The following is a 57,671-nucleotide window of genomic DNA, read 5'->3' on the forward strand; positions in this document are numbered from 1 at the left end:
ATAGAAGTTCTGTTTTTCATCATATTCTCTAAAGCCGCTTGAACCAATCGCTCACTTTCCGTATCCAAAGCTGAGGTGGCTTCATCCAAAATCATGATAGGTGGATTTTTTAGAACTGCGCGAGCTATACTTAAACGTTGTTTTTGGCCTCCAGAAAGTTTGTTTCCAGAATCCCCAATATTGGTATTGATGGTTTCTGGTAAGTCTTTTACGAATTCCCAGGCATTGGCAATTTTAAGTGCTTCAATGACTTCTTCATCGCTCGCATTTTCATTGCCTAATTTGAGGTTGTTTTTAATGCTGTCGTTAAATAGGATAGCATCTTGGGTAACTATGCCCAATTGATTTCTAAGTGAGCTAGTTGTTAGCTCTCTAATATCCAGCCCATCTATTAAAATTTCCCCTTTGTTTACATCATAAAAACGGGTAATAAGGTTTGCAATGGTTGACTTTCCGCTACCGGATTGACCAACAAAAGCCACTTTTTTTCCTTTTAGGATAGTTAAAGAAAAGTCTTTTAAAACATACTCGTCTTCATACTTAAATGAAATGTTTTTGAATTCAATTTCTGAATCAAAGCTATTTTTAACAACAGCATTTTCTTTATCCTTTAATGGATTGGGTGTGTCAATAATTTCTTGGATGCGTTCTGCTGCAGCATTTCCTTGTTTAATATTATAAAGTCCTCTGGAAATGGCTTTGGCTGGAACCATGATATTATATGCAAGACCCATGTAGGCTATAAATGAACTACCATCTAAAGATTTATCTACTAGTACCAATTGCCCACCATACCACAACAGGATAGATATAACCAAAATCCCTAGAAATTCACTGGTAGGTGAAGCTAAGTTTTGACGATTTAATAGTTTATTGGAAAAGTTATAAAATCGTGTTGAAGAGTCTTGAAATTTTGTGTCGAATTTTTTTTCGGCATTAAAACCTTTTATGATTCTTAAGCCTGTTAAAGTTTCTTCTAAAGTTGATAAAATAACACCTTGTTCATTCTGTACTCGGTCAGATTTCCGTTTTAGACTTTTACCAATTCTTGAAATGATTAAACCGGAAAGAGGAATGAAAATGAAAACGAACAGTGTTAATTTTGCACTTATAATTAACATCATGATTATGGTAACTAAAATCATCAATGGTTCTCTCGCGATTAGTTCTAAAACGGGCAGCATAGAATATTGTAATGTAGAAACATCGTTAGTCACTCGAGCCATGATGTCTCCTTTCTTTTGTTCTGAAAAATAAGATAGCGGTAACTCTACGGTTTTTTTGTAAACAGCATTCCTTAAATCTCGAACAACACCATTTCTTAAAAAAACCATGAAGTAATTGGCCAAATAGCCAAAAATATTTTTAAGCAGGAACAAAGAAATGATAAGACAAACTACTAGCAAAAGAGCCTTTTGAGGATCATTTTCCGCATATAGATTTACCTGGTACGCTAAATAATCTTTATAGAAATCTTTCAAGTTTGAAATTCCTGAATAAACTGGCTTTATGATGGGAGTTACTTTATCTTTTTCAAATAAAATATCCAACATGGGTATTAAGGCTACAAAAGATAAAGCACCAAATAAAGCAAAAAACACATTAGAAATAATGTGTCCTATAGCATAACTTTTATAAGGTTTTGCATACCTTAAAATGTTTAAAAAATGGTTCATTAAATAAGCTTCATGTCTTTTAAAATATCTTCAGCTTTTTTGTCAAGTTTAGCTTCTGTTTCTTTAAAATCGGCGACATTATTTAATTTCGTATTTACACTTACATAAAATTTTATTTTAGGTTCTGTTCCGCTCGGTCTTAAAGCTACTTGACTACCGTCTTCTAAGTGATAAATTATCACATTGGATTTTGGGATATCTATAATGGTATCTTCGCCCGTCACTAAATTTTTTGAAATTGATAAGTCGTAATCCTCAATTTTCATCACTTTGGAACCGTTTACTATTTTATGAGGGTTCTCACGAGCATCTGTCATCATTTGTTTGATTTCTTGTGCGCCTTCTATACCCTTTTTGGTAAGTGACACCAATTTTTCTTTGTAGCAACCGTGTTCTACATAAAGTTTTAAAAGTTCTTCATAAAATGAACTTCCATTTGACTTTGAAATCGCAGCAATTTCGCATGCTAAGAGGGTAGAAGTCACCGCATCCTTATCACGAACAAAATCACCTACCATATAGCCAAAACTTTCCTCGCCACCACCAATAAAATCTAATTCTGGGAAATCATGGATTAATTTAGCTATCCATTTAAAACCAGTTAAAACAATTTTGCTCTCAACACCATATGCATCTGCCAGTTTGTTTAGCATCGGTGTTGAAACTATGGTTGATGCAATAAATTCTTTACCTTTTATTTTGCCTTCGGATTTCCATTTTTTTAATAGGAAATCGGTCATCATGAGCATCGTTTGATTTCCGTTTAAAAGCTGTAATTGATTTTCTGAGTTGCGCACTGCAACACCTAATCTGTCACAATCTGGGTCTGTACCAATAACGATGTCGGCATTAACTTTTTCAGCTAATTCTAAAGCCATTTTTAAAGCAGCCGGTTCTTCTGGGTTAGGAGATGCGACCGTTGGAAAAGCTCCATTGGGAACCTCTTGTTCTTTTACAATATGTACATTTTTGTAACCAGCACGTTTTAAAGTTTCTGGAACAGCGGTAATGGATGTTCCATGAAGCGATGTAAAAACGATGGTTAAATTATCTTTTGCTAATTGTGTCGCGCCTACACTGCCGTTTTTTACGGAAGCATCGATAAAGACATCATCAACATCTTTTGCTATATTATGAATTAGACTTGGGTTAGGTTTGAATTTAATATTTGAATAATTTACTTGATTGATGACTTTGATAACAGCATCGTCATGAGGTGGTACTAATTGCCCGCCATCTTGCCAATATACTTTGTAACCATTGTATTCTGGGGGATTATGAGAAGCCGTTAAAACAATACCGCAATGGCAATTTAAGTGTTTTACAGCAAATGATAACTCAGGTGTAGGGCGCAAATCTTCAAATAAATACACCTCAATACCATTTGCAGAAAACACATCGGCAACTACCTTTGCTAAGGTTTTACTATTATGTCTGCAATCATAAGCAATTACGGCTTTTGGAGTTTCATTAGGGAACTGTTTGTGTAAATAATCACTTAATCCTTGCGTACTTTTACCAAGTGTATATTTATTTATCCGGTTAGTGCCAACACCCATGATTCCGCGCATGCCACCAGTTCCAAATTCTAAGTCTTTATAAAAACTTTCCTGTATGTCTTTTGGATTGTTTGCAATACTATCCTTGATAATGCTTTGGGTATCAGTGTCAAAAGTTGGTGTTAACCAAGCGTTTATTCGCTCTAAAATTTTTGGTTCAATGTATATCATAATAATTCTCTAATTATAATTTCAAATTTAAACAATTGAGTGTAATAACTTTTAAAAAAATCATTGTTTTGAATTTCATTAAAGTATTTTAATGCCTTGTTAATTTAAATTTAATTCATCTTTAATTAAATAACGTTTTTTGTCTGGTCTGTTACGTAATATAATTTCTCCTAAAAAACCAGCAACAAAAAATTGGGAGCCAATAACCATTGTAGAAAGAGCTAGGTAGAATTGAGGGCGCTGGGTTATGAGTCTTCCGGAAGGATTTAAAAATAATTTATCAATACCTAAATATAATGAAAAACTAAAACCAATGGCAAACATAATAACGCCCAAAGCACCAAATAAATGCATTGGTCGCTTGCCAAAACGAGATAAAAACCAAATAGTGATTAAATCGAGAAACCCATGTACAAAACGGTTCATGCCAAATTTTGTTTCCCCATACTTTCTGGCTTGATGTTGCACCACTTTTTCACCAATTTTAGTAAATCCCGCATTTTTTGAAAGCAAAGGTATGTAGCGATGCATTTCGCCATTAACATCAATATTTTTAACTACATCAATATTGTAAGCTTTGAGGCCGCAATTAAAGTCATTAAGCTTGACACCTGAAGTTTTTCGCGCTGCCCAATTAAACAATTTGGAGGGTAAGTTTTTTGATATAACCGAGTCGAAACGTTTTTTTTTCCAACCAGAAACCAAATCGAATCCCTCATTTTTTATCATATTGTAAAGTTCGGGTATTTCATCTGGATTGTCCTGTAAATCGGCATCCATAGTTATTACTACATCGCCTTTGGCTTTTTCAAAACCAGCATGTAAAGCTTGAGATTTTCCATAGTTTTTTAAAAATCGTATGCCTTTTACCTGTTTATCCTTAAGGGAAAGTTCTGAGATAATTTTCCACGAATTGTCAGTGCTGCCATCATCAATGAAGATAATTTCGAATGAAAAACGATTGGATTGCATAACTTTTGCAATCCAATCGTATAATTCGGTTAAAGAATCTTGTTCGTTGAGTAGTGGTATGACTACTGATATATTCATTTAAATAATTTCAATTTTAATATTTCAAAAATACTGAATTTATGCTTGGTTTGGGTTATTTTTTTGTAAAGCAGCGGATAACAATAATCCAATAATACTTAAAGGAACTAAATAATTAAAATTCAAACCCTTAAAAACATTTGAAATAGAGTATAGGTTATTAGATTTGGCAGCATCAACAGTAGCTTCAATTTCTTCTGAGGGCTTTTTCATTTGTTCAAGCACTTCAACCATTTTTTCAATACTTTTTTCTTTTAATACTTCAGCTGAATCAGTATCAAAAAAATTAAATATGATATAACTTAGCATTGAACTTATAGTTAAACCTATTAAAACGGTCAGAAAATACAAAGAAAAACAATTTTTAAAAGATAAAAACCCATGGAGCCGAATTTTAGTTTTTAAAATGGCAATAGCACCAAAAATAATGGCAATTAGGTAAATTGATATGCCATACCAAAAATTTACAAATAAATTCAAATCAGATATATAAGCAAAAAAGAATAGCAGTGATAGGCAAATACCTAAATAAACCCCATAATTTATAGCTTGCGATTTTAGTGACTTTTCCATAATATCTTGCCAGTTTTAATAAGCTTAACGAGAGGTAAATATAGATACTAAAATGATAAATATTTTACTATAATAAAAAATAAAAAAAACTATTGCGAATTTATAAAAATTACCTAAATTTGCACTTCCAAAATTGAAATGAATAAAAGCAATCAGCGATGAGAAAAGGTATACATCCACAAAATTATAGAGTAGTAGCGTTTAAAGATATGTCTAATGATGATGTGTTTTTAACTAAATCTACTGCAGATACGAACGAAACAATTGAAGTTGATGGTGTAGAGTATCCATTAATTAAAATGGAGATTTCCAGAACTTCGCATCCTTATTACACAGGTAAATCTAAATTGGTTGATACTGCTGGACGTATCGATAAATTCAAAAATAAATACTCTAAATTTAAAAAATAATTTAAGAGACATATTATATTTAAAAAGCCTTTCAATACTGAAAGGCTTTTTTATTATATTCAATTCATCTATTTTTGTTCAAACTAAAGTGACAAGTTATAAGTGAAAACTTCTAACTTCAAGCTTCTAACTTCCAACTTTTTATGAACTACATTCTTTTTGATGGGCCCTCTCGAAATAACTTATTGCCATTTACATTTACACGTCCTGTTGCAGATATCCGAGTTGGTATATTAACCATTCGTGAAAAGTGGGAAACGTTTTTAGATTCTACCACTACAACAGTCACCGAGGATTATCTTTCTGAAAAATATCCGATGGTTGAAATGGACGAAAATGTCATTATAAATGCTGCCTACCTGCCAAATTTGGAATTGGTTGAAATGGTTAAGGAGTTAAAAGAGAATCAAGCTATCTTTAAGGGAGAGGATGTTATTGCATTTTTTACAAAGGAAGCACAAGAAGATATAGATTTTGGAACATTTGAAGCGATTGAGTTTAATGATGAAGCTATTAAAATAGAACATACTTGGGACATTTTTTCAAAAAATGGTGAAGCCATTCAAGAAGATTTTATCTTAATAACCACCAATCGAAAATCTAAACCCATACCATCTAGCAATAATGTTATTGCCGCAGAAAATATTTTTATTGAAGAAGGTGCTAAATTAGAATTTACAACACTAAATGCCACCAATGGCCCTATTTATATTGGTAAAGATGCTGAAATTATGGAAGGTTCTTTAATTAGAGGTCCATTGGCATTGTGTGACCATGCTTCTATAAAATTAGGTGCAAAAATTTATGGTCCTACTACAGTGGGGCCTCATAGTAAAGTTGGAGGCGAGGTGAATAACTCAGTCATTTTTGGGTATTCCAATAAAGGACATGACGGGTTTTTAGGTAATTCGGTTTTGGGTGAATGGTGTAACCTAGGAGCAGATACCAATACCTCAAATCTAAAGAATAATTATGCTGAGGTCCGTTTATGGGATTATCAAACCGAAGGTTTTGCTAGGACAGGACTTCAGTTTTGCGGACTCATGATGGGAGACCATAGTAAATGTGGCATTAATACTATGTTTAATACGGGTACTGTTGTTGGGGTAAGTGCAAATATTTTTGGTAGTGGTTTTCCTAGAAATTTTGTACCCAGCTTTAGTTGGGGTGGCAACGGAGGTTTCACAACTTATTTAACAAAAAAAGCTTTTGAAGTGGCCCAAGTCGTCATGAGCAGACGTGGAGTTGCCTTAACCCAAGAAGATAAAAATATTTTGGAGCATATTTTTGAAGAGACCAAAAAGTTTAGAAGAGATTAATCCTTTCTTACGTATCTTAAATCCAACATGTCTACCGGATTAATACCCAATCCTTTTATATTTTTTCTGGTAAAGCGAACGACTTCATCGTAATACAGAGGAATCATAATAGCATGATCCATGGCTAAAGAATCTATTTTAGAGTAAATATGTTTGCGTTTCTCGATATCTGTGATAGAGAAAGCTTTATTGTATAAACTATCAACGGTATCATTCTTAAAGTGGAAATAATTTGAGCCATTTGGTGCAAAATTTTTACTATAAAAAATGGATAAGTAGTTTTCAGCGTCTAAATAATCAGCAATCCAAGAACTTCTAAACATATCCACTTTTCCGTTTGAACGAGCAGACCTTAAAGTAGCTTCTGGCATCACATCAACATTTATTTTCAATCCAGTTTTTTCAAGTTCCCGTTGTATAAATTCGCAAAAATTCAAGTAGTTGCTTGTTGTAGTTAAAGTAATTTCTGGATTATGTATACCAGTTTCTTTTTTAAATTGTTCAATAAGATTTTTGGCCTTTTCTGGTTGATAGGTAAAACCAATACGTTCATTGTAGCCTTTTAAACCCATGGGTATAAAACCGCCATTAGCTGGATTGCCAATGCCATTTCGCAAATAAAGCATCATTTTTTTTCTATCGAAACCATAATTAATGGCTTTTCTAATGAGTTTGGATTGTATTTCGGGGGTTTTGGAATCTAAATAAAAGCCTAAATATTCTGTGTTCAGATAAGGACCACGAATCATGTTAATACTTGAATTGTAATGATCTCGAAGAAGGCCGTTACTGGTTAATAATTCATCTTTATAAGAGGCATCTAAACTGTTTAAAAAATCAAGATTACCTTGAATAAATTGTAAAAATTCACTTTGTTTATCAGGTAAAAAGGTAATTGCAATGGCTTCTAAATAGGGAAGTTGATTGCCGTTATGGTCTCGCTCAAAATAGTTGTGGTTTTTTCTAAATACCAACTTAATGTTTTCTTCCCAACGTTTAAACTTAAATGGGCCAGTGCCTATGGGATGGGATCTAAATTCGTTTCCATAATATTCTACAATTTCTTTTGGAACTACTGAGCAATATTTCATACTTAACAATCCAATAAAAGCAGGAAAAGGTTGCTTTAATGTAATTTGAAAACTACTATCGTTTAAGGCCCTGAAATTATCAACTTTATTTAAAACCCAGCTTCCGGGTGCTGCCAAAGTTTCATCTCTTAAACGATTTAAACTATACTCAAAATCTTTGGCCGTTACCAATCTAGTAGAATCTTTGCCAAACAATTCATGATTATGAAAATAAACATCGTTTCTTAAGGAAAAGGTGTAGTTAATGCCATCCTCAGAAATGGTCCAATTTTTTGCAATGCTCGGTATAATATTCAATGCGCTATCCATTTGAACAAGCCCATTGTACAATTGGTTAGCTATTTTAACATCTTGTAAAGTTCTAGCAAATGCAGGATCTAAAGTATTGATATTGGCATGTTCGTTATAGCGAAAAACCAGGTTTTCGTTAAAATTGTTTGAATTATTTCCACAGGAAAAAAATAAAAGGCTAATACAACTAATTGATAAATAGTTAATTATTTGTTTAAAAATAGGTTTTATCATATAACTTATAAGTCGTAAATTTGCAATCTTTATAAAAGTACAAGGTAAATATAAAGAGATTTCCTTCCGATAGCAATTGGTAACCATGGAAATGAAAAAAGTAATGAATAAAAAAGTCGCATTTTATACGCTAGGTTGTAAACTTAATTTTTCAGAAACCTCAACCATAGCCCGAAATTTTAAAAATGAAGGTTTTAGTCGTGTGGATTTTTCCGAGAATGCCGATATCTATGTGATTAACACTTGTTCGGTTACCGAAAATGCTGACAAACGGTTTAAAACTATTGTAAAGCAAGCACAAAAAACAAATCCTGATGCTTTTGTGGTGGCTGTAGGTTGTTATGCCCAATTAAAACCTCAGGAATTAGCCGATGTTAATGGTGTAGATTTAGTTTTAGGCGCCACCGAAAAATTTAAAATCACCGATTATATAAATGACCTTTCAAAAAATGATTTTGGTCAAGTTTACTCTTGCGATATTGAAGAAGCTGATTTTTATGTGGGTAGTTACTCTACAGGAGACAGAACTCGAGCCTTTTTAAAAGTTCAGGATGGTTGTGATTATAAATGTACCTATTGTACCATTCCTCTAGCGAGGGGTATTTCACGTAGTGATACCATGCAGAATGTAATTAAAAATGCCAAAGAAATTTCAGAGCAAAACATTAAAGAAATAGTTTTAACAGGCGTAAATATTGGAGATTACGGTAAAGGAGAATTTGGTAACAAAAAGCATGAACACTCGTTTTTGGATTTAGTGACCGAGCTTGATAAAGTTGAAGGGATAGAACGCTTGCGAATTTCATCCATTGAGCCAAATTTACTTAAAAACGAAACTATTAGTCTGGTATCAAAATCTAGAGCATTTGTGCCACATTTCCATGTCCCTTTACAAAGCGGAAGTAACGATATTCTTAAAAAAATGAAGCGTCGTTATATGCGTGAATTGTATGTTGATAGGGTTAAAAAAATAAAAGAGGTGATGCCTGATGCTTGTATTGGGGTTGATGTGATTGTTGGTTTTCCCGGTGAAACAGATGAACATTTTCTGGAAACCTATGAATTTTTAAATGAACTAGATATTTCATATTTGCATGTGTTTACTTATTCAGAGCGCGATAACACTGAAGCAGCAAAAATGAATGATATTGTACCTAAAAAGATAAGAAGTAAGCGTAGTAAAATGCTACGAGGATTATCGGTTAAAAAACGTCGTGCGTTTTACGAAAGCCAAATTGGAAATTCTAGAACTGTTTTGTTTGAAAGTGAAAATAAGGAAGGATATATTCATGGATTTACTGAAAACTACGTTAAAGTAAAAGCACCTTGGAATCCTGAATTAGTTAACACTGTGCATGAAGTTGAACTCACAGAAATTGATGTGGATGGTCTGGTTCGGTTTGAGTTCAAAAAAGAATTAGCATCATAAAAAATCCGAAAACGTTTTAAAGTTCTCGGATTTTATAAATTTATTTTAGGTTCTATACTATATTCTAACCCCTACAGGAAGCATACGTTTGTATTTTCTATTGCTTCTAACAAATTTTGCTATTTCAGGACTAGTGGGAACAATGCTTAAGTTTCTTTCATTAATCTGCTCAAAAACGGCGGCTAAAAATTCTTTTTTAAAATCCTCATCCTTTATTTCATCTGGAATAATTAGTTTGGTTAAAAAAATCTTTCGTTCCTGCAAAGAGTATTCAATTTTTGCTAAATGGTCATCAATTTTTAATTCAAATTGTCGTAAAAAATCGTTGTCAATAAGTTCAGCTGCATCAACCATGGTTTAATTTTTAGATTTATTTGGAATCTTAAAATAGTGAAGACTATTTTATATAAGTTTGTGATGCAAAAGTACAAAAAAAATTGTTACTAATTATTAATTTTCACCTTAATCTATTCTAAAATAAACTATTAGCAAAATAGTTTTATAAGTCCAGTCAATAAGTTTAAAATGATAAACAAAGAAAAGATACATGTTTATTTAATGCCAGGAATGGCTGCTAGCCCAAAAATATTTGAAAATATTAAATTGCCTGAGGACCAGTTTGAAATACATTTATTAGAGTGGGTGCTTCCCTTGGAAAATGAATTACTAAGTGATTATGCTTCAAGGATGTGTAAATATATTAATCACGACAAGGTGGTTTTACTTGGAGTGTCTTTTGGAGGGGTTTTAGTTCAAGAAATGTGTCAATTCATTAATGTTAAAAAACTCATTATTGTATCTAGTGTTAAAACGAAGCAAGAGCTACCAAAGCGAATGTTAATTGCAAAAGCCACTAAAGCTTACAAATTAATACCAACCCAATTGGCTGGTAATATAGATGTTTTTGCCAAATACGCTTTTGGAAGCAATGTCACTAAACGACTGGAGTTGTATAAAAAATATTTGTCCGTTAATAATCCAAAATACTTAGATTGGGCAATTGAAAATATGGTTTGTTGGAATCAAGAAACTTACAATCCAGATATTGTTCATATCCATGGCGATAATGACCCTGTTTTTCCCATAAAAAATATATCAAATTGTATTACAATTAAGGGCGGAACACACATCATGATTATTAATAAATACAAGTGGTTTAATGAAAACTTACCAAAAATTATTTTAGATCACTAAGCGATTTTTTTCATATATTTAGCAAAACTTTATAAAGATGAAGATGATACAAAAAGCATTAGCATTTGTAGGATTATTAAGTTTATGCGCCCTTTTTATTTACGCCCTACAAGATGCCCCAACTGATGAGAATTTTGAAAAAAAATTAATTAACGATTACAACGTTTATGCTATACAAGTTCCGGAAAATTTAGATTTTGCAGGAGAGCCCATGCCTTTAAAAAATCCAGATATTTTGGAGCGTATGGACAGAGAATTATTAGTGAATACCTATTGGCAATCTAATGGTTTATTAATGTTCAAACGTGCCAAAAAATATTTTCCAATTATTGAGCCTATACTTGCTAAGCACAAAATCCCTGATGATTTTAAATATCTGGCTGTTATTGAAAGTGGTTTAACAAATGCCGTTTCACCAGCTGGAGCTCGTGGTGTTTGGCAAATAATGCCTGCTACAGGTAGAGAAAATGGGCTGGAAGTAAACGACAATGTAGATGAACGGTATCATTTGGAAAAAGCTACGGAGGTTGCTTGCAAATATTTATTGAAATCAAAACAAGAGTTGGGCTCATGGACGCTTGCTGCCGCGGCATACAATGCGGGTAATGCAGGTATTTCTAACCGATTAAAAGAGCAAAATGTGACCGATTATTATGATTTGCTATTGGGCGAAGAAACAGGTCGTTATTTATTCAGAATTGTTGCACTAAAGGAAATTTTATCGCACCCAGCTAAATACGGTTTTAATTTTAGGGAAAAAGATTTGTACAATAATATCCCCACCTATAAGGTAGTAGTAGATACTGCAGTTACAGATTTTTCAAAATTTGCTCAAAATTTTAATATCAATTATAAAATTTTAAAACTTCATAATCCTTGGTTACGAGAGCCCCATTTAAATAACAGATCCAGAAAACCATACTACATAGAAATTCCTAAAGAAGGCATTTATCAATAATTATTATCGATAAATGCTCGAATTTATAAAAGAATATTTCTGGACAATACTTGTCATAGTAAATTATTTAATTGCCATTTCTGTGGTAATTACAGTCATATTAAAAAATATAAATCCTACAAAAACACTATCCTATATTATAGTTTTAGTGTTTTTTCCTTTTTTGGGGATAGTTGTTTACTATTTGTTTGGACAGGAATATCGAAAAACTAAAATCTTCAATAGAAAATTCATTCTCAATAAAAAGGTTGTTAAATCCATACACAAAGAATTAGAGTTTAATGAAAGAGAATTAAAAAAAGTAGACCAATATTTGGACGAGAAAGTAAGACTAGTCAAATTACTTCATAATAATGAAAACGCGCCATTAACTTTGAATAATCATTTAAGATTACTTAAAAATGGCGATATAAAATTCAAATATTTCCTTGAAGATATCTCATCAGCAATACACCATATCCATTTAGAATATTACATCATTAAAGATGATGATATAAGCACCAAAATTCTAAATCTATTATGTGATAAAGCGATAGAGGGTGTTGAAGTTAGACTTATTTATGATGATGTAGGTAGCAATATTTCTAAAAAAATGAAGACTAAGTTGACCAAATCAGGTGTCAAACATTTTCCATTTATGCCCGTTTTGTTCTCCAGTTTTACTGGAAAAATGAATTATAGAAACCACAGAAAAATTGCAGTTGTTGACGGTTATATAGGCTTTGTTGGTGGTATTAATATAAGTGACGAATATTTAAATTCAAATAGCAAGAAAGGTTTTTGGAGAGACACTCATTTAAGAATAGAGGGTGATGCCGTTAAGTCCTTGCAAATTCATTTTTTAACAACTTGGACGTTTGTTTCCAATGAAAAGCCAAATATCTATAAGTCTTATTTCCCCGATGTAAAGAAGAAAAAAAATCAAGTAGCTTTGCAAATGGCAGCTAGCGGTCCCGATACAGATTGGGCTAACATCATGGAAGTTGTTCTAACCGCTATTATAACTGCAAATGATTATGTATATATAACTACGCCTTATTTTGTGCCCAATGATGAAATGATTGTTGCATTACAAATTGCAGCAAAAAGTGGTGTGGATGTTAGATTGATTATTCCACAAAAATCAGATTCTTGGATTGTAAAATATGCGTCTAACTCCTATTTAGATGCTTTGTTTAGAGCCGGTGTAAAAGTTTATAAGTACCATAAAGGGTTTGTTCATGCTAAAACCATGGTTGTTGACAATATTTTTTCAACGGTAGGAACTTCTAATATGGATTACAGGAGTTTTAATATCAATTTTGAAATCAATACTTTGATTTATGATAAAGAAAACAGCAAACTTTTAAAGCAACATTTTTTAGAAGATTTGAAAGATAGTATTCAAGTAGATTACAATCAATATTTGAAACGCTCAAAGTTTGATAAACTTAAAGAATCTTACTGTAGGCTATGGTCACCTTTAATTTAGCGCCCTCTTTTTTGAGCTCTTAACGAACCACCAGTACCATAATGTTGGTTTGGTATTTGAGCACGCTTCATGTTTTCCTTCATCATTTTAATCTGGTCGGTAAGCATGCCTTGTTTATCAAGCTTTGTGGCTTCGGTAAGTAATTTTTGGGCTTCTTGCTTTCTACGTTTAGAAAATGCAATGCCTGCTAAATTTAATTTGGCCATCGCTAAATCGTGATCCATAGATAACCCCAATGAAACGGCTTTTTTAAAATATTTTTCTGCTTCATTCATATTGGTTTGAGATACCATAATACCATGTAAATAATTGTAATATCCTTGTTGTTTGGTAACCAAAGCAGATTCAGGATTTTTTATTTTATCAAGCCATTTTTTTGCACCTTCAAAATCTTGTTTTCTAAGTCTTAAAAAAGCCAACAGAATAAATTCATTTTTAAAATAAAGGAATATAAAAATCAAGGATAGTAAAATAAGCATAATACCATTTCCAATATAACCTTCTGTAAATTGATAAACAGCATAAGCGATAATGCCCAGAGCTATAATAAGTTTTATAATTTTATTGTACATATGAATAATTTGTAATAAAAAAACTGATGGTTTTGTGTAAAAATGAACTCAATAAAGTATTTATGGGTACAAAGAAACTAAATTTTTATGAAAAATTAGCTATAGATTTTTGATTAAAAAATAAGATTATCCTCAATAAATAAAGGTGTACAATGGGTTTTTCATTCCATAAAAAAATTAAAAAATATTTTTTGAAAAATGATTTGCAAAGTAATAAAGGCTTTGTATATTTGCCCTCGGTTTTAAGAAAGCCCATAGTTATAAAATTTCAATACAGAATTAAAGATACACGATAATGAGTAAAAGAACATTTCAGCCTTCTAAAAGAAAGAGAAGAAACAAACATGGTTTCAGAGAAAGAATGGCTTCTGCTAATGGAAGAAAAGTCTTAGCACGTAGAAGAGCTAAAGGAAGAAAAAGATTATCTGTGTCATCTGAAGCTAGACATAAGAAATAATGATTAACAATTGTTCATAATTAAAAGGTGTTACTTAAGTGTAACGCCTTTTTTTATATCTATTGATTGCTATTTTTGTAACGAATTATAATAAAACCTATTAACCATTTAAAATGCCTAAAAACCCTAAACTTAAATCGATATTAATTATTGGCTCAGGTCCTATAGTTATTGGACAAGCATGTGAATTTGATTATTCTGGATCTCAAGCTTTAAGGTCGCTAAGAGAAGATGGAATTGAAACTGTTCTCATCAATTCCAACCCAGCAACTATTATGACTGATCCTTCCATGGCAGACCATGTGTATTTATTACCTCTTACAACAAAGTCAATCATTAAAATCTTAAAAGAGCATCCACAAATTGACGCTGTTTTACCTACTATGGGTGGACAAACGGCATTGAATTTGTGTATTGAAGCAGATGAGAAAGGTATTTGGGAAGATTATGGTGTAGAATTAATAGGTGTAGATATTAACGCCATCAATATTACCGAGGATAGGGAGAAATTCAGGGAATTAATGGGTAAAATAGGTGTAGATATGGCCCCACAGGCCACAGCAACATCTTTTTTAAAAGGCAAAGAGATTGCGCAAGATTTTGGTTTTCCATTATGTATTAGAGCTTCCTACACTTTAGGAGGCGCCGGAGCAGCTATTGTTCATGACGAAGCAGACTATGACAAGTTATTGCGTTTAGGATTGGAAGTATCTCCCATACATGAGGTTATGATTGATAAAGCCATGATTGGCTGGAAGGAGTATGAATTGGAGTTGTTACGTGATAAAAACGACAATGTAGTTATCATTTGTTCGATAGAGAATATGGATCCCATGGGAATTCACACAGGAGATTCCATTACAGTAGCACCAGCTATGACATTAAGTGATAGAACGTATCAAAGAATGCGAGACATGGCCATTAAAATGATGCGAAGCATTGGTGATTTTGAAGGTGGATGTAACGTGCAGTTTGCTGTAAGCCCAGATGAAAAAGAAGATATTATTGCTATCGAAATTAATCCGCGTGTATCTCGTTCATCGGCATTAGCAAGCAAGGCTACAGGTTATCCTATTGCTAAAATTGCCACCAAACTAGCCATAGGTTATACTTTGGATGAGTTAAGTAATCAGATCACAAAATCAACATCAGCTTTATTTGAGCCTACTTTAGATTACGTAATCGTAAAAATACCTCGTTGGAATTTCGATAAGTTTGAAGGCTCTGATAGAACTTTAGGTTTACAAATGAAAGCTGTGGGAGAGGTTATGGGAATAGGACGTTCCTTCCAAGAAGCTTTGCATAAAGCAACTCAATCTTTAGAAATTAAAAGAAATGGGCTAGGTGCAGATGGGAAAGGTTACAAAGATTATAGTCAAATCATTGATAAACTAACAAATGCTAGTTGGGATCGTGTGTTTGCCATTTTTGATGCTATAGAAATTGGAATTCCGTTGAGTCAAATTTATGATATCACTAAGATAGATATGTGGTATTTAAAGCAGTATGAAGAGTTATTCCAACTCCAAAAAGAGATATCTAAATATACCATTGATAACATAGATAGAGATTTGTTGCTTGAAGCCAAGCAAAAGGGTTATGGTGATCGTCAAATAGCTCACATGTTGGGATGCCTAGAAAGTCAGGTTTATAATAAAAGAGATGAATTTAATATCCAGCGTGTTTTTAAATTAGTTGATACCTGTGCTGCTGAATTTGAGGCAAAAACGCCTTATTACTATTCTACTTTCGAAAGCGAAATGGAAACCGCCGATGGTCAACGTTTTTCGCATAATGAAAGTGTAGTAACCGATAAAAAGAAAATCGTAGTTTTAGGTTCTGGACCCAATAGAATTGGCCAGGGTATTGAGTTTGATTATTGTTGTGTGCATGGTGTTTTAGCTGCCGCAGAATGTGGATATGAAACCATCATGATAAACTGTAATCCTGAAACCGTTTCAACAGATTTTGATATCGCAGATAAATTATACTTCGAACCTATATTTTGGGAACATATTTATGATATTATCCGTCATGAAAAACCAGAAGGCGTTATTGTGCAGTTAGGTGGACAAACCGCTCTAAAATTAGCTGAAAAGCTTACTAAATATGGTATAAAAATTATTGGAACTAGTTTTGAATCACTTGATTTAGCCGAGGATAGAGGTAGTTTCTCAAAATTATTGAAAGAGAATAACATTCCTTACCCTGAATTTGGTGTTGCTGAAAATGCTGATGAAGCCCTAGCTCTTGCTGATGAATTGGACTTTCCTATACTAGTTAGACCATCTTATGTTTTGGGTGGACAAGGCATGAAAATTGTTATCAATAAGGAAGAATTAGTGGAACATGTGGTTGATTTGTTGCGTAAAATTCCAAACAATAAATTATTGTTAGATCACTATTTGGATGGTGCCATAGAAGCCGAGGCTGACGCTATTTGTGATGCCGATGGAAATGTATATATCATCGGTATTATGGAACATATAGAACCCTGTGGTGTTCACTCAGGAGATTCCAATGCTACGTTACCAGCCTTCAATTTAGGCGATTTGGTTATGCAGCAAATTATTGATCATACCCATACCATAGCCAGAGCGTTGCATACCGTTGGATTGATTAATATCCAATTTGCGATTAAAGATGATACGGTATTTATCATTGAAGCGAATCCAAGAGCCTCCAGAACAGTGCCTTTTATTGCAAAAGCTTATAAGGAACCTTATGTTAACTATGCCACTAAAGTGATGTTGGGAGCAAAAAAGGTAACGGACTTTAAATTCAATCCTCAATTAGAGGGTTATGCTATCAAACAACCTGTGTTTTCTTTTAATAAATTCCCTAATGTAGATAAGCGTTTAGGACCTGAAATGAAAAGTACAGGAGAAAGTATTTTGTTTATAGACAGTTTGAAAGACGACGAGTTTTATGAGCTCTATTCTCGAAGAAAAATGTATTTGAGTAAATAAAATAAGAAAGCCGCTAATAAAAGCGGCTTTTTTCACTTGGACGTAAGGTTAAAAGCGAACCAAACATTAACACTTTCTGAAACTTTGTTCTGGACGATTTTGGGAATCTTTATATCAAAATCGGATGTATTTGTCTTGAAGTTTCCAATAAGAGAAACGGTATCATCAGTTTTTGTAACTTTTAAATCAAAAACTTCAATTTTTTTTGTTTTTCCATGAAAATTCAATTCACCTGTAATTTTGAAATCAGATATTGTTTTTAAGGCTTCTAAGGAGAAGTTGTTTATTTTTCCTTTAAAAGTGGCTTTTGGATACGTGTCAGATTCGGCATAATTCTCATTAAAATGTTCTTCCATTAAAGCGTTTTTAAAGCGAAATCCTTTTACCAGAATCAAGGCAGCAAACTCACCATTTTCAGTATTTAAAATAGCAGTTACAGCCTCGTTTTTAGCTTTAACTTCTTCAAATGAAGGAACTGAGGCTTCAAAATTCACAATACCAGTTTTAGTCAAAAACTTGGTTTGTGAAAATATATTCAGACTAAAAATAAGTAGTCCAAAAATTACCAATTTTTTCATTTTCATGTTTTTAACTTAAAAGATTTAATTCTCCAATAAGCCATCTGTTACCCATTGCTGAACCAAATCCCTATTAGTTTGTGACATTAAACCTCCAACAGGCATTGGATTTGAAGTACTGTTTATTCTTGCAATTAAGGACCTATTTTGTACAGCATTCACAACTTGGGCATATGTTGTTAAGGACATTGGGGCACCATTCGATGTTGGGCTACCATGGCATGATGTACAGAAACTGGACATGATAGATTTTATATTGCCATTGTACGTTACTTTACCAGAAGGGTTTGGATTAGGGTCAGGATTTGGAGTTGGCGAAAGGTCGTCATTGCTGTCGCTAGAGCAACTATAGATTAGACCTATTAAAGAAAAACATAAGAATAGATTTTTAAAACTCATAACATGTATATTAAATTAAACTTTTTTTAAATTAAAACCTTCTACTCAGATTAAATCCAAAATAGAAATCCCCATCTCCCCAATCACCTTCTGCCTGCCCAAGAAAACCATTTGTGTTCATTGCTTGTGCATTAGAGAAATGCAATTGAAAAACATGTCCACCAGTTTCTAAATCAAAACCAATAGATAATGGATTTTTATATGGGGATGTTTCAGCACGATTAAGATGTAATCCATAATCTAAATTAATGGACCAACGTTTGCCCAATTTGTGTCTACCTCCAAGGCCTAAAGCGAACTGGGAATTGTCTTGTTCATCAATAGATACAAAATTGTCATGAAAAAATGTAGGAGCTAACTGTAATGTTAAATCTGAATTAAATTTTCTGGAAATTAATACTTGTGCCGTATAGCCCAAACGATTTTTAAACTCCAATAAAGGTAAGTCAACTTTATCTAGTGCAGTATTGATTACTAGGGCATTGAAGCCAACTATAGTAAAAGGGAACCCATTTTCTTTTTGATGAAATATTCTATATTTTGTTGTAATATCATAGATTTTTAGATAAGAACTTCTTGAAACACCTATGTTGAAACCATCCGAGATTCCATATACGAATTGCAATCTGGTAACAGCATTATCCAAACCAAAAAAATCGTCAATACCATTTTTAACTGTTCCAAATCTGTGCGAAACAATGAAAGTGAGTTCTTTTTTTGCTACTAATTTGGTAGATTCAAAATTCACAATTTTAAGGCCTTTAAAGGCAGCGGTTGCATATTGGTTTACTAAAGAATCTGAATCAATTTCGCTTAATAAATCGTCTTGGGAAAAGATTAAGATTGGAAATAATAATAATAAGTATATAGATTTCATAAACTGGTTTTAGAGTTTTATAAATCGTTTTGAAAAACTGGATTCTTCAGATGTTATTTTTAAAAAAAACATACCTTGATTTAGATTTGATATGTCAATAGTATTTACAGAAGTTTTGGTTTTAAAAACTTCCTGCCCTAACAAATCATGTATAGCAATAGTTTTTAAGTTTAATGCCTTTGGTAACTTTAAAGAAATTTCAGTTGAAGCCGGATTAGGAAAGAGCGAAAAGTTTTCGAGGGACAAATCATCAATGCCTAAAGTGCCTTCGCTAACAACGGTAATGGCTCCAAACATTATACTTGAGTGAGGTTGACATATAAAATTGGTAGTGCCCAATTGGTTAAAAGTAAAACTAAAATTTACTCCATTAGTATTAGTAGTAGATCCACTGTTAAAACTTTCGGTACCTCCAGTTGAAGCGACATTATGAAAACCACCATCATACCACCTCCATTCTACGGTATCGCCTACTTCAATGGTTCTATTGGTATTGGCAGCACCAGAAGCATTTGGAGTTGAATTAAACCCCCATTCAATTGTTATGGTTTGTGTTGTCTGTGCATTTGAGCTTATGGACAAGACTATGAGTGTAATAAAAAGTAATTCTTTTTTCATATTTTTAATTTTGAAAGATTATTTAACAAAACATTGGTCTAATTTAATTTCAGATAATAAGTCATCAAAGCCTATGAATCTTCCTTTTATTTTCAAAAGTGAATTGTTTTCAACTACTGTTTTAATTTCATTTGAAAATTGACAAAAAACAATGTGGTCTAGAGTAATAGTAGTAGGGGTTTTTTCAGAAATGGTACCAGTGACCTCAATGGTTTTGTTAAGATATTTTTTCTCAGATTGTGTTGGGTTTATTGAAAATTCGTTTAAAATTTCTTCTGAGGTCAAGGAGAATTCTACTTCTTCGGTTTTAATATCTCTATGATTTTTGTATGTGTAGTTATATATAACGATAGCCAACGCCAATAAAATGAATGAGAATGATAAAATAAAAAGCGGAATTTTTCTTTTCATTGTAATTTAAATTTAAATACTGCTTCAGTTCTTAAGAACTGAAGCAGATTTGAGCTAGTCATTTAAGGATTAACAAACCAACCAAAAATGAATGAAATTTTTCTTTTTCATCAAAGGATTTCTACTAGCCTAATTTTTTTCAAAGGTTAGGGTGTCCGTACCACCATTACCTCCGCTAACATGTATTAATTCTATTTTTGTTGCACTTCTATCTAATATTTCCCAATCCTCAGTTAAATCGTCATTAAACATAGCTGGCGCAGAAAAGAATATATTAAAATCAATATCATTACTACTAACGCTATCATCATTACTGCTATCATCATCTGTAACTGACCAAGTTCCATTGACAGTTTCGCTACCATTACTTGCGGTCAAAGTTCCATCGGAATTGAACGTGAAGCTATAACCAATATAATGGTTTGTTTCGTCTACTCCAGAGTCAAAGAAACTGGTTATTTCCCAACTGCCACTTTGAACGGTGTTTTTGATATCATTTATTTCTAGACTGTTATCGATTGGGTTAATATCATCATCAGATGAACATGTAGTAGACATCAGTGATAAAAATAACATCATAAATAATACATAAACAAATTTTCTTTTCATAACATAGATTTTAAGGGTTAATTTTAATTACAATCATTTTTATATCTTAATCGATCATTATCTCCAACTCTAAAATCTATCTTAGAATCGGAATATTTTGATATTTCATGCAATATCCAATCATTATTACAATACGGTAAATCTTGAATATAGATGGTTACATTAATGTTATTTCCTGTTCCACTTGCAGTCCAAGTGCCGTAATCTGTTCCTCCAGAATAAGTAACGCTTACTATTCCGTCATTGGAAAAATTGAATATATAACCGTCATAAACATTGTCATAATCGTTTCCGTAGCGTTCTAATTTATCTACAACCCAATCAGAGCAATTGGTTAAATAGTAGGTTAAATCTTGAGTGTTGCAATCATTACAATCATCATCATTATAATCGTAGTCATCATCTTCATCGCAATAGTCTTTGTAATTGTTAATGGTGCTCTCCAGTTCATATAAATCATTAATTACTATTTCTGTACCATCCAATAAATTTACAATTAATGGAAACACAATACTAACCAGGTCAAAACTATCTAGGTTCTTGATAAAATGATATAAATTGCTATCCGAATTAATAGTTACATTATCAATTATTTCGTTATTAGTATTATATATATAGGCAGATATAGGGTATCTAAAATCCAAACACTCTATATCATCATCAATTTCATTTTCACCATTACAGTTATTGGAATATGAGGATAATTCAGTGTTATTATTAATGGTTATTTCTGTGTAGTCATAAAGAATAATTTGGATAGGATAGTTTATTAAAATTGTATCATTATCATCATCGGAATCATCAAAAATATGCTCTACCGTTTTTAAATCTTCTTCAGAATTTATGGTAAGTTCTTCACCGTTTACAGTAGCAGTAATAGGTAATTTTACAGTGAAGCAATTAGCAAAATCAATTATATTATCTTTTGAACCATCATAAGTTGATGTTTTTTGCATTAAACTTGCAATTGTAGAAGACACCGTTAATACATCTTCAGGAGGTGTTTCAATGAATTCAGTTTCCTCGGTTCTACAAGAAGTTATAACGAATAGGATAAGGAAATTAAAAGACAATATTTTTTTTAATGGTGTTTTCATTAAAATATATCTATCAACTCTAGCGTTTTATTCTAAAACAACTTCATCTTAAAAACTCCTGAAACTTTTCAATAAAAATTTTACCTAACTTTAGGACATAAAATTTAAAATTGCCAAAAGAACTTAACGATAATATATGTAAAGATGCTGTTTTTGAGCGCATTTATAATAAGTACGCCCAAGACCTTCAAAACTTTTTATACTATAAATATGGAGCGCAATATAATCCTGGAGACAAGGCTCAAGATGCCTTTGTAAAGCTATGGGATAACTGTAAAAATGTAACTTTGAGCAAAGCAAAGGCGTTTTTATATACGGTAGCTAACAATTTAATGTTGAATGAAATAAAGCATCAAAAAGTAGTGCTAAAATACCATTTGGAAAACCCAAAAAGTTATACAAATGAGACCCCCGAATTTATTTTGGAGAAAGAACAGTTTTTACAACGCTACCAGAAGGTCTTACAATCGTTAAGCGAAGAACAACGCGTAGCTTTTTTATTAAATAAAGTTGAGGGCAAAAAGCACGCAGAGATTGCCGAGCTTTTGGGAGTTACCCAAAAAGTTGTAGAGTATAGGATTTACAGTGCTTTTACTATTTTGAAAAGAGAATTGGATGGCTTTAAAATAAAATAATCGGGAGATTTAAGGTTTAAGTTGTTATAAATAAAAAGTCAATTAGTATACATGGATAAAGAATACTTAATACAAAAATGGTTAAATGAAGCGCTTACTGATGATGAAAAAACGGCATTTGATAAGTTAGATGATGCAGAGTTAAACCAGTTAATCGTGGAGAATGCTAGACATTTCAAGGCATCTCATTTTGATAATTTAAAAGATTTCAACATATTTAAGAGTCAATATGAATTGTCAAAAAATAAGGTCAAGAAATTTAATAAGTTAGCTCCTTTTTTAAGAATTGCTGGTGTTTTGGTTGTCAGTTTGGGAATCTATTTTACATTTTTTGCAAACCATCATACTCATATAGAAACTTTAGCCAGTCAAAAAGCTACTATTGAGCTTCCAGACCACTCAATAGTTGAATTGAATGCCTTATCTTCAATAGAATACAACGATAAAAACTGGAAGAATAATAGAGTATTAACTTTAGATGGTGAGGCCTATTTTAAAGTTGAACAAGGGAAAACATTCGATGTTAACACTAAAATAGGTGTGGTTACCGTCGTTGGTACAGCGTTTAATGTGAAACAACGCAATAATTACTTTGAAGTTAAATGTTTTGAAGGCATCGTAAAAGTAGTTTCCGATTCTATTGAAAGGCAATTAGTGGCGGGTGATATTTTTCAAATTTTAGAGGGTAAATTTTATGAAGGAAAAGTTTTGTCAAATTCACCAAAATGGCAACAGAATATTAGTGAGTTTTATGCCATTCCAGTTAAAGAAGTTTTATCAGAATTAGAAAGACAGTACAACATAGAGGTTATTATTAAAAACATAGATGCTAACAGATTGTTCACTGGCGGGTTTCCGAATGATAATTTAGAAAATGCGCTGATTGCTATCACCCAGCCCATGAATATGACCTATGAATTGAGTTCTTCAAAACTGGTAATTATTCATGGAAGTAAGCATTAAAAAAAACATCACTTTTTTTTTAATACTTTTTGTTTTTTCTGTTGCTCAATCACAAAATACAGAAAAACAAGAACCATTGGTTTATATTCTAAACGCTATACAAAAAGCGTATGAGGTTCAATTTAATTATGCTGAAGACTCCATTGAAGGTGTATTTTTAGAACCACCTGCTGAAAATTTAAAATTAAAAGACATTCTATATTATTTAGAAACTACAACAAGCTTGACCTTTTCAATGATGGGTGATGGGATTATTTTGGTAAGTCCCAAAATTCAAAAAATGACTTTTTGTGGTTATCTGAAAGATAATGAAACCTTAAAACCCCTTGTTGGAGCAACAATCCAAACAGGGAATAATTCAACAATAACAAATGAAGATGGCTTTTTTGAGATTAAAATAGATCATATTTCTAAACCCATAACCATTCGATTTTTAGGATATAAAACCATCTTAAAGCAATTCGAGGATTTATCAACAACCAATTGCGACGATATTTTTTTAATCCCCAATGTTCAATTACTTTCCGAGATTGTCGTTTCTAATTACATCACAAATGGTATTAATAAGATTAATAATGGTTCTTATGAAATCAATTTTTCGAGATTTGAAATATTGCCAGGTTTAATCAATAATGATGTTTTGCAATCCGTTCAAGCTTTTCCTGGGATACAAAGCGTCAACGAAACGGTTTCAAATATTAATATTCGAGGAGGCGCACACGATCAAAATTTAATCCTCTGGGATGGCATTAAAATGTACCAATCTGGTCATTTTTTTGGACTTATCTCTATGTATAACCCACAGATTACCCAAAAAGTTTCCTTACGAAAAAATGGAACAGATGTTAGTTATTCAGATGGTGTTTCTGGTACAATATCAATGCAAACCAATAAAAATATTAACACCAATTTTAAGGGTGTTGCAGAAATTAATTTAACGGATTTTAGTGGATTTTTTGATGTTCCACTAAGCGATGTGTCATCGGTTCAAATTGCAGCCAGAAAATCTATAAATGATTTTTTGGAAACACCAACTTATAATGCTTTCTTTGATAGGATTTCACAAAATACCGAAATATCTTCAAATTTAGGTTCCTTAACTAATACCAATGAAGAATTCGATTTTTATGACACGTCATTAAGATGGATTTATAAATTAAGCGACAAAGATAATATCCAGCTCAATTTTATCAATGTACATAACCAATTACAATTTAATGAAAACGCTACTGTTGAAGGTGAAGAAGCGTCCAGAGAAAGTAGGTTAAATCAAAACAGTATTGCTGGAGCATTACATTATGACAGATTATGGAATGACTATTTTAAAACGGCATTAGAGATTTATGAAACGGACTATAAGTTAAAAGCGATTAATGTAAATCTTTTAGACGCACAACGTTTTTTGCAAGAAAATATAGTTTCTGAAACGAGTGTGAAACTTAAATCTAACTATAAGGTAAATGAGCTTTTACAGTTTTTGTTAGGGTATCAATTTATAGAAACCGAGGTTACCAATTTAGATGATGTTGATATTCCAAGATTTAGGAACTTAGTTTCTGAAGTTTTAAGAACCCATGGTGTATTTTCACAAATTGCTTATAGGTCTCCGGATAACATGACCAATTTGAATTTAGGGGTTCGGTATAATTACATCAGTAAATTCAATAAATCTATTTGGGAACCAAGACTCAGTTTCAATCATCAATTTTTAAATCATTTTTCACTGGATATTCAGGGTGAATTCAAGCATCAAAATACTTCTCAGGTTATCAATTTTCAAAATGATTTTCTAGGAGTTGAAAAACGCAGATGGCAGTTGTCTAATAATCGTGACATTCCGGTCATTACCAGCAAGCAAATTTCTATTGGATTGAACTATAACAACATTGGTTGGTTGTTCGGAATTGAAGGTTTTTATAAAATGGTAAATGGCATAACTACGCAAAGTCAGGGTTTCCAAAATCAATATGAATTTGTAAAGAGTAATGGGGAATATAATGTAACCGGAATTGATGTTTTAATCCGAAAACATTTCAATAAATTTAATTCATGGTTAAGTTATTCGTATATGAATAATAGGTATTTATTTAAGGATTTAGAAGATGATTTTTTTCCGAGCAATTATAATGTAATTCAAACAATCACTTTAGGAACGGCTTATAAATGGAATCATTTAAAATTGTCAGCAGGTTTGAATTGGCACTCTGGTAAACCAATAACCTTACCCGTTTTAGGGAATGAAATAGTAGATAATGAAGTCAACTTCGGCTCTACTAATGCTTCAAATTTAATAGATTATGCACGTTTGGATATCTCGGCTATCTATGATTTCAAATTGAATAAAAAAGCTAAAGCTAACTTAGGGATATCAGTTTGGAATGTATTAGATAAAGAAAACCAAATCAATAATTTTTATCGCGTAAATAATGAAAATATTATTGAAACTCAACAAAGTTCTTTAGGGATAACACCCAATGCTGTTTTCAGGGTGCATTTTTAAAGCTCAATTTTGACATTATGTTCATTTAAAGCTTCTAAATGCTCTTCTATTTTAAACTCAGACGGTTTAAATTTGGAATTCCTATTTTTAGCTTGTTCTTGTCGGGTGATGCTTCTAGCAAAACGCCTTACACTTTGTTCTGTGTTTAAAATAATTCCTGGTACTGGAACGTTATTTCCGTCTTCATCTTTCGCCACCATAGTAAAATAAGAGGAATTACAATGCTTAACTTTCCCTGTTTGTATATTTTCTGATTCCACACGAACCCCAACGACCATAGAGGTTCTACCCGTGTAATTTATGGATGCCTTTAAGGTAACTAATTCACCAACATCAATGGGATTTAAAAAATCTACTTTATTCACAGAAGCAGTAACACAATAATGACCTGAATGTTTAGAAGCACAAGCAAATGCAATTTGATCCATTAAATTTAGAATAAAACCACCATGTATTTTGCCACTAAAATTCGAATGTGATGGCAACATCAGTTGTGAAATGGTAATTTGTGAATCTTTAATTTGTTTAAACATAAAACTGATTTTATTCGTCTTCTTGAGCACGTTTTATAATAGCTTCTGGTAACGCTTTTTTAGCTTTGGCACCCATTTTTTTGAGTTTTTCAACACTGGTAATGAGGTTGCCTTTACCTTCAACCAATTTGTTCATAGCTGCAGAATAATCACTTTTTGCGGCATCAATTTTTTTACCAACACCCGTTAAATCGTTTACCAAGCCTTCAAATTTATCGTATAAAGCACCTGCTTGTCGAGCAATTTCAATAGCGTTTTGTTGTTGTTTTTCGTTGTTCCACATACTATCAATGGTACGTAAAGTGGCTAATAGGGTAGAAGGGGTTACAATTACAATATTCTTTTCGAACGCCTTGTTATATATTGAATTATCCTCATTGACTACGACGGCAAAAGCAGGTTCTATAGGAATGAACATCAGCACAAAATCTGGTGATTCTATATCATATAAATCTTGATAATTTTTTTCTGAAAGTTGGTCCACATGTTTTTTTACTGAGTTTACATGAGCTTTTAAAAACTGAGGTTTATCATCGTCATCGGCATTTACCAAGCGCTCATAATCTGTTAAAGATACTTTACTATCAATAATCATTTTTTTACCGTCCGGCAAATGCAAAACCACATCGGGTAAAACACGAGAGCCATTATCCAGAGTAAAGCTTTGTTGTACAAAATACTCTCTATCTTTCTCTAAACCAGATTTTTCCAAAACGCGTTCCAAAACCAATTCTCCCCAGTTACCTTGCATTTTACTATCGCCTTTCAGTGCGCGCGTAAGGTTGGTGGCCTCTTTGGTCATTTGCTGATTTAGGTCTTTTAAACCCAGTAATTGCTCTTTTAAAGCAGAGTGCATACTAATACTTTCCTTTTGGGTTAAATCTACTTTTTCCTCAAAGGTTTTAATTTTTTCTTGAAGCGGATTTAAAATGTTTTTGATGTTTTCTTTATTTTGCTCAGTAAATTTATTGGACTTTTCCTCCAAGATTTTATTGGCCAATAATTCAAAATCTTTACGGAGTTGTTCTTGCCGTTCTTCCAGTTCTTGGTCTCTCTTGAGATTTAACTGTTGAAGATTCTCGTATTCAGTATTTTTCCTTGTTAATTCGGAATTTAAAAACTCTTTTTCACGACGAATTTCCTCACGTTCACTTTCTATCTTATTTATGTTTTGTTTTAATTCATCAATGGTTAGTCCCATTTGGTTTTGACGTTCCTCCAAAGTGCTTTTTTCACTTTTGCCTTTAAGTTTAGTGAAATAAGTTCCTAAAATAAAACCAATGGCTGTAAAAATTAAGATTGTAAGAATAAGAATAATATTGTCGTTCATATTAATGAAACTAAAATTTAAGAACTATAAAATTACACTTTAATAAATAAAAAAAACGCTTAAAAAAGCGTTTTTTATTAACGTATTACCTATTAAGATTATGCTGTTTTTAAATATTTTTTTGACACAAACTCAAAGCCAAAATAAAGAATAGCCGAGAAAAGAAAATCTCCTATCAATGAATTCCTAAAAAACGGAATAGCCAAAGTATAACATTCCAATAGCCCATTCATGGTTTTAGGGTAGCCGATTAACCAAACACCAAAATTGGTAATAATGAAAAAGCTGATACTGGAAATTAATACACTCGTGACACTAATTTTTTTGGATTTTATTCCTATGAAACCCACTAAAATGAATGCCAAATAAACAAATATGGAAATGGTTGAAAAGCCTAAAAACAAGTCGGATAAAAACATAGCCAACAAAGGAACCGTAAAGGCGTATTTTTTATCAGTAAAATAAACTCCTGAAAAAAGAGCCATAGCCGTTATCGGAGTCATGTTGGGTAAATGGGGAAATAGACGGATTATTGCAGCAATTAAAACGAATGAAATTATAACGATTTGTTTTTTACTAAGTAAAGTAGTCATGTTATTTTTTTTATACCTCAAAAATAATACTAATAGTTGTAACATTAAAATAAAAATGATGTTTACATTTGCCAAGAATTTTGGTTTCATTTGATTTTTAAATTAAATGGATTAAAAGGGAATCTGGTTAAATTCCAGAACTGTTCCCGCAACTGTAAGCTAAAAAGCTTCATGTTACACTTCAAAGTCACTGAAGATTTTTCTTTGGGAAGACAAACATGAAGACGCAAGTCAGGAGACCTGCCATTTTCAAAAGATATAAGTTAAACTTTCGGGATAAAAGTTTGCGTATGATAATCCATGCGATTCTCGAGTAATTATTCATTAAAATGAACAAAAAAACAAGTGTGTTTGGTGTATTGTTCTCCAGCATGTCCATGTTTGGCTTTGCTCAAAAACAAACAGATTCAACAAAAGTGCAACAACTCAATGAGGTAGTTGTTACCGATTCGCGTTTTGAATTAAAACGTGAAAATTCTGGAAAAACAGTTATTAAAATATCTAAAAATGAGATTGAAAATAATCAGGGGCGAACTATTTCAGAGTTGATAAATACTAAAAGTGGTATAGAGATTAATGGAAGTAGAAGTGCCGAAGGTAATAATTTAGGCTACTATATTAGAGGTGGAAATAACAGGCAAGTTTTAATTTTAATTGACGGAATTCAGGTCAATGACCCCTCTTTAGTTTCTAATGATTTTGATTTAAGATTATTTGATTTAAATACAGTTGAATCTATTGAAATAATTAAGGGTGCTGCGAGTACATTATACGGTAATGCTGCTGCGACAGCTGTTATTAATATAACGACTAAAAAAGCATCTAAAAATTCGGTTTCTGGGAGTTTTTCTACTGTAATCGGTACCAATCAAACGCAAGATGATTTAAATTATGATGGCGCTAGTTTTACAAACAATGTATCTGTAAACGGTACTTTAGATAAATTTAATTATGTTATTAGTTTTGGAAATAGATATGTCGATGGGTTATCTGCCGCAAAATCTAATAAACCAGAAAAGGATCCATTTTCTAGGTATAATACCAATTTAAGGTTAGGTTATAATGTTTCTAATAATTTAGAAATAATAGGTTTTGCCAGTATTGATAATTTTAAAACGGATATAGATGGATTTCCACCACCAACTTTTGTTTTTGCTGATACAGAAGACATTTATTTTTCCGAGCAAACACGATTTGGACTAATACCCAAGTTTAATTATAAAAATGGAAGTTTTCAAGTTAGTGCTGCTGTTTCCAAAATTAATAGAGAAACCATCTCAAGTTTCAGCACAACGAATCAAGCAGAAAGTATAGTGGTTGATGCGTTCAATAAATATGTGATTGCTGAGAAATTTTTCACCATAATGGGTGTTAATTATGGTAAATATCAGAGTTTATTTAATACCGATGAATCCTTTAAAAATACTGACCCTTATTTAAATGTAGTTTATGTTTCAGATTTTGGATTAAATTTAAATCTAGGGGGGAGATTAAACAATCACAGTGCGTATGGTTCTCAATTTGTTTATAGCTTAAATCCATCCTATAATGTTAAAGTAAGAGAAGGCTATGCTAAAATATTTGGTTCTTATGCAACCTCTTTTATTGCGCCTAATTTGTCTCAATTATTTGGTTTTTTTGGACCTAATCCAGATTTAGAACCAGAAGAAAATACAACTTTAGAAACGGGTTTAGAGTTTAATACTAAAAATGGATTTAGAATTAATGGTGTTTATTTTAATAGAAATGAAGAAAACACCATTATATATACAACCAATTATGAGAATGCATCAGCAAACGCAGTAGTACAGGGTTTTGAATTTGAAACACAATATAACAGCATTAAAAATTTAGACTTACAAGCCAATTATACTTTTATTGAAGTTAAAGACGGTGAACGTTTGCGATTGCCAAAACACAAAGTAAATGCAAGTTTAGGGTATAATTTTTCTGAAAATACTTTTGTATCCTTGAATTACCAATTTATTGGAAGTAGAACCGATTTGGATTTTTCAACCTTTGAAAATGTGGAATTGGAGTCGTTTTCTTTGGTTGACTTATATTTCAATCATAAATTAGTTCAGAATAAAGTAAAGATTTTTACTAGTATTACTAATATTTTTAACGAAGATTATTTGGAAATATTAGGTTATACAACCAAAGGTAGAAATATCAGTTTAGGATTGAATATCAATTTGTAGAAAAAAGCCTCTTTCAGAGAGGCTTTTTTTTGAGTTTTACTTTTAATCGATTATCAAACCGCCTTTGTGCGGACTAAAATCATGACTATCTTTTATAAGTTTTAAAGGTGATAAAGGATTGTTCTTTATTTGATAAAATTTACCAGTTGAATTTTCTATATCGGCAATAGCCAAGGCTAGTAGAGGTTCATTTACATCACCTAAAATCCCGTAGTTAAGTGGCCTTTCTTGATATTCAAAACCTAAAGAAGGGACTAAACCAGTTCCGGGAACCGCCTCATCGTTTTTATTAACACCATTAGCAACTAATGGTTGCATGGCATATGTGTGATTAGGGTTAACCCCTTGTCTTGTGAAATCTGGTGAATCATAAAGTGTTCTGGATGCCTGTGTTTTTCCCGTGGTATTGGTTCCTATTTGAACAACTTCAATATAAGGAGCCAAACCATTTATTAGGCCTTCACTCGCAGAGGCACTTCTAGAGGTTGTTAACACATATATTTTATTAAGACTTAAACTATTGATGGGATTGCCATTTGGTAACTGAGTTTGAAAAGTATAACTAGCATTTTGAGACTGGAAATTTTCATTATAAATAATCTTGGTGAAAACCTGACCTGGAAATTGCCCTGTAATCATGCTGGCCAAATAGGTTTCTACATCCACACGTCCTCCTGGGTTGTATCTTAAGTCTAATACCATATGCTGAACATTGTTAGATTTAAAATTACCAAACACGGTATTTAATTCGTTTTCTGAGCCAGCAGTAAAACCATTATAAATGATATAGCCCACATTCTCACCACCAACATTGAAAATGTTAGACAAATAAACAGGGTTTTCAGTATAAATGGCTTTAGTTAAATTAATGTTTTCGCCAGTGGGTTCAATGGTGTCATCAGTATTTTCAGGTGTCCCTTTATCATCAAAAACACCTAAATTTAAAGTGTAGGAATCTTGGTTTAATAATTGAGAAAGGTTGTTTTCGTTAAGAGTATTTCCGTCTATAGCATAAAAAATATCTCCACGTTCAACACCATTTAAATCCGCGCTTGTGTTGGGAAGTACTAATCTTACAACTCCTATTAATTGTGTGGTGCTGTTAGGTGCCAAAAAGAGACTGAACTCCATACCATTTACTGCTGATGTTCCTTGAAATTGTAGCTCTAGCGCGATATAATCATCAACAATCCAACTAAATCTGTCAACGGTTTGCCTTTCATATATTAAACTTTCAAATAAATCTTCAGGAGATGGGAAAGAGTTGAGGTAATTGGCGTATTCTTCATTTGAGTTAAATCTGTCATCTTCAAGATCAGTAATTTGGGATTTATACAAATAAAAAACGTTCATGCCTTTCCAGACAAAATCACTTATTTCACTAGCAGAAACTAGGTTATCATCGTTATCCTCAAAACAACTTAATGTAGAAAAGCCGATGCACAAGACCAAGATGATGGCTTTAAAATTTTTCATAGCATATTAAATTTCAAAGTTTAGTCATTAAAACCCTAAATTTACTTACAATATTGTACAATAAAAAATAAAATAACTTTTGATGTAACAAAAAAGATTGTGTTTCGTCGTAATATCAAACAGCAATAACTAAGTTGTTTTAACTAAACCAAACCAAGAATGACTCAAGCGGAGTTTTTAAATATTGTAATGCCTTTTAAAGATAAAGTCTTTCGTTTAGCAAAACGGTTGCTGGTATCAACTGAAGAAGCTGAAGATGCAACACAAGAAGTTCTGTTGAAATTATGGAATAACAAAAAGAAGATACAGGACTACAAGAATGTCGAGGCTTTTTCTATGACAATGACCAAGAATTTTTGTTTTGATAAATTAAAATCTAAACAAGCGCAAAACTTGAAAATTGTACATAGTAATTATGAAGACGGAAACACGTCGTTACAAAAGCAAGTTGAGTTAAATGATAGTGTAAACTGGGTATCAAAAATAATAGAAGATTTACCTGAACAACAAAAAATGATTATTCAACTTAGAGATATAGAAGAATATGATTATGATGAGATTGCTAAAATGCTGGATATGAACCAAACAGCAGTTCGAGTAAACTTATCGAGAGCCAGAAAAACAATTAGAGAAAAATTAACTAATACTCATAATTATGGTATTAAATAGCATAGAAAAATTACTAGAAAAGTACGAAAACGGGGAAACATCCCTTAAAGAAGAGCAAGTGTTGAAAAACTATTTTTCCAGCGACACGGTTGCGCCACATTTAGAAATGTATAAACCCATGTTCGACTATTTTTTGGTAAACCAGCAAGAACAATTTACTAAAGACGTTCCATTAAAAACTAAAAAAGTATTTAACTATAAATGGATTTCAGTAGCTGCAGTAGCTGTTCTAATGTTAGGGATTTATTTGAAAGAACCTATAGTTAATTCTTATGAAGAATATGCTTATGGTACTTACAGTGAGCCCGAAAAGGCACTTGACGAAGTAACAAAATCATTAGCAATGATTTCAGAAAGCTTTAACAAAGGTGCTTCAACCGTTGGATATTTGGAAGAAGTTAATAAAGGAACTTCTACACTAGGGTATCTCAACGAAATTGAAAACACAAAAAATATCATTTTTAAAAATTAAACAATCAAAAAACAATGAAGAATTCTAATACATTAAAAACAAGAACAATGAAGAATAAATTAGTAGTATTGGTAATGGCCGTTATGTTATTACCTTTAGCAGGAATGGCACAAGATATTTTTGAAAAGTATAGTGATGATGCCAACGTTACTTACGTAAACATTAAACCAAAAATGTTTCAAATGATTGCCAAAATAGGTATTGATACCGATGATGCCGAAGCACAAGCTTATATGAACATGGTTAAAAGTATCACCAGTTTTAAAACGATTGTAACCGATAATAAGGCAATTGCTACAGATATATCGAAGTGGGTAAAATCTAGATCGAGTTCATTAGAAGAACTTATGGAGGTTAAGGATGATGGTACCAATGTGAATTTTTACGTAAAGGAGGGTAAAGATTCTGACCATGTGAAAGAACTTTTAATATTCGTAAACGGTATTGATAAAGTTATGAAAGAAAGCGTTGAAATCAATGGTCAACAACGTCGCATTGAAACCGTGGTGGTATCCATGACTGGAGATATCGACTTAAATGAAATATCTAAACTTACCTCTAAAATGAATATCCCAGGTGGACAACATTTAGATAAAGATAAAAAGAAAAAGTAAAAAACATCAATCATGCAACGAGCAGTCAAATACATTATTTGCACCTTTTTAGCCACAGTTTTTTTAACAAGCTGTGGCGATGGTGTAAGTTTACAACGTTATTATGTAGACAACCAAGAGTCTAAAAACTTTATTACACAAGATATACCACTTTCAATGGTCGATATTGATAAATCAACTTTTACTGAAGAGCAATTAGAAGCCTATAATTCTGTAAATAAATTAAATTTCTTAGGATATAAATCGAATGAAACTGATTTAGAGAGTTATAATTTAGAGGTTGCGAAAGTAAAAACCATTTTAAAAGACAGTAAGTACAACGATTTGATGGAATTTAGTGATAAAGGAAATAAAATATTTGTTAAATATGTAGGCGATGATGATGAAGCTGATGAGGTAATTGTTTTTGGCAGCTCCGAAGATATGGGCTTTGGTATTGTTAGAATTTTAGGTAACAATATGAATCCAGAAAAAATGATAACATTGATTGATGCTTTTCAAAAAGCAAATGTTGATGAAAATCAAATACAAGACATTATGAATTTCTTTAAGTAATTTATAGTGAATGTTAATATTGAAAAAAGCTTCCTTTTTGGAAGCTTTTGTTATTTTAATTCATCTTGTTTCTCTTGATGTTCTTTTGATTTTGAAGACATATAAAACAAGTTAAAAATAATAGCAAAAAACACTAGTGTAAGAATCGTTAAAACAACAAAATTATCCAGAATACCAAGGATTCCAAAAACAAAAAGACCCGCACCCATTATGCCCGTAGATATCAAAGATTGTTTATTATTTAGCATGAAGTTTAAATTCCTGTATAATTATTAGGAGTAATACGTTTTAATTCTTCTTTTATTGTATTTGAAATCTCTAAAGTATCAATAAAGTTTGAAATAGAATTTTGATTGATTTTTTCGTTAGTTCTAGTAAGTCCTTTTAAAGCTTCATATGGGTTTGGATAGCCTTCACGTCTTAAAATAGTTTGAATGGCCTCTGCAACAACGGCCCAATTGTTTTCTAAATCTTCTGCAAATTTTGGTTCATTCAATAGTAATTTATCAAGACCTTTTAAGGTAGATTTAAACCCAATTAAAGTATGTGCAAACGGTACACCAACGTTTCTTAAAACTGTGCTATCTGTTAAATCTCGTTGTAATCTGGAAACGGGTAATTTAGCTGAAAGGAACTCAAAAACAGCGTTAGCTATTCCTAAATTACCTTCGGAATTTTCAAAATCTATGGGGTTTACTTTGTGAGGCATTGCCGAGCTTCCAACTTCGCCCGCTTTAATTTTTTGTTTGAAATAGTCCATGGATACATAGGTCCAAATATCTCGGTCTAAATCAATAATGATGGTATTAATACGTTTTAAAGTATCAAACAAAGCAGCCATATGGTCGTAATGCTCAATTTGTGTTGTTGGAAAAGAGTGTTGTAGACCCAATTTTTCTTGAACAAATGAACTTCCAAAAGCTTTCCAATCTATACTAGGGTAAGCTACATGATGTGCATTAAAATTACCGGTGGCACCACCAAATTTAGCTGCACTTGGGATATCGTTTAATAAATTAAACTGCTCTTCCAATCGTACAACAAAGACGTCAATTTCTTTACCCAAGCGTGTTGGGGAGGCTGGTTGTCCATGGGTTCTTGCCAACATAGAAATACCTGCCCATTCCTTAGATAAAACTTTAAGTTTGTTTAAGAGAATCAAATATTCAGGCACATAAATATCATTCATGCCTTCTTTAATACTTAAGGGAATGGCAGTATTATTTATATCCTGTGACGTTAATCCAAAGTGAATAAATTCTTTGTATTGGGATAACCCTAATACATCAAATTTTTCTTTTAAAAAATATTCAACAGCTTTTACATCATGGTTGGTGACGCTTTCAATTTTTTTTATAGCCAAAGCGTCTTCTACAGAAAAATCCTTGTAAATAGCTCTTAAACCATCAAAAATGCCAGTATCAACAGATTTAAGTTGTGGTAAAGGTATTTCGCAAAGCGCGATGAAATATTCTATTTCAACTAAAACTCGGTATTTTATTAAAGCCTCTTCAGAAAAATAGCGTGCTAATTCATTAACTTTATTTCTGTAACGTCCATCAATTGGTGAGATGGCATTTAATGCAGACAATGACATATTGGAAATGGTTTTTTAAAGATGCAAAGATAGTTTTTTTAGACGGAAGACTAGGTTACGTAGTGTCGATTTTTACTTTTTATTTTTAGCTTTAATCCTTTTTAAAATATGTTTTGCCCTGGCTTTATAACCGGCACTTTGATTGTAAAAATCTTGCTCAATGATTTGAGCTAACTCTTCATGTATCCAGTAATTACAAGTCCCAAAGAGATAAAGAGTTTCCATGGTATAAACTTTAGCAGCCACCTTTTGGTCACTAATCATCCAATCAAAAGCAGCTTCAACAATTCTTTGCTGTTGTTGGTGAGTTAATAGTTTTTTTATAGGATTTGGTTTTTTTCCGCAATATGTATTGGCAATTAATTGGCACACTTTTGCAACGGGACGTACGGCAGAATCGAAATGTATTTTTTTAAGGTTTTTTGTAAATAATTCCAAATGAGGAATAATATGGTAGATGTGTTGGGTGCAAACAAACTCAAAAACCCATGCAGCACGACACGATACTTTATCATCAGCCATAAATAGAATATCTAAAAGACTAGGAAACAAACTCCTATCATCTAATACCTTATTTGCATATTTCAATCTACTTTCTCTGGAGGCATTCACATGGCTTAATTCTTCATAAAATTCTTCAACCGTCATGATATTTTTGTCTATTTTTAGGCCTCTAAAATTATTCAAAATGAAATTAATAAAAAAGATAATATTTTTCTTAGTGGGTTTGTTTGTAATCGCACAGTTTTTTGGACCAGAAAAGAACGAAGGTAGTTTAACTTCTGTTGAACCTTTTTTGGTAGAAACCAACCCACCTGAGGATGTTAAATTTATTTTGAAAGAAACCTGTTATGATTGCCACAGTGATGTTACTAGATATCCTTGGTATAATAATATTACGCCTGTAAATTATTGGTTAGCTGAGCACATAAAAGATGGTAAAAAGCATTTTAATGTGTCTAATTGGGAAGGAAGCTCCATAAAACGTAAAGACCATAAATTTGAAGAACTTATTGAAATGGTTGAGGAAAAAGAAATGCCTTTGGAGTCATACACTTGGACGCATTCTGAAGCTAATCTTACCGATGCGCAAATAAAATCTGTGGTAGATTGGGCTAAAAATGTACGTACAATGTATGCACTTGCACCAAAACCAGAGTAAATAGTAGTGAATTAGTGGCAAAGAAACTTCTTATCATTGGTTTTGTATGGCCAGAACCCAAAAGTTCTGCCGCTGGAAGTCGGATGATGCAGTTAATTAATGCCTTTATTAATGCTGGATATACTATTACTTTTGCTACGACAACTTCCAAAACCAATAATGCTTTTAATCTGGAATCCATTGGGGTTTCAGAAGTCAATATAGATCTGAATAATTCCAGTTTCGATGATTTTATAAAAGCACTCAACCCAGATATCGTGCTGTTTGACCGTTTCATGACCGAGGAACAATTTGGATGGCGTGTCGCGGAACAATGCCCAAATGCCATACGAATTTTGGATACCGAAGATTTACATGGTTTAAGAAAGGGGAGGCAGAAAGCGTTTAAGGATAATAAACCGTTTGATAGATCTTATTTATTCAACGACACTTCAATAAGGGAAATAGCAAGTATTTACAGGTGTGATTTAAGTTTGATTATTTCAGAAGCTGAAATGGAAATCCTAATAAATCAGTTTAAAGTGGACAAAAGCTTATTGCTATATCTACCTTTTATGTTGGATGAGATCTCTGAGGAAATCATTAAGAATTTGCCAAAATTTAGCCAAAGACAACATTTTATCAGTATCGGAAATTTTCTACATGAACCCAATTTTAATGCGGTTTTATATTTAAAAGAATCAATTTGGCCATTAATTAGAAAGCAATTGCCCAAAGCAGAATTACATATTTACGGAGCTTACACTTCCCAAAAAGTGAATCAGTTGCACGATGAAAGGACGGGTTTTTTAATTAAAGCATTCACTGAGGATGTTAACCTAGTCATGCGACAAGCTAAAATATGTATAGCACCATTACAATTTGGCGCGGGCCTAAAAGGTAAATTGGTAGATGCGATGCAAAACGGAACACCATGTGTTATGAGCACCATAGCATCCGAAGGAATGTTTGGAAACCTGGAATCCAACGGTTTTGTTGAAGATGATCCAAAGGAATTTGCTAATAAGGCTATCCAATTATATCAAGATGATATGCTTTGGAAAGAAAAACAACAAAATGGTTTTGTGATTATCAATAATCGATTTAAAAAGACAGAATTTGAAGCCAAATTTTTAAAAGTAATAACAGAGACAGCTAAACAACTCCACAAAATACGACTCCATAACTTCACAGGGCAAATGTTGCAATACCATGCTTTTCAAAGTACAAAATACATGTCTAAATGGATTGAGGAGAAGAACAAATAATTCTTTAAAAAAAGTTGCTTTAATTTGGGCAGCAAATTATATTAGAGCCCTAATATTTAACTCAAAAAAACCTATGAAAAAACTCTTATTAATGCTATCAGTAGCATTGCTTTCTACATCCTTAAATTTATCTGCCCAAGATTCTGAAACAAGTCAAGAACAAACAGGTACCATTTGTTTTATAAGATCTACAGGCTTTGCGGGTTCGGCTTCGGCTTTTAAAACTTTCATAGACGAAGAATTTGTTTGTAAATTGAATAACAAAAAATATTCTTTTCATGAAGTTTCAGTGGGTCTTCATAGTTGTTCTGTTCAATTTGGAGGAAAAAAATCAAAAGAAAAAGCTGAAAAATTTGAAGTGGACGTAAAACCTGGTGAAATCACTTATGTTCAACTAGTATTTGAAACGGGCGTTTTAATTAATAATGTGTATTGTGAGGAAGTAACTGAGAATACCGCGAAAAACAAAATGGAAGGTCTTAAAGAAGATACTAAATGCCTATAAATAACGAAGCATTTCTATAACTTTTTCAACTCCAACCGTAGCTTTTTCGGCAATAACTGTTAGGTTTTTTTGATTGGATATGTTCGGTTTCGGGTCAATAAAAAAAGTAGGTGTCTTTTGTGGTACGTAATGCATTAAACTCGCTGCAGGATATACTTGCATAGAGGTACCAATAATCATTAAAATATCAGCGGTTTCACAAATTGAAACCGCTTTTTCAATCATAGGCACCTCCTCACCAAACCATACAATGTGTGGGCGTAACTGGTAACCTTTTTTACATACATCGCCAAGAATAATATCCTTTTTCCATTCCACAACATCATGAGCATCAAAGGTGCTTCTAGCCTTAAATAATTCCCCATGTAAATGAACAACATGAGAACTGCCAGCACGTTCGTGTAAATCATCAATGTTTTGAGTGATTATAGTTGTTTTAAATTGGCTTTCTAAGTTAGCCAAATCATAATGCGCCATATTGGGTTTTACGGTTAAAAGTTGGCGACGACGTTGGTTGTAAAAATCCAAAACCAATTGTGGGTTAGCTCTAAACCCCTCTGGAGATGCTACTTGCATCACATCATGGCCCTCCCAAAGGCCATCTTCATCTCTAAAGGTTTTTATGCCACTTTCGGCACTCATGCCGGCGCCTGTAAGTACAACTAGGTGTTTCATTTCATAAATATAATAACTTTAGTATCATTGCGAATTACAATTTTTGTGTTCTGTGCCAATTTTAAACAGAATTTAGATAAAAAGATTATCACCTTACGTTGTACCTCGTTATGACATTTCTTAATTTTGAATTATGATAGATATCAAACTTCTTGAGCACTTAGAAACATATTTAACACCTTCCAGAAAGGAAAAATTTTCAAAGGTTTTATCACAGCGGACAAAACATTTTACAGTAGCCACAGAGGATGTTTACCAATTGCATAATACCAGCGCTGTGATACGTAGTTGTGATGTTTTTGGAATACAAGAGGTAAATATTATTGAAGAGCGTAACACCAAACGTATTGACAGGGAAATAGCTATGGGTGCCCAAAAATGGGTCGATTTAAATAGGTACCATACGGTGAAAAATTGTATAGACGATTTAAAACAAAAAGGCTATCAAATAGTAGCTACAACGCCGCATGTTAATAACTGTGAACTTCATCATTTTGATGTTACTAAAAAAGCCTGTTTTTTCTTTGGGAGGGAAACCGAGGGATTATCAGAAGACGTTTTAAACAATGCTGACTGCTTTTTAAAAATACCTATGGTTGGTTTTACTGAGAGTTTGAATATTTCAGTTTCAGCAGCCATTATTTTACAATATGTTACTACTAAATTGAGACAAACAGATATAGATTGGCATTTATCACAAAACGAAATAAATTGCAAACGTTTAGATTGGTGCAAGAAAACTATAAAAAGTTATGATGAAATTGTAGAGCGATTTTATCAGCCTGAATAGTTAAACAAAAGGATATACAGTTCTATTATTCTTTTAATTAATATTTATAATCGCTTGCTTCTGCCCCTGCTCAAAAGCTTGTATTCCTCATAGCATTCGCTAATGGCATCCAATATTTGTAAATCGTTTGCTGATTGTATAAAACCTTTTGAGTAGTTACATTGATTTACTATTTCGTCCAAATCAACGCGATCCACTTGCAATAAAACGGTAAGCATTTCTCTATCAAAACGTGAAGCTAAAAGATTTCTAATCTCATCATCTTCCTTCATCTTTTTTAGTTTACGCAATTCGTTGGGTTTTTTTCCAAACATGCGGTGAAGAAAATCAGCAGGATTAAATATGGAACCTATAACCTTAGTTAAGCCAGAGGTTTTTCCAGCCTCATAACCTTTACTTGGTAAGCCAGAAATACTGTAACGGTAATTATCGTTAGGTGCAGGAACTTGCTTAATATCTACCTCTAAATAGCCCGTTAGTTTTAATTGATTTACTACTACTTCCTCTAAAGCCAAAGCCAATTCAGTTAATTCTATTTTAGAACTTCCAAACTTTAACCAGTCATTAGTTACCCTAACTTTTATAGATTTAAATCCTAAATAAGAAAAGTGAAGCGTGTCATTTACTTTCGCTGAAATGGCAAATTCACCCTTACTATTGGTAGTGGTTCCAATAACTTGATTAAGGTTAACTATATTAACGCTTTCCAAAGGGGTGTCATCCGAAGAATTTACAACAACCCCCAAAACCTTATCAGCCTCTTGTGTTAACCCAAAAGCAGATACAAATAGCAATATAAAAAGAAGTAGGCTATTCTTCATGTAGTTTCTTTATCAACGCTAATTTTGTTATAAAAGTACTAAACAAAACATCAAAAGACGAATTGTCAGTTTTATTTTGACTTAAAATTAACAAAAAAGTTTAACTATCTTCTTGATCGCCTGGCTACAGTGGGTCTTGAACCTGAATCAGAATGTCTTGATCTATCAGAGTTTGAATCGCCTCCAGAACGTCTTGGTTTAGAATTTCCTTCACTTCGACGTCTATCACCTCTATTACCTGAATCTAATTTTCTATCATCACGTCTTCCTCCACCACGTTTATCGTCACGTCTTCCACCACTTCTTTTTCCGTCGCGTCTTCCACCGCCACCACGGTTTTGGGATTCTTCAACATTTACAAAACGACCTTCATATTTGAAGTCGGTAAAATGCGCCAATACTTTCTCTTTCAGTTCGTTCTCCGTATTGAAAAATGAGAAACTCTCTTTAGTTTCCACTTTAAAAATATCATCTCTACCAAGCTCTAACTGCTCTTTTAAGAAATCCTTAAGCTTCATCCAATCAAAACCGTCTTTGCTACCAACATTTATAAAATATCGTGTAGAATCTGATTTTCCACGACTGTAATCGCGTCCACTTTCTTCTCTATCATTTGAGCTTTCAGAAACATTTAAGTTTTTAGATTTTTGATAGTAGTTGAAGAATCTTGTAAACTCAACCGAGAAGAATTTTTTAATCAATTCATCTTTCGAAGTATCTTCAAATAAGGCGTTAATACTAGTTAAATACTTATCAATTTCGTGATTAATTTCCGTGTTATGGATTTTATTAGCGAGCGACATGAGCTGCACTTCGCAGATTTCCATACCATCTGGAATGTCTTTTTTCTGGAATTGCTGTTTTATGATGCGTTCAATACTTTTAATTTTTCGAACCTCACTTTTTGAAACAATAACCATAGAAATACCTGTTTTTCCAGCACGACCTGTGCGACCTGAACGGTGTGTATAGGTTTCAATTTCGTCTGGTAATTGGTAATTTATTACGTGTGTAATATCATCCACATCAATACCTCTTGCAGCAACATCGGTGGCTACCAACATTTGTATTTGTTGGTTTCTAAAAGATTTCATTACCAAATCCCTTTGGTTTTGACTCAAATCCCCATGTAAAGCACCAGCACTATAGCCATCTTCAATAAGATTTTCGGCTACCTTTTGAGTATCCCGTTTCGTTCTACAGAAAATCACTGAAAATATATCAGGATTTGCATCAGCCAAACGTTTTAAAGCATCATAACGATCTCTAGAATTTACTAAATAATATTCGTGAGAGACATTGCTGGTACTTTCATTTTTATTTCCAACAGTAATTTCCTGCGGATTTTCCATGAATTTTTTAGCAATAACCGATACCTCTTTTGGCATAGTAGCACTAAACAACCAGGTGCATTTATCTTCTGGAGTGTTCGATAAAATATCGGTAATATCCTCATAAAACCCCATATTTAACATTTCATCAGCTTCATCTAAAACAGCATATTCAATTTTTGAAATATCAACTAAACGTCTGCTAATCATGTCTTTAATTCTTCCAGGAGTGGCTACTATAATTTGAGCACCTTTTTTAACATCTCTAGCTTGGTCTGTAATGCTAGAGCCACCGTAAACGGCCACCACATTAAGTCCTTTACAATATTTTCCATACAATTTCATTTCGTTGGTAATTTGTAAACATAGTTCTCTGGTTGGCGATAAAATTAAACCTTGAGTGGTTCTGCTATCAATATTAATTTTTTGTAGCATGGGGAAGCCAAAAGCGGCTGTTTTTCCAGTTCCTGTTTGTGCTAACGCCACCAAATCGGTTTCGTTGTTCAATAAAATAGGGATGGCTTTGTCTTGTACTTCGCTTGGTTTTGTAAAACCTAAATCGGTAATGGCGTGTAATAAGTCTTCATTAAGACCTAAATCTTGGAATGTGTTCATTCTTTTGTTAAATGTATGCGATTTGTTATGCGGTGTTACATAAGAAGCGAATCGACATACTTAAACCTAACCTTCTAGTAACACATCCTCACCCTGAGGAATCTAAACCCAATATTTTTTTGGGTTTCAAGCGGCAAAGATACACTAATATTTCGGATAAATGTTTTTTGGCTTATCATTTATGTTTTGACGATTATTAGGGCGTTTTAATTCGCTTTTACTTCTAAATTTTTTATAAAAAATAAGCAAAAAAGGATTTTGTAAAGGCCGTTCAATGGTTGAAGTACATATCAAAAAAATTAATAGGTCTAATTAGTTATTTTTTCTTTTAAATGGGTGTGTTTAGGGATCAGTCGATACGAAGTCTATCGTGAAGTATTACATACTAGTGCTGTAGTATTGAGGTTTTATTTACTTATGCTTTTTTATATAAATTTTATTATCGTCTAATAATCTTGAGTAAGATTCTAAAAGAGTCTGCTCACCATCAATCACATCTGCCAACAAATGGTAGAATTTTATTTTTCCTTCATCATTTCTTTCGTTAAGATTATCATAAACAAAATCTGCTAAACGTTTTATTTTATCAGAGAGAATATCAGTTTGAGATTCAATATCCAATAATTGAGAAATAATTTGAAATTCTAAAAGTTCAGCCTTGTTTGAAATAAAAAATCTTAGACTCACATTTTTTATGGATGCAACTTGAAAACCTCCTGAACTTGTTATTAGTTCGCTAAGTGTATACTCATTGCTACCAATGTGATTGTCAATTATTTCATAAAGTTTTATATGTCTGTTCAATACACTATCTACCTCTGTTTGACTTAATTTAATTTCATTTTCTATAGCCAATAGTGTCTTTTCGATATACTTCTGGTTGTCTACATTTTCCTTATAATTACTTATCGAAACGGCAATTAATATACCAATTGCAACAATTACAATTTCCTGTAAAATGTATATGATTTTCTTTTTCTTTTTCTTTTCCATTTAACGGCATATTTTTATGGACAACTACTTGATAATAAAATCATTTTAATGCTTTACAAGCGATGTTAAACGAAGATATATGAAATTTTTTTCAAAGTCAAATTCCAACTAAAACTAAAAACACGATAGGTAATTTTCCCTAGTCATGAGATAATTTAAAAACTCAAATTATTTAGACAATTAGATTACAATAATGGAATGAATTTATCTAATATAGGATTTCTATTGTCTTTATTCCAAATAGCATAAAGTGTGGTTCTCTGCTTTATTTTGTGTAATTCTATAAATTTTAAATTTGAATTGTTTTCGTTTATTAATGATTTTGGAACAATAGAAACACCAAAGTTATTTTCAACCAATTTATATATAGAACCTGCGTGAATAGTATTGTGAGATATAATGGGTGTAAAGCCATGATCATCAAAAATGGTCATAACTTTTTCATAGTAGGAGGCACTATATTCAGGGTCAAACAAGATAAAATGTTCGTCTTTAAGTTGTGTTAGTTTTTTATAATTTGAGGCATCAATAGAATGATTTTTTGGCAACACCAAACAAAACGGTTCTTTCAATATGGGAAGGCTACTTAAACCTCTCGGGATTCGTTCCAGCCTAACAAATCCAATATCTATTTCTTGAGAAAGTAGCCCTTCAATTTGTTTGTTGTTATCCATTTCTTTTAAACTGAATAATATATTCGGATGGTCTTTAGTGAATTTTAGTAGCAAGTTTGGAATAATTTTTTGCATGGCAGAACCAACGTATCCAAAGTTTAATTTGCCATCATTCCCGTCTTCCAACAATTTCGCGTGATTTATAATGGCCTCTAGATTCTTAAGGGTTTTTGATAATTCTTCCTTTAAATACAAACCAGTATGCGTCAATTTCACTTGCCTGTTATGTCTATCAAAAAGTTTCAAACCCAGAGAATCTTCTAATTCTTTAATCTGCCTGCTCAATCCAGGTTGTGAAATAAAAAGTTTTTCAGCCGCTTTTCTAAAGTGTAATTCATTGGCAACCGCTAAAAAATATTTGAGATGCCGAAGCTCTAATTGATAACTCATAATTATTAATTATTAAAATTAATAGTCTTATTAAGCATCAAATTTATCGATAATTTTGTATTAATTAAATTAAAAATCACATAATTCTTTTTAGAAATGTTCGCATACGGCATTGATAAACTTACAGCTGATAAAACAATGGCTATTGCTCAAGGGAACTTAAAAGCAATACTTTCAGATTATGCCATAAACAAGATTAATGACTGTAGACATAAAGTTGAGGTTATGGCAAACTCAAAAAAGGCTGTTTATGGCATCAATACAGGCTTTGGACCGCTGTGCGACGTTAAAATTTCGCCAGAAGAAACCAGTTTACTTCAAAAAAACCTATTAATTACCCATGCTGTTGGTGTTGGAAATCCTATTGATAAAGAATTATCAAAAATTATGTTGATTTGTAAAGTTCACGCATTAGGCCGTGGATTTTCGGGAATTCGATTAGAGGTTATAGAGCGTATTATTTATTTTATTGAAAACGATTTATTACCCGTAGTTCCAGAACAAGGTTCGGTAGGTGCTTCGGGAGATTTAGCACCGTTATCGCATTTGTTTTTGCCATTAATTGGTGAAGGCGAATTTTGGATTGCCAACGAGATTGTTCCGGCCATGCAAGTTTTAAAAGCTCATAATTTAGAGCCTATCGAATTGGCTGCTAAAGAAGGTTTGGCCTTAATAAATGGTACACAATTTATTTTAGCCCATGCCATTATTGGGTTACGAAAAATGGAATATCTGCTAGATTTAGCCGATGTTGCTGGTGCCATGAGTTTAGAGGGCTACCAAGGAAGCGAATCGCCTTTTAAAGAATTACTGCATAGTATTCGTCCATTTCAAGGCAATTTAGTGGTTGCAGAACGTATGCGTATGTTGTTTAAAAATTCTAATAATATTAAATCACATGAAAATTGCGAGCGTGTTCAAGATCCATATTCTATGCGTTGTATTCCGCAAGTTCATGGTGCTTCAAGAAACGCTTATTATCACTTAAATGATTTAGCAGAAATTGAAATGAACTCGGTTACTGATAACCCGATTGTTTTAAGTGAAACCGAAGCTATTTCTGGTGGTAATTTTCATGGTCAACCCCTAGCGATGGTATTAGATTATGCAGCTTTAGCATCATCTGAATTAGGAAATATTTCAGACAGACGTTGTTATTTGTTGCTAGAAGGTAAATTTGGATTACCACGTTTACTCACTGCTAGTGGTGGTTTAAATTCTGGATTTATGATTCCGCAATACACCACAGCGGCTTTGGTTACCGAAAACAAATCTTTATGTTTTCCTGCTTCAGCCGATAGTATTCCAACCTCATTAGGGCAAGAAGACCATGTGTCTATGGGAAGTATTTCTGGTCGTAAATTCAACCAAATCCTAGGAAATATCGAAAAAATATTAGCCATAGAACTCATGTATGCGGCTCAGGCAATGGAATTTAGAAGACCTAACACATTTTCGGAAATATTAGAGAAAAACTTCAGTATTATTAGAAGTAAAGTACCGAAATTGGAAGAAGATCGTATTCTTAAAGATGATATTAATGCGATGATAAATTTAGTTAGAAATAGAGCATTCATTGTAAAATAGAAAGATTATGACGTTTAAAGAAGAAATTTTACAAGGTATTCCTAATACATTACCTGCAAAATACGAATATCCTACGGGTGTTAACAGAGCACCAAAACGTAAAGATATTTTATCGAAAGAAGAGAAACAATTGGCTATTCGAAATGCGTTGCGTTATTTCCCAAAAGATTGGCACGCAGAAATAGCACAGGAATTCGCTCAAGAACTTCAGGATTTCGGCCGTATTTATATGTATCGATTCAAGCCATCATACAAAATATTTGCTAGAGATATTCAAGACTATCCGGCAAAATGTACGCAAGCAGCAGCCATTATGCTCATGATTCAGAATAATTTAGATCCTGCAGTGGCTCAACACCCCGAAGAATTAATTACTTACGGTGGTAATGGTGCGGTGTTTCAAAACTGGGCACAATACCTGCTAACCATGCAGTATTTAGCAAACATGACAGAAGAGCAAACGCTTCATATGTATTCTGGTCACCCGATGGGATTATTTCCGTCTTCTAAAAATGCGCCAAGAGTTGTTGTTACGAATGGTATGATGATTCCTAATTACTCCAAACCAGACGATTGGGAAAAATTCAACGCACTTGGGGTTACGCAATACGGACAAATGACAGCGGGTTCCTTTATGTATATTGGTCCGCAAGGCATCGTTCACGGTACGACAATCACCGTTATGAATGCTTTCAGAAAAAAATTACCTAAAAACGAAACGCCGGCAGGCAAAATATTTTTAACCGCTGGTTTAGGTGGCATGAGTGGCGCTCAAACTAAGGCAGGAAATATTGCAGGTTGTATTACCATTTGTGCAGAGGTAAACGATAAAGCCGCAACAAAACGACATGAGCAAGGTTGGGTAGATGTTTTAATTGATAATTTAGACGATTTAGTTGCCAGAGTTAAAAAGGCACAAGCAAATAGCGAAATAGTTTCCATAGCTTTTATTGGCAATGTGGTAGATGTTTGGGAACGTTTTTATGATGAAAACATTTTTATTTATGTAGGTTCCGACCAAACTTCGCTTCATATTCCATGGACAGGTGGTTATTATCCAGTTGGCATATCTTATGACGAGTCTAACCGATTAATACGTGAAGAGCCTTTATTATTTAAAGAAAAAGTACAGGCTTCGTTACGCAGACACGCCGAGGCAATTAATAAACATGTTGCTCGCGGCACGTATTTCTTCGATTATGGTAATGCTTTTTTACTAGAAGCATCGCGTGCAGGAGCCGATGTGATGGCAGAGAATAACATCGATTTTAAATATGCATCGTATGTTCAAGATATTTTGGGACCGATGTGTTTCGATTATGGTTTCGGACCTTTCCGTTGGGTTTGTGCTTCCGGGAAACCAGAAGATTTAGATAAAACAGATGAAATTGCCATGCATGTTCTTCAAGACATAATGAAAGATGCTCCAGAGGAAATTCAGTTGCAAATGCAAGATAATATTACTTGGATTAAAGATGCCAAGAAAAATAAGATGGTAGTTGGCTCGCAAGCGCGTATCTTGTATGCCGATGCCGAAGGGCGGGCTAAAATAGCCGAAGCTTTTAATAAGGCTGTGGCTGCTCGTATAATCGGTCCTGTAGTATTAGGACGCGACCATCATGATGTAAGCGGAACCGATTCTCCGTATCGCGAAACTTCTAACATTTACGATGGTAGTAAATTTACCGCCGATATGGCCATTCACAATGTTATTGGCGATAGTTTTAGAGGGGCTACTTGGGTGTCTATTCACAATGGTGGCGGCGTAGGCTGGGGCGAAGTTATGAACGGTGGTTTCGGGATGTTGCTCGATGGTACTAAAGAAGCCGATGAACGTTTAAAAAACATGTTGTTTTTTGATGTAAATAACGGTATTGCGCGCAGAAGTTGGGCAAGAAACGATGAAGCCTTATTCGCTATAAAACGAGAAATGGCACGCACACCAAATTTAAAAGTAACTTTGCCTATCTTAGTAGACAATAAACTACTGGAAAACTTATTTTAATGCGAATCTTATTTAAAAACATTAAAGAATTATTGCAAGTAAGAGACAAAAACGTATCGTTTGTTTCGGGTGAAGCCATGAAAACACTGCCAACCATTAAAAATGCTTTTTTAGTAGTTGAAGATGGCTTGATATCCGATTTTGGCATTATGGAAAACTGTCCACAAGAAGATTTTTCAGAAGTTATTAATGTTGCAGGAAAAATGATGTTACCTTCATGGTGCGATTCGCATACACATTTGGTGTATGCAGGAAACCGTGAAAGTGAGTTTGTAGATAAGATAAAAGGCTTAAGCTATCAAGAAATTGCAGAAAAAGGTGGAGGTATTTTAAATTCTGCAAAGACCCTTCAAGAAACTACCGAAGATGCTTTGTATGAACAAAGTAAAACACGTTTGGAAGCAGTTATGCGAATGGGTACGGGCGCCATCGAAATAAAAACGGGTTATGGTCTCACTTTGGAGTCCGAATTGAAAATGCTTCGCGTTATCAAACGGCTAAAACAGAATTATCCAATTCCCATCAAAGCTACGTTTTTAGGGGCCCATGCGGTTCCTTCAGAATTTAAAAACAATAAACATGGTTATGTTAGGCATCTTATTAAAAATATGCTACCCGAAATAGCTCAGTCTAATCTAGCCGACTACATCGATGTGTTTTGCGAGAAGGACTATTTCTCAGTGGAGGATATGAAACATATTTTACATGCCGGTAAACAATATGGTTTAAAGCCTAAAATCCATGTAAACCAGTTTCATTCCATTGGTGGGGTTAAAGTTGGTGTTGATTTTAATGCGCTTTCTGTTGATCATTTAGAAGAAATGACAGAGGCAGATATTCAATCGTTGAAAAATACCAAAACCATGCCCGTAGCTTTACCAGGATGTTCCTTTTTTTTAGGGATTCCTTATACACCAGCCAGAAAAATGATAGATGCTGGCTTACCCTTAGCATTAGCAACCGATTATAATCCTGGGTCGTCACCTTCGGGTAACATGAATTTTGTAATATCTACAGCGTGTATTAAAATGAAATTATCACCCGAAGAGGCTATAAATGCGGCGACCATTAATGGGGCTTATGCTATGGGTTTAGAAACCCAAGTAGGCACTATCACTAAAGGGAAATTGGCAAATTTGATAGTCACCAAACCCATTAATTCGTATGGGTTTTTACCATATTCGTTTGGTGAATCACAAGTAGAAAGGGTTTATATTAAAGGACAAGAATTTACTTTCTCAAATTCTTAATTCGCTCTAAAAGTGTTGGATGGGAATAATGCATAAACACATAAGCAGGATGTGGTGTTAAATTGCTCAAGCTATTCTTAGAAAGTTTTTTTAGGGAAGTAATTAAAGGTTCTCCCTTGTAGGTTTTTTTAGCATAATCATCAGCTTGATATTCAAATGTTCTTGAAAACCAATTCATGATTAAACCTGTAATTTCGGAAATAGGTGAATACAATAACATAAACGCAATGAGTCCGATATGAAAACTAGGTATGTCAACACCCAAGGCACTCGACAATACAGGATTTGCAATAAATAAGGATAAAATATACAGCGTTAAACCTGTTAGAATAATGGATGCAAATAGATTAAAAATAATATGTTTCTTCTTGTAATGTCCTACTTCATGCGCTAACACTGCTACGATTTCTTCTTCTTCTAAATCGTTAATTAGCGTATCGTATAGCGTGACGCGTTTCTCACTTCCAAAACCTGAAAAATACGCATTAGCTTTGGTGCTTCGTTTAGAGCCATCAATCACGAAAATTTTGTCGAGTTTAAAACCAACCGTGCTGGCATAATCTGATATTTTATCGCGTAAACTGCCTGTTTCAAGTGGTGTTTGTTTATTAAATAAGGGAACAATAAGTTTAGAATAAAACATATTCATAAACAAGGTAAAAACGGCCACTAGACCCCATGCATACAACCAAAAATTCTTACCAGCGAATTGATAAAACCAAATGATTAAAGCCAAAATACCGCCACCAACAACAGCCATCATGAGCCAACTTTTAAATTTATCTAAGAAAAAAGTTTTAACGGTAGTTCTATTAAATCCGAATTTTTCTTCAATAACAAAGGTGCTGTAATAAGAAAAAGGTGTGGTTAATATATCGCTTGAAAACATGATGATTCCAAAGAAAATAAGCGCAATAACAATAGGGTTTTCAGAATAACTGCGGGCTAAAGCATCAACAAAAGCAAATCCGTCGAAAAACAGAAATCCTAAAGTTAAAACCAAAGAAAAGGTTGAGGTTATAATTCCGAATTTGTAATTAGTCGCTTTGTAGTTTTGTGATTTTTTATATTCAATTTCATCATAAACATCTTGTAAATCTTCCGGGAGTTTATCCTTAAAATGTTTGGCGTTTAAAGCATCTAAAATTTTGTCGACCAAAAAATTGATTATTATGATGGCTATGATGATGTAAAATAGGGTAGTGGATGTCATATTTTTATTTAAAATTACGCTGCCTTCTAGCTTCAAAAATAAGAATTCCGGAGGCAACCGAAACATTCATGGAGTCGATGTCTCCTTGCATAGGAATGATAATATTTTGTGTTGAACTTTTTAACCAGTCATCACTTAATCCTGTGGCCTCAGTACCAACCACGATGGCGGTTGGTTTTTTGAAATCTTGGGTGTGATAGTTAACTGAAGCTTGTAAAGCCGCACAATATATGTTAATATTTTTAGATTTTAAAAAGGCAATGATATCAGAAGTTGAACCCGTTGCTATTTGGTTGGTAAATACACAACCTACACTAGAGCGAATAATGTTGGGATTGTATAAATCGGTTTTTGGGTTTGCTATGATAACAGCTTCAACATTAGCTGCGTCGGCGGTTCTAAGAATGGCTCCAATATTTCCTGGTTTTTCTGGCGCTTCGGCTACTAAAATCAAAGGGTTTTGAGTACTCAATTTTAAATCTTCAATGGCGTGATTTTTACTTTTGGCGATGGCTAGAACACCTTCGGTGGTATCGCGATAGGCTAATTTTTCATAAATATCTTTTGAAATTTCAATGGTGTTAAGTTGTTGAGCTTTTAGGTTGTTAAGTTGTTCTTGTGAAAAAAATTCTGGATAAAACAAAATAGTTTCTATTTCGTAGTTACCTTTTACCGCAAGCGATATTTCGCGCACCCCTTCAATCAGAAATGTGCCCGATTTTCTGCGCTCACGCGATTTGTCCTTTAACTGAACCAGTTGTTTAATAAACGGGTTTTGTAAACTGAAAATTTGTTTTAGCATATCAGAATGAACAAAAGTAGTTTAAATCGCTTTATAATTTAGTGTTCTCAAAATAATTTGCTATTAGAGCCACCACATAACTATAACTCTCCATACCTTTATTTTGTTTATTGGCTTTTAAGAAGTTGCTGTAGAATAGTTTAAAGTAAGGTTCTGCAGGGTTTTGATGGGCCTCCCAAAACAGCCTAACTTCCTCGTAGTTTTTTAAAATACCAATATTGACATCCGCAACCATATCTTCAAAAAGACATGCGTCTCGGTTGTAAATTTCATTTAAGCAGAAGCGCAGTGCAAATGCATAACCCGTGTAATTAAAATATAAGTTATCATGTTTTATGGCTGCCAAACAGCCAATAAAATTGGCTTCATTTTCTGCGGCATATCCCAACTGGTGTGCAATTTCATGTAAAGCCGTTGTTGGAAATTTATATGATGGAATCAATCCGTCAACTTGTGCTTCATTGGTTAAAGGGTTTAAATAACCACTAAATCCCATATAGGTAAGAGGGTAACTGAACAATGATTTTTTAATGCTTTTTGGATGGTATTCCAAATGAGGAAATATATCTTTTAAATTTTGATAACCCAAGGGTGCGAGATCTAAAATCTCACTTTTAGTATAGGGCATTTTAACTTTTAAAGTATCATTTTTTGTTATTTCTAGGTGCAAATTGTTGGATTTTTGGATCAGTTTTTCTGTTACTGAAACAAGTTGCTCTGAGGTATAATCGGCGTTTAAATTCAAGTTTTTGTGTAACGGTAAGCGGTAGTAGTTCAAGCCCCACAGCACATGAAATGCAAAATAAATTACCGATACTGCTGCTAAAATATCAATAAACCAACGTTTGGTGTCTTTACGAAGTCTTTTACGGTTTCTATAAAGCCAATTAATAATATAAACAATGGAAAAGGCATAAACCAAATCTCCAAATGAAAAGGGAAGCCAACCCAAAGTAAATCTGAAGATTTTTGAAGTGAATTGATAAAAACCGTTACTGTAATATTGCTCAATAAAATCTGGGAAGTGTGATAGTAATTTTATAATTAAATATTGCGGAATTAATGATAGTGCAAGTATGGATTTTTTTGTTTTCAGCATATCCAAAAATAAGGAAATGTTTATAATTCCTGTTTAGAATAACTACCTTTGCATAACATTATTTTTTAATATTATGAATTCTGAAATAAGACTACTAAAGCCACAAGCACTCTGGAATAAATTTGCCGATTTAAACGCTGTTCCTCGTCCTTCAAAAAAAGAGGAACGGGTGATTGCCTTTATAAAAGATTTTGGTAAAAGCCTTGGTTTGGAAACCGTTGAGGATGAAGTTGGAAATGTCATCATTAAAAAACCTGCAACAGTAGGAATGGAAAACAGAACTACCATCGTGATGCAATCGCATCTGGATATGGTACACCAAAAAAACAATGATACTGTATTTGATTTTGACAGTCAAGGTATCGAAATGTATGTTCAAGGCGATTGGGTTAAAGCAGAAGGAACGACTTTGGGTGCCGATAATGGCTTAGGGGTTGCAACCATTATGGCGATTTTAGAAAGCACCGATATACCACATCCAGCTATTGAAGCCTTATTTACTATTGACGAAGAAACAGGTATGACGGGAGCCATGGGTTTAAAAGAAGGTTTGCTTTCAGGGGGTATTTTATTGAATTTAGATACTGAAGAGGATGACGAAATTGGTGTGGGTTGTGCCGGTGGCATTGATATAACAGCCAAACGAACCTATGAAGAAGACGCGACACCCGAGTTTAAGATTGGGTATAAAATAGTTGTAAAAGGTTTGCAAGGCGGACATTCTGGGATGCAAATACACGAGGGGTTAGGTAATGCCAACAAAATAATGAACCGTTTGTTGTTTGATGGTTTTGAAAAGTTTGGTTTGCGAATTTCTGAAATTGATGGGGGTAGTTTACGTAATGCCATTCCACGTGAAAGTTATGCTGTGGTCGTCATTGATGCTATTCATGAAGAAGTTTTTAATAAAGAAATGGAGGCTTTGGCAAAAACAATTAAAACGGAATTGAAAACCATGGAACCCGATTTAAAAATAGAGGTTTCTAAAGTAAATACCCCAAAGAAAATAATGGAATTAGGAGTACAGGAAGGATTGACTCGTGCTATCTATGCTGCCCAAAATGGTGTTTATAGAATGAGTGCTGATATTCCTGATTTGGTAGAAACCTCAAATAATATTGCCAAGGTTGTGGTTAAGGATGGGCATATTCACATTGGTTGTTTAACTCGCTCATCAGTAGAGAGTTCTAAAATGGATTTAGCCAATACGTTGAGAGCAACTTTTGAATTAACGGGTTGTGAGGTTGATTTTAGTGGAGATTATCCGGGATGGACTCCCAATATGGACTCACCCATTTTAAAGGTTATGACACAGCTTTATGAGGATTTGAATGGTGAAAAACCAAAAGTGGCGGCGTGTCATGCAGGTTTAGAATGTGGAATCCTTGGGAAAAACTACCCCAATATGGATATGATTAGTTTCGGGCCAAACATTAAAGGTGCGCATTCGCCCGATGAACGTGCACAAATTTCATCTGTTCAAAAATATTGGAAATTTGTTTTAGCGATTTTGAAGAATATTCCAGAAAAGTGATTTTTTAAGGGGCGTTTTAGGGTTTTGTATATGCATGTTCCTTGGTTGGTAACTAATTTAGCAACAAATACTTTCCAGAGAAAATTCCGAAAGAATTTTCATGTTAAGCACTAGCGATAGCAATTACATATGTACGGAATGGTAACTTCGTAATCATTATTTTTCATCTATTATTTGCAATGATTATGCTTGGGTAAAATTTCTCTAATTGCCTTTTTAGAGCTTCAATTCGATTTATTGTTATTTTGATTCTCTGTACGAAAGGTGCACTGCTACCTCTAGAACTATGAATAATATTTGCAAATTTTAAATCATAAAGAAGTTGATGATAATCTACTTTACTTTCTGTTTTCCTACCAGTAATTATGTTATTGAAATTTTCGGTCGCATAATTCTCAATTAAATAAGGTTGAAGTAATTTGTGATAATTATCATCATTCTGTCTGTAATAATCCATAAGTGTGGTATACATATTATTTAGAGAAAGCATATCATTTATTAATGTGGGCGATTTTTTGAATTGAAAACTTTCCAAAGATAGTATTCTTTGAAACTTACTTTGCTTCAGTTTAAAGTTACTAAATGCTATTACATAAATTAATGTACTATCAAATTCTCTATTGGTAAGTTTTACATTCTCTGATTCAATTAATGATATGACTTCTGATATTTTTTTATCTCTGTTTTCCCATAATTCTAACTGATTTTTAACCGAAATTTGGTTTTCATTAAGTTCTATATATAATTCCTTTGCAATACTGATTTCTTTTTCATTATTTTTTTGATTTTCATTCCAATTATTAATCTGAAGCGCAATTAATATACCAATTACTACAAGAATAATTTCTCCTATTGCATATATAAGATACTTACTGAATTTATTTTCAGAGAGCAGCTTTTGTCTAATTTTTCTAAAGAACTTTATCATTGATTATTGGTTATTTGTAATGAAGCACAATGAAATGATATGGATTATTTAATTGTTTTTATCTGCAATGAAACGAAGGTAGCTGAATTTTTTGATAAAGACAAAGTCCAATAATTAGATATTAGTATTGCTTTAATTTAAATGGTGATTTTTGAACTTTTTAATAAATTAAAATCATTTTTTTGAGGTAATTTTTGAAAAAATCTTGGAGACTATTAAAAAAAATAAGCTTTTCATCGTATTTTTAAGTATTTCGTCTTATATTTAACACGTTTTATCTAATTCTTTAACATTAACTGCCTATGAACCTACACGCCATAATTAAAAAGCCGTTTCTTTTAATAGCCATTTGCTTAATGGTAGCTTTCAGTGTGATTAAGGTGGCTGCTCCCCAAGCGCAAGAAATGATGGTGTCGAATGTTGAAATAAAAACGAAGCTTGTGGACCCTAATGTTACAAAGGCATATAAGTTAAACCAACAGAAATTGCAAGAAGCTTTGACTGCTTATTTCCAAAAAGCCATAGCTTCCGGAGATATTGTAGGTGCAGGTGTAAGTATTGTTAAAGAAGATTCTATACTAATAGCCGAAGGCTTTGGTAAAAGAAGTTTTACTTTAAATAAAACGGTCAATAGCGAAACGGTATTTCGGTTAGGGTCATTATCCAAAGGATTTGCGGGTGTTTTGGCAGCTAAACTGAAAAATGAAGGTTTTTTTAATTGGACCGATAAGGTAAATAGCTATGTGTCTGATTTTAAATTAGGCGACAGTACGAATACCAATAACATTACATTAGCTCATATTTTATCACAAACCTCTGGAGCGCCTTATCACAGCTATACCAATTTGGTAGAAGCTGGATTATCACTATCGGAAATTGCAAAGCGTTTTAAAACGCTTAAACCGGTTGGAAAACCAGGAGAAATTTACAGTTATCAAAATGCCATGTTTGCACTTAGTGGTGAAATTATGGAAATGGCAACCAACAAGGATATTAGGACCTTGTTGAATGATAATTTCTTTAAACCATTGGGCATGACTGGCGTTTCAATGGATTACAATTCCTTGGAGAGTAGTGATAATATTGCCTTGCCTCATTCAAAAAGTAGATATGGTTGGAGACCCTTAAAGTTAAATCATAATTACTACAACGCTATTGCTGCAGGTGGTATCAATGCTAGTGCGCTAGATATGGCCAAATGGATGCAACTTTTGTTAGGTCATCGTTCCGAAATTATTGATTATTCTGTTTTAAATGAAGCATTTAGTCCATCAGTAAAAGTGAAGGAGCATAACAAATATTATCAGCGTTGGCCAGGACATTTAAGTTCCTATTATGGTTTTGGTTGGAGAATTCATAAGTTTAAAGAAAAAAGCACCCTTAAAACAATGGTTCATCATGGAGGTAGTGTTAACAGTTATCGAAATGAAATTGCTGTGTACCCTGATGATGATTTAGGTATTTGTGTTCTATTGAATAGCAATTCAAAAATTTCGCAAACGGTTATACCGGATCTTTATAAAATTGTAAATGATATTTTTGTGAATGATATAGAGGATGCTGCCAATCCGAAAAAGCAAATCACTTCGGTGCGTGACGAAGTTTTATAGTTTCAAGGCACTGGATCATACCCAGAATCTCCCCAAGGATGGCAACTTAAAATACGCTTTATGGCCAACCAACCACCTTTAAATAATCCATGTTTTTGTAATGCCTCTTTGGAGTAGTTAGAACAGGTGGGTTGATATCTACAGGTTGCAGGGGTTATGGGAGATATAAGCGTTTGATATACTTTTATCAAGAACAAAAACGGTGCGATCAGAAGATTTTTCAATTTATTTTTATGCGTTAATTGTTGAGTTAAATAAAAGGTAAAGCAACACAACAACGAACGACTGA

Annotated in this window: 56 protein-coding genes and 1 riboswitch (1 of these 57 only partly in view); of the genes, 25 read left to right on the top strand and 31 right to left on the bottom strand. The window is 33.0% G+C overall.

The genetic code is table 11. The features are described 5' to 3' along the window. From ABD963_RS13925 to ABD963_RS13940, 4 genes are all read right to left on the bottom strand, one after another. Window positions 1–1,676, bottom strand: partial view of an ABC transporter ATP-binding protein gene (locus ABD963_RS13925; RefSeq protein ID WP_345277833.1) — the 5' portion only. 151 nt of this gene lie to the left of the window's left edge; 1,676 of the gene's 1,827 nt are visible here — the first part of the coding sequence; its start codon is at window positions 1,674–1,676; the stop codon falls past the left edge of the window. Beyond that, window positions 1,676–3,406 (bottom strand): phospho-sugar mutase, encoded by a 1,731-nt coding sequence (locus tag ABD963_RS13930; RefSeq protein ID WP_345277835.1) that lies wholly within the window; start codon window positions 3,404–3,406, stop codon window positions 1,676–1,678. The genes ABD963_RS13925 and ABD963_RS13930 overlap by 1 nt, the downstream gene beginning before the upstream one ends. Window positions 3,407–3,505: 99 nt before the next feature. Beyond that, window positions 3,506–4,456 (bottom strand): glycosyltransferase family 2 protein, encoded by a 951-nt coding sequence (locus ABD963_RS13935; protein ID WP_345277836.1) that lies wholly within the window; start codon window positions 4,454–4,456, stop codon window positions 3,506–3,508. A 39-nt stretch (window positions 4,457–4,495) separates the two neighbouring features. Next, complete coding sequence (locus ABD963_RS13940; RefSeq protein WP_345277837.1) at window positions 4,496–5,029, bottom strand: DUF4199 domain-containing protein; 534 nt, start codon at window positions 5,027–5,029, stop codon at window positions 4,496–4,498. 158 nt (window positions 5,030–5,187) lie between these two features. Here ABD963_RS13940 and ABD963_RS13945 point away from each other — a divergent pair, with 158 nt between their 5' ends. Together ABD963_RS13945 and ABD963_RS13950 are read left to right on the top strand one after the other, a co-directional pair. Further along, window positions 5,188–5,439, top strand: coding sequence for a type B 50S ribosomal protein L31 (locus ABD963_RS13945; RefSeq protein ID WP_345277838.1), 252 nt, complete (start codon window positions 5,188–5,190; stop codon window positions 5,437–5,439). A gap of 143 nt (window positions 5,440–5,582) precedes the next feature. Then, window positions 5,583–6,758, top strand: a complete 1,176-nt coding sequence (locus ABD963_RS13950; RefSeq protein WP_345277839.1) for a GlmU family protein — start codon at window positions 5,583–5,585, stop codon at window positions 6,756–6,758. On the opposite strand, the gene ABD963_RS13955 is transcribed toward ABD963_RS13950, so the two are convergent. Further along, window positions 6,755–8,374 (bottom strand): ABC transporter substrate-binding protein, encoded by a 1,620-nt coding sequence (locus ABD963_RS13955; protein WP_345277841.1) that lies wholly within the window; start codon window positions 8,372–8,374, stop codon window positions 6,755–6,757. The genes ABD963_RS13950 and ABD963_RS13955 overlap by 4 nt on opposite strands. 103 nt (window positions 8,375–8,477) lie before the next feature. On the opposite strand from ABD963_RS13955, the gene mtaB reads away from it, so the two are divergent. Continuing rightward, a complete protein-coding gene (gene mtaB, locus ABD963_RS13960) occupies window positions 8,478–9,803 on the top strand; it encodes a tRNA (N(6)-L-threonylcarbamoyladenosine(37)-C(2))-methylthiotransferase MtaB (protein ID WP_345277843.1) in 1,326 nt (441 codons plus the stop codon). Between the two features lie 57 nt (window positions 9,804–9,860). On the opposite strand, the gene ABD963_RS13965 is transcribed toward mtaB, so the two are convergent. Continuing rightward, a complete protein-coding gene (locus ABD963_RS13965; RefSeq protein ID WP_345277845.1) occupies window positions 9,861–10,157 on the bottom strand; it encodes an N-acetyltransferase in 297 nt (98 codons plus the stop codon). A gap of 174 nt (window positions 10,158–10,331) precedes the next feature. Here ABD963_RS13965 and ABD963_RS13970 point away from each other — a divergent pair, with 174 nt between their 5' ends. Genes ABD963_RS13970 through cls form a run of 3 tightly spaced genes read left to right on the top strand, consistent with a single transcriptional unit; the run spans window position 10,332 to window position 13,426 of the window. Next, window positions 10,332–10,997: an alpha/beta hydrolase family protein gene (locus ABD963_RS13970; RefSeq protein ID WP_345278258.1), complete on the top strand. Its 666-nt coding sequence runs from the start codon at window positions 10,332–10,334 to the stop codon at window positions 10,995–10,997. Between the two features lie 37 nt (window positions 10,998–11,034). Then, window positions 11,035–11,955: a lytic transglycosylase domain-containing protein gene (locus tag ABD963_RS13975; RefSeq protein WP_345277847.1), complete on the top strand. Its 921-nt coding sequence runs from the start codon at window positions 11,035–11,037 to the stop codon at window positions 11,953–11,955. 13 nt (window positions 11,956–11,968) lie between these two features. Then, a complete protein-coding gene (gene cls, locus ABD963_RS13980) occupies window positions 11,969–13,426 on the top strand; it encodes a cardiolipin synthase (RefSeq protein WP_345277849.1) in 1,458 nt (485 codons plus the stop codon). On the opposite strand, the gene ABD963_RS13985 is transcribed toward cls, so the two are convergent. After that, on the bottom strand, window positions 13,423–13,998 hold the full coding sequence (locus ABD963_RS13985) for a DUF2892 domain-containing protein (protein ID WP_345277851.1): 576 nt from the start codon (window positions 13,996–13,998) through the stop codon (window positions 13,423–13,425). The two genes, cls and ABD963_RS13985, sit on opposite strands and share 4 nt — an antisense overlap. Before the next feature lie 295 nt (window positions 13,999–14,293). On the opposite strand from ABD963_RS13985, the gene rpmH reads away from it, so the two are divergent. After that, the gene (rpmH, locus tag ABD963_RS13990; RefSeq protein ID WP_188651059.1) at window positions 14,294–14,455 is read left to right on the top strand and encodes a 50S ribosomal protein L34; all 162 of its coding nucleotides are present in this window, start codon (window positions 14,294–14,296) and stop codon (window positions 14,453–14,455) included. Window positions 14,456–14,568: 113 nt separating this feature from the next. Next, window positions 14,569–17,424 carry a carbamoyl-phosphate synthase large subunit gene (gene carB / locus ABD963_RS13995; RefSeq protein ID WP_345277854.1) on the top strand — a complete coding sequence of 952 codons (2,856 nt, stop codon included), beginning with the start codon at window positions 14,569–14,571 and terminating at the stop codon, window positions 17,422–17,424. A 32-nt stretch (window positions 17,425–17,456) separates the two neighbouring features. On the opposite strand, the gene ABD963_RS14000 is transcribed toward carB, so the two are convergent. The 7 genes from ABD963_RS14000 to ABD963_RS14030 all read right to left on the bottom strand — a co-directional run bounded on the left by ABD963_RS14000 (window position 17,457) and on the right by ABD963_RS14030 (window position 22,013). Then, the gene (locus ABD963_RS14000) at window positions 17,457–18,008 is read right to left on the bottom strand and encodes a YceI family protein (protein WP_345277856.1); all 552 of its coding nucleotides are present in this window, start codon (window positions 18,006–18,008) and stop codon (window positions 17,457–17,459) included. Window positions 18,009–18,026: 18 nt separating this feature from the next. Continuing rightward, entirely contained in the window at window positions 18,027–18,401 is a 375-nt protein-coding gene (locus tag ABD963_RS14005; RefSeq protein ID WP_345277858.1) for a hypothetical protein, read from the bottom strand. A gap of 31 nt (window positions 18,402–18,432) precedes the next feature. Continuing rightward, window positions 18,433–19,278, bottom strand: coding sequence for a DUF5777 family beta-barrel protein (locus tag ABD963_RS14010; RefSeq protein ID WP_345277860.1), 846 nt, complete (start codon window positions 19,276–19,278; stop codon window positions 18,433–18,435). A 9-nt stretch (window positions 19,279–19,287) separates the two neighbouring features. Further along, a complete protein-coding gene (locus tag ABD963_RS14015) occupies window positions 19,288–19,896 on the bottom strand; it encodes a T9SS type A sorting domain-containing protein (RefSeq protein ID WP_345277862.1) in 609 nt (202 codons plus the stop codon). A gap of 18 nt (window positions 19,897–19,914) precedes the next feature. Next, window positions 19,915–20,307 (bottom strand): OB-fold protein, encoded by a 393-nt coding sequence (locus ABD963_RS14020; RefSeq protein ID WP_345277864.1) that lies wholly within the window; start codon window positions 20,305–20,307, stop codon window positions 19,915–19,917. 129 nt (window positions 20,308–20,436) lie between these two features. Continuing rightward, window positions 20,437–20,916, bottom strand: coding sequence for a hypothetical protein (locus tag ABD963_RS14025; protein ID WP_345277866.1), 480 nt, complete (start codon window positions 20,914–20,916; stop codon window positions 20,437–20,439). A 23-nt stretch (window positions 20,917–20,939) separates the two neighbouring features. Beyond that, window positions 20,940–22,013, bottom strand: a complete 1,074-nt coding sequence (locus tag ABD963_RS14030) for a hypothetical protein (protein WP_345277868.1) — start codon at window positions 22,011–22,013, stop codon at window positions 20,940–20,942. Between the two features lie 110 nt (window positions 22,014–22,123). On the opposite strand from ABD963_RS14030, the gene ABD963_RS14035 reads away from it, so the two are divergent. The 3 genes from ABD963_RS14035 to ABD963_RS14045 are packed head-to-tail and all read left to right on the top strand — an operon-like array spanning window position 22,124 to window position 26,111. Beyond that, entirely contained in the window at window positions 22,124–22,648 is a 525-nt protein-coding gene (locus ABD963_RS14035; RefSeq protein ID WP_345277870.1) for an RNA polymerase sigma factor, read from the top strand. A gap of 51 nt (window positions 22,649–22,699) precedes the next feature. Next, window positions 22,700–23,611 (top strand): FecR family protein, encoded by a 912-nt coding sequence (locus ABD963_RS14040; RefSeq protein ID WP_345277872.1) that lies wholly within the window; start codon window positions 22,700–22,702, stop codon window positions 23,609–23,611. Further along, window positions 23,595–26,111, top strand: a complete 2,517-nt coding sequence (locus tag ABD963_RS14045; RefSeq protein ID WP_345277873.1) for a TonB-dependent receptor — start codon at window positions 23,595–23,597, stop codon at window positions 26,109–26,111. The genes ABD963_RS14040 and ABD963_RS14045 overlap by 17 nt, the downstream gene beginning before the upstream one ends. On the opposite strand, the gene ABD963_RS14050 is transcribed toward ABD963_RS14045, so the two are convergent. The 3 genes from ABD963_RS14050 to ABD963_RS14060 form a co-directional block, all read right to left on the bottom strand. Beyond that, the gene (locus ABD963_RS14050) at window positions 26,108–26,644 is read right to left on the bottom strand and encodes an acyl-CoA thioesterase (protein WP_345277874.1); all 537 of its coding nucleotides are present in this window, start codon (window positions 26,642–26,644) and stop codon (window positions 26,108–26,110) included. The two genes, ABD963_RS14045 and ABD963_RS14050, sit on opposite strands and share 4 nt — an antisense overlap. 10 nt (window positions 26,645–26,654) lie before the next feature. Then, complete coding sequence (locus ABD963_RS14055) at window positions 26,655–27,974, bottom strand: DNA recombination protein RmuC (protein WP_345277876.1); 1,320 nt, start codon at window positions 27,972–27,974, stop codon at window positions 26,655–26,657. 98 nt (window positions 27,975–28,072) lie between these two features. Next, a complete protein-coding gene (locus ABD963_RS14060) occupies window positions 28,073–28,567 on the bottom strand; it encodes a DUF6580 family putative transport protein (RefSeq protein WP_345277878.1) in 495 nt (164 codons plus the stop codon). A 64-nt stretch (window positions 28,568–28,631) separates the two neighbouring features. Then, window positions 28,632–28,829, top strand: a riboswitch (cobalamin riboswitch). Between the two features lie 67 nt (window positions 28,830–28,896). Here ABD963_RS14060 and ABD963_RS14065 point away from each other — a divergent pair. Further along, the gene (locus ABD963_RS14065) at window positions 28,897–30,768 is read left to right on the top strand and encodes a TonB-dependent receptor plug domain-containing protein (RefSeq protein ID WP_345277880.1); all 1,872 of its coding nucleotides are present in this window, start codon (window positions 28,897–28,899) and stop codon (window positions 30,766–30,768) included. 42 nt (window positions 30,769–30,810) lie between these two features. Here ABD963_RS14065 and ABD963_RS14070 read toward each other — a convergent pair whose 3' ends face one another. After that, window positions 30,811–32,244, bottom strand: coding sequence for a S41 family peptidase (locus tag ABD963_RS14070; RefSeq protein WP_345277882.1), 1,434 nt, complete (start codon window positions 32,242–32,244; stop codon window positions 30,811–30,813). A 159-nt stretch (window positions 32,245–32,403) separates the two neighbouring features. Between ABD963_RS14070 and ABD963_RS14075 the strand changes: the two genes are divergently transcribed. From ABD963_RS14075 to ABD963_RS14090, 4 genes are read left to right on the top strand one after another with little or no spacing between them, the layout of a single operon-like run. Next, window positions 32,404–32,913 (top strand): RNA polymerase sigma factor, encoded by a 510-nt coding sequence (locus ABD963_RS14075; RefSeq protein WP_345277884.1) that lies wholly within the window; start codon window positions 32,404–32,406, stop codon window positions 32,911–32,913. Continuing rightward, complete coding sequence (locus ABD963_RS14080) at window positions 32,900–33,385, top strand: hypothetical protein (protein WP_345277886.1); 486 nt, start codon at window positions 32,900–32,902, stop codon at window positions 33,383–33,385. The genes ABD963_RS14075 and ABD963_RS14080 overlap by 14 nt, the downstream gene beginning before the upstream one ends. Window positions 33,386–33,432: 47 nt before the next feature. Then, complete coding sequence (locus tag ABD963_RS14085; RefSeq protein ID WP_345277888.1) at window positions 33,433–33,999, top strand: DUF4252 domain-containing protein; 567 nt, start codon at window positions 33,433–33,435, stop codon at window positions 33,997–33,999. A 12-nt stretch (window positions 34,000–34,011) separates the two neighbouring features. After that, the gene (locus tag ABD963_RS14090) at window positions 34,012–34,554 is read left to right on the top strand and encodes a DUF4252 domain-containing protein (protein WP_345277890.1); all 543 of its coding nucleotides are present in this window, start codon (window positions 34,012–34,014) and stop codon (window positions 34,552–34,554) included. A 50-nt stretch (window positions 34,555–34,604) separates the two neighbouring features. On the opposite strand, the gene ABD963_RS14095 is transcribed toward ABD963_RS14090, so the two are convergent. From ABD963_RS14095 to ABD963_RS14105, 3 genes are all read right to left on the bottom strand, one after another. Continuing rightward, window positions 34,605–34,802: a hypothetical protein gene (locus tag ABD963_RS14095; RefSeq protein WP_345277892.1), complete on the bottom strand. Its 198-nt coding sequence runs from the start codon at window positions 34,800–34,802 to the stop codon at window positions 34,605–34,607. 5 nt (window positions 34,803–34,807) lie between these two features. Continuing rightward, window positions 34,808–36,151, bottom strand: a complete 1,344-nt coding sequence (purB, locus tag ABD963_RS14100; RefSeq protein ID WP_345277894.1) for an adenylosuccinate lyase — start codon at window positions 36,149–36,151, stop codon at window positions 34,808–34,810. 72 nt (window positions 36,152–36,223) lie between these two features. Further along, window positions 36,224–36,838: an adenylosuccinate lyase gene (locus ABD963_RS14105; protein WP_345277896.1), complete on the bottom strand. Its 615-nt coding sequence runs from the start codon at window positions 36,836–36,838 to the stop codon at window positions 36,224–36,226. A 1-nt stretch (window position 36,839) separates the two neighbouring features. Here ABD963_RS14105 and ABD963_RS14110 point away from each other — a divergent pair, with 1 nt between their 5' ends. From ABD963_RS14110 to ABD963_RS14120, 3 genes are all read left to right on the top strand, one after another. Further along, window positions 36,840–37,313 (top strand): heme-binding domain-containing protein, encoded by a 474-nt coding sequence (locus ABD963_RS14110; protein WP_345277898.1) that lies wholly within the window; start codon window positions 36,840–36,842, stop codon window positions 37,311–37,313. Between the two features lie 14 nt (window positions 37,314–37,327). Further along, window positions 37,328–38,560 carry a glycosyltransferase family 4 protein gene (locus ABD963_RS14115; RefSeq protein WP_345277900.1) on the top strand — a complete coding sequence of 411 codons (1,233 nt, stop codon included), beginning with the start codon at window positions 37,328–37,330 and terminating at the stop codon, window positions 38,558–38,560. Between the two features lie 73 nt (window positions 38,561–38,633). Then, entirely contained in the window at window positions 38,634–39,065 is a 432-nt protein-coding gene (locus ABD963_RS14120) for a hypothetical protein (RefSeq protein WP_345277902.1), read from the top strand. Here ABD963_RS14120 and ABD963_RS14125 read toward each other — a convergent pair. Continuing rightward, entirely contained in the window at window positions 39,060–39,740 is a 681-nt protein-coding gene (locus ABD963_RS14125; RefSeq protein WP_345277904.1) for an SIR2 family NAD-dependent protein deacylase, read from the bottom strand. The two genes, ABD963_RS14120 and ABD963_RS14125, sit on opposite strands and share 6 nt — an antisense overlap. A gap of 133 nt (window positions 39,741–39,873) precedes the next feature. Between ABD963_RS14125 and ABD963_RS14130 the strand changes: the two genes are divergently transcribed. Beyond that, window positions 39,874–40,530 (top strand): TrmH family RNA methyltransferase, encoded by a 657-nt coding sequence (locus ABD963_RS14130; RefSeq protein ID WP_345277906.1) that lies wholly within the window; start codon window positions 39,874–39,876, stop codon window positions 40,528–40,530. Between the two features lie 44 nt (window positions 40,531–40,574). On the opposite strand, the gene ABD963_RS14135 is transcribed toward ABD963_RS14130, so the two are convergent. The 4 genes from ABD963_RS14135 to ABD963_RS14150 all read right to left on the bottom strand — a co-directional run bounded on the left by ABD963_RS14135 (window position 40,575) and on the right by ABD963_RS14150 (window position 45,354). Next, the gene (locus ABD963_RS14135) at window positions 40,575–41,351 is read right to left on the bottom strand and encodes a carboxypeptidase-like regulatory domain-containing protein (protein WP_345277908.1); all 777 of its coding nucleotides are present in this window, start codon (window positions 41,349–41,351) and stop codon (window positions 40,575–40,577) included. 104 nt (window positions 41,352–41,455) lie between these two features. Beyond that, a complete protein-coding gene (locus ABD963_RS14140; protein WP_345277910.1) occupies window positions 41,456–43,297 on the bottom strand; it encodes a DEAD/DEAH box helicase in 1,842 nt (613 codons plus the stop codon). A 411-nt stretch (window positions 43,298–43,708) separates the two neighbouring features. After that, window positions 43,709–44,290, bottom strand: a complete 582-nt coding sequence (locus ABD963_RS14145) for a hypothetical protein (protein WP_345277912.1) — start codon at window positions 44,288–44,290, stop codon at window positions 43,709–43,711. A gap of 185 nt (window positions 44,291–44,475) precedes the next feature. Then, the gene (locus ABD963_RS14150) at window positions 44,476–45,354 is read right to left on the bottom strand and encodes a LysR family transcriptional regulator (RefSeq protein ID WP_345277914.1); all 879 of its coding nucleotides are present in this window, start codon (window positions 45,352–45,354) and stop codon (window positions 44,476–44,478) included. Between the two features lie 96 nt (window positions 45,355–45,450). Here ABD963_RS14150 and hutH point away from each other — a divergent pair, with 96 nt between their 5' ends. The 3 genes from hutH to hutI are packed head-to-tail and all read left to right on the top strand — an operon-like array spanning window position 45,451 to window position 50,196. Continuing rightward, window positions 45,451–46,941 carry a histidine ammonia-lyase gene (hutH, locus tag ABD963_RS14155; protein WP_345277916.1) on the top strand — a complete coding sequence of 497 codons (1,491 nt, stop codon included), beginning with the start codon at window positions 45,451–45,453 and terminating at the stop codon, window positions 46,939–46,941. A 7-nt stretch (window positions 46,942–46,948) separates the two neighbouring features. Then, window positions 46,949–48,946: a urocanate hydratase gene (locus ABD963_RS14160; RefSeq protein WP_345277918.1), complete on the top strand. Its 1,998-nt coding sequence runs from the start codon at window positions 46,949–46,951 to the stop codon at window positions 48,944–48,946. Beyond that, window positions 48,946–50,196 (top strand): imidazolonepropionase, encoded by a 1,251-nt coding sequence (gene hutI / locus ABD963_RS14165; RefSeq protein WP_345277920.1) that lies wholly within the window; start codon window positions 48,946–48,948, stop codon window positions 50,194–50,196. The genes ABD963_RS14160 and hutI overlap by 1 nt, the downstream gene beginning before the upstream one ends. Here the strand turns inward: hutI and ABD963_RS14170 are convergent. From ABD963_RS14170 to ABD963_RS14180, 3 genes are read right to left on the bottom strand one after another with little or no spacing between them, the layout of a single operon-like run. After that, a complete protein-coding gene (locus ABD963_RS14170) occupies window positions 50,177–51,409 on the bottom strand; it encodes a M48 family metallopeptidase (protein WP_345277922.1) in 1,233 nt (410 codons plus the stop codon). The two genes, hutI and ABD963_RS14170, sit on opposite strands and share 20 nt — an antisense overlap. A gap of 4 nt (window positions 51,410–51,413) precedes the next feature. Next, window positions 51,414–52,211, bottom strand: coding sequence for a TrmH family RNA methyltransferase (locus ABD963_RS14175; protein ID WP_345277924.1), 798 nt, complete (start codon window positions 52,209–52,211; stop codon window positions 51,414–51,416). 31 nt (window positions 52,212–52,242) lie between these two features. Continuing rightward, window positions 52,243–53,310, bottom strand: coding sequence for a DUF3810 domain-containing protein (locus ABD963_RS14180; protein ID WP_345277926.1), 1,068 nt, complete (start codon window positions 53,308–53,310; stop codon window positions 52,243–52,245). Window positions 53,311–53,383: 73 nt separating this feature from the next. On the opposite strand from ABD963_RS14180, the gene ABD963_RS14185 reads away from it, so the two are divergent. Then, complete coding sequence (locus ABD963_RS14185; RefSeq protein WP_345277928.1) at window positions 53,384–54,844, top strand: aminoacyl-histidine dipeptidase; 1,461 nt, start codon at window positions 53,384–53,386, stop codon at window positions 54,842–54,844. Window positions 54,845–55,007: 163 nt separating this feature from the next. Here ABD963_RS14185 and ABD963_RS14190 read toward each other — a convergent pair whose 3' ends face one another. Next, window positions 55,008–55,772 carry a DUF6090 family protein gene (locus ABD963_RS14190; RefSeq protein ID WP_345277930.1) on the bottom strand — a complete coding sequence of 255 codons (765 nt, stop codon included), beginning with the start codon at window positions 55,770–55,772 and terminating at the stop codon, window positions 55,008–55,010. A gap of 302 nt (window positions 55,773–56,074) precedes the next feature. Here ABD963_RS14190 and ABD963_RS14195 point away from each other — a divergent pair, with 302 nt between their 5' ends. Next, entirely contained in the window at window positions 56,075–57,382 is a 1,308-nt protein-coding gene (locus ABD963_RS14195; protein ID WP_345277932.1) for a serine hydrolase domain-containing protein, read from the top strand. Window positions 57,383–57,384: 2 nt separating this feature from the next. On the opposite strand, the gene yidD is transcribed toward ABD963_RS14195, so the two are convergent. After that, window positions 57,385–57,606, bottom strand: coding sequence for a membrane protein insertion efficiency factor YidD (gene yidD, locus ABD963_RS14200; RefSeq protein WP_345277934.1), 222 nt, complete (start codon window positions 57,604–57,606; stop codon window positions 57,385–57,387). Between the last annotated feature and the right edge of the window lie 65 nt (window positions 57,607–57,671).

Source organism: Litoribaculum gwangyangense (genome assembly GCF_039543505.1).
Lineage (GTDB): Bacteria > Bacteroidota > Bacteroidia > Flavobacteriales > Flavobacteriaceae > Litoribaculum > Litoribaculum gwangyangense.

Excerpts from the sequence above, each read along its gene's own strand:
- ABD963_RS14010 (WP_345277860.1), bottom strand. The coding sequence starts at position 19,278 with ATGAAATCTATATACTTATTATTATTATTTCCAATCTTAATCTTTTCC.
- ABD963_RS13940 (WP_345277837.1), bottom strand. The coding sequence starts at position 5,029 with ATGGAAAAGTCACTAAAATCGCAAGCTATAAATTATGGGGTTTATTTA.
- ABD963_RS13945 (WP_345277838.1), top strand. The coding sequence starts at position 5,188 with ATGAGAAAAGGTATACATCCACAAAATTATAGAGTAGTAGCGTTTAAA.
- ABD963_RS14145 (WP_345277912.1), bottom strand. The coding sequence starts at position 44,290 with ATGGAAAAGAAAAAGAAAAAGAAAATCATATACATTTTACAGGAAATT.
- ABD963_RS13930 (WP_345277835.1), bottom strand. The coding sequence starts at position 3,406 with ATGATATACATTGAACCAAAAATTTTAGAGCGAATAAACGCTTGGTTA.
- ABD963_RS14025 (WP_345277866.1), bottom strand. The coding sequence starts at position 20,916 with ATGAAAAGAAAATTTGTTTATGTATTATTTATGATGTTATTTTTATCA.
- ABD963_RS14030 (WP_345277868.1), bottom strand. The coding sequence starts at position 22,013 with ATGAAAACACCATTAAAAAAAATATTGTCTTTTAATTTCCTTATCCTA.
- ABD963_RS14005 (WP_345277858.1), bottom strand. The coding sequence starts at position 18,401 with ATGAGTTTTAAAAATCTATTCTTATGTTTTTCTTTAATAGGTCTAATC.
- ABD963_RS14195 (WP_345277932.1), top strand. The coding sequence starts at position 56,075 with ATGAACCTACACGCCATAATTAAAAAGCCGTTTCTTTTAATAGCCATT.
- ABD963_RS14050 (WP_345277874.1), bottom strand. The coding sequence starts at position 26,644 with ATGTTTAAACAAATTAAAGATTCACAAATTACCATTTCACAACTGATG.
- hutI (WP_345277920.1), top strand. The coding sequence starts at position 48,946 with ATGCGAATCTTATTTAAAAACATTAAAGAATTATTGCAAGTAAGAGAC.
- purB (WP_345277894.1), bottom strand. The coding sequence starts at position 36,151 with ATGTCATTGTCTGCATTAAATGCCATCTCACCAATTGATGGACGTTAC.
- ABD963_RS14120 (WP_345277902.1), top strand. The coding sequence starts at position 38,634 with ATGAAAAAACTCTTATTAATGCTATCAGTAGCATTGCTTTCTACATCC.
- ABD963_RS14075 (WP_345277884.1), top strand. The coding sequence starts at position 32,404 with ATGACTCAAGCGGAGTTTTTAAATATTGTAATGCCTTTTAAAGATAAA.
- ABD963_RS13955 (WP_345277841.1), bottom strand. The coding sequence starts at position 8,374 with ATGATAAAACCTATTTTTAAACAAATAATTAACTATTTATCAATTAGT.
- ABD963_RS14015 (WP_345277862.1), bottom strand. The coding sequence starts at position 19,896 with ATGAAAAAAGAATTACTTTTTATTACACTCATAGTCTTGTCCATAAGC.
- ABD963_RS13975 (WP_345277847.1), top strand. The coding sequence starts at position 11,035 with ATGAAGATGATACAAAAAGCATTAGCATTTGTAGGATTATTAAGTTTA.
- ABD963_RS14000 (WP_345277856.1), bottom strand. The coding sequence starts at position 18,008 with ATGAAAATGAAAAAATTGGTAATTTTTGGACTACTTATTTTTAGTCTG.
- ABD963_RS14185 (WP_345277928.1), top strand. The coding sequence starts at position 53,384 with ATGAATTCTGAAATAAGACTACTAAAGCCACAAGCACTCTGGAATAAA.
- ABD963_RS14150 (WP_345277914.1), bottom strand. The coding sequence starts at position 45,354 with ATGAGTTATCAATTAGAGCTTCGGCATCTCAAATATTTTTTAGCGGTT.
- hutH (WP_345277916.1), top strand. The coding sequence starts at position 45,451 with ATGTTCGCATACGGCATTGATAAACTTACAGCTGATAAAACAATGGCT.
- ABD963_RS13950 (WP_345277839.1), top strand. The coding sequence starts at position 5,583 with ATGAACTACATTCTTTTTGATGGGCCCTCTCGAAATAACTTATTGCCA.
- cls (WP_345277849.1), top strand. The coding sequence starts at position 11,969 with ATGCTCGAATTTATAAAAGAATATTTCTGGACAATACTTGTCATAGTA.
- ABD963_RS14045 (WP_345277873.1), top strand. The coding sequence starts at position 23,595 with ATGGAAGTAAGCATTAAAAAAAACATCACTTTTTTTTTAATACTTTTT.
- ABD963_RS14080 (WP_345277886.1), top strand. The coding sequence starts at position 32,900 with ATGGTATTAAATAGCATAGAAAAATTACTAGAAAAGTACGAAAACGGG.
- ABD963_RS14135 (WP_345277908.1), bottom strand. The coding sequence starts at position 41,351 with ATGAAGAATAGCCTACTTCTTTTTATATTGCTATTTGTATCTGCTTTT.
- ABD963_RS14055 (WP_345277876.1), bottom strand. The coding sequence starts at position 27,974 with ATGAACGACAATATTATTCTTATTCTTACAATCTTAATTTTTACAGCC.
- ABD963_RS14180 (WP_345277926.1), bottom strand. The coding sequence starts at position 53,310 with ATGCTGAAAACAAAAAAATCCATACTTGCACTATCATTAATTCCGCAA.
- ABD963_RS14160 (WP_345277918.1), top strand. The coding sequence starts at position 46,949 with ATGACGTTTAAAGAAGAAATTTTACAAGGTATTCCTAATACATTACCT.
- carB (WP_345277854.1), top strand. The coding sequence starts at position 14,569 with ATGCCTAAAAACCCTAAACTTAAATCGATATTAATTATTGGCTCAGGT.
- ABD963_RS14190 (WP_345277930.1), bottom strand. The coding sequence starts at position 55,772 with ATGATAAAGTTCTTTAGAAAAATTAGACAAAAGCTGCTCTCTGAAAAT.
- ABD963_RS14110 (WP_345277898.1), top strand. The coding sequence starts at position 36,840 with ATGAAATTAATAAAAAAGATAATATTTTTCTTAGTGGGTTTGTTTGTA.
- ABD963_RS14175 (WP_345277924.1), bottom strand. The coding sequence starts at position 52,211 with ATGCTAAAACAAATTTTCAGTTTACAAAACCCGTTTATTAAACAACTG.
- ABD963_RS13985 (WP_345277851.1), bottom strand. The coding sequence starts at position 13,998 with ATGTACAATAAAATTATAAAACTTATTATAGCTCTGGGCATTATCGCT.
- ABD963_RS14070 (WP_345277882.1), bottom strand. The coding sequence starts at position 32,244 with ATGAAAAATTTTAAAGCCATCATCTTGGTCTTGTGCATCGGCTTTTCT.
- ABD963_RS14140 (WP_345277910.1), bottom strand. The coding sequence starts at position 43,297 with ATGAACACATTCCAAGATTTAGGTCTTAATGAAGACTTATTACACGCC.
- ABD963_RS14170 (WP_345277922.1), bottom strand. The coding sequence starts at position 51,409 with ATGACATCCACTACCCTATTTTACATCATCATAGCCATCATAATAATC.
- ABD963_RS14040 (WP_345277872.1), top strand. The coding sequence starts at position 22,700 with ATGGATAAAGAATACTTAATACAAAAATGGTTAAATGAAGCGCTTACT.
- ABD963_RS14085 (WP_345277888.1), top strand. The coding sequence starts at position 33,433 with ATGAAGAATAAATTAGTAGTATTGGTAATGGCCGTTATGTTATTACCT.
- ABD963_RS14020 (WP_345277864.1), bottom strand. The coding sequence starts at position 20,307 with ATGAAAAGAAAAATTCCGCTTTTTATTTTATCATTCTCATTCATTTTA.
- rpmH (WP_188651059.1), top strand. The coding sequence starts at position 14,294 with ATGAGTAAAAGAACATTTCAGCCTTCTAAAAGAAAGAGAAGAAACAAA.
- ABD963_RS13935 (WP_345277836.1), bottom strand. The coding sequence starts at position 4,456 with ATGAATATATCAGTAGTCATACCACTACTCAACGAACAAGATTCTTTA.
- ABD963_RS14095 (WP_345277892.1), bottom strand. The coding sequence starts at position 34,802 with ATGCTAAATAATAAACAATCTTTGATATCTACGGGCATAATGGGTGCG.
- ABD963_RS14130 (WP_345277906.1), top strand. The coding sequence starts at position 39,874 with ATGATAGATATCAAACTTCTTGAGCACTTAGAAACATATTTAACACCT.
- ABD963_RS14060 (WP_345277878.1), bottom strand. The coding sequence starts at position 28,567 with ATGACTACTTTACTTAGTAAAAAACAAATCGTTATAATTTCATTCGTT.
- mtaB (WP_345277843.1), top strand. The coding sequence starts at position 8,478 with ATGAATAAAAAAGTCGCATTTTATACGCTAGGTTGTAAACTTAATTTT.
- ABD963_RS14090 (WP_345277890.1), top strand. The coding sequence starts at position 34,012 with ATGCAACGAGCAGTCAAATACATTATTTGCACCTTTTTAGCCACAGTT.
- ABD963_RS14125 (WP_345277904.1), bottom strand. The coding sequence starts at position 39,740 with ATGAAACACCTAGTTGTACTTACAGGCGCCGGCATGAGTGCCGAAAGT.
- ABD963_RS13965 (WP_345277845.1), bottom strand. The coding sequence starts at position 10,157 with ATGGTTGATGCAGCTGAACTTATTGACAACGATTTTTTACGACAATTT.
- ABD963_RS14065 (WP_345277880.1), top strand. The coding sequence starts at position 28,897 with ATGAACAAAAAAACAAGTGTGTTTGGTGTATTGTTCTCCAGCATGTCC.